This window comes from uncultured Shewanella sp., from assembly GCF_947497935.1.
Taxonomy (GTDB): domain Bacteria; phylum Pseudomonadota; class Gammaproteobacteria; order Enterobacterales; family Shewanellaceae; genus Shewanella.
Genome location: NZ_CANMIO010000011.1, coordinates 1 through 57,671 on the forward strand (window position 1 = coordinate 1; position 57,671 = coordinate 57,671).

The 57,671-nt window shown below is 44.1% G+C and carries 43 protein-coding genes; 17 read left to right on the forward strand and 26 right to left on the reverse strand.

Annotation, left to right across the window (positions count from 1 at the left end):
* Nucleotides 1-746 precede the first annotated feature (746 nt).
* Nucleotides 747-1,346 carry a D-glycero-beta-D-manno-heptose 1,7-bisphosphate 7-phosphatase gene (gene gmhB / locus Q1A86_RS13400; protein WP_299807363.1) on the reverse strand — a complete coding sequence of 200 codons (600 nt, stop codon included), beginning with the start codon at nucleotides 1,344-1,346 and terminating at the stop codon, nucleotides 747-749.
* Nucleotides 1,347-1,463: 117 nt separating this feature from the next.
* Here gmhB and Q1A86_RS13405 point away from each other — a divergent pair, with 117 nt between their 5' ends.
* Nucleotides 1,464-2,768, forward strand: a complete 1,305-nt coding sequence (locus Q1A86_RS13405) for an aminopeptidase P N-terminal domain-containing protein (RefSeq protein WP_299807365.1) — start codon at nucleotides 1,464-1,466, stop codon at nucleotides 2,766-2,768.
* Between the two features lie 233 nt (nucleotides 2,769-3,001).
* Nucleotides 3,002-4,198: an APC family permease gene (locus tag Q1A86_RS13410; protein ID WP_299807367.1), complete on the forward strand. Its 1,197-nt coding sequence runs from the start codon at nucleotides 3,002-3,004 to the stop codon at nucleotides 4,196-4,198.
* 152 nt (nucleotides 4,199-4,350) lie between these two features.
* On the opposite strand, the gene Q1A86_RS13415 is transcribed toward Q1A86_RS13410, so the two are convergent.
* Nucleotides 4,351-4,575 carry a hypothetical protein gene (locus Q1A86_RS13415; protein ID WP_299807369.1) on the reverse strand — a complete coding sequence of 75 codons (225 nt, stop codon included), beginning with the start codon at nucleotides 4,573-4,575 and terminating at the stop codon, nucleotides 4,351-4,353.
* A 226-nt stretch (nucleotides 4,576-4,801) separates the two neighbouring features.
* On the opposite strand from Q1A86_RS13415, the gene Q1A86_RS13420 reads away from it, so the two are divergent.
* Both Q1A86_RS13420 and Q1A86_RS13425 read left to right on the forward strand, forming a co-directional pair.
* A complete protein-coding gene (locus tag Q1A86_RS13420; RefSeq protein ID WP_299807371.1) occupies nucleotides 4,802-6,331 on the forward strand; it encodes an NAD(P)/FAD-dependent oxidoreductase in 1,530 nt (509 codons plus the stop codon).
* Between the two features lie 44 nt (nucleotides 6,332-6,375).
* On the forward strand, nucleotides 6,376-7,611 hold the full coding sequence (locus tag Q1A86_RS13425; RefSeq protein WP_299807373.1) for an FAD-dependent oxidoreductase: 1,236 nt from the start codon (nucleotides 6,376-6,378) through the stop codon (nucleotides 7,609-7,611).
* Between the two features lie 299 nt (nucleotides 7,612-7,910).
* Here Q1A86_RS13425 and Q1A86_RS13430 read toward each other — a convergent pair whose 3' ends face one another.
* Nucleotides 7,911-9,176: an FAD-binding oxidoreductase gene (locus Q1A86_RS13430; protein WP_299807375.1), complete on the reverse strand. Its 1,266-nt coding sequence runs from the start codon at nucleotides 9,174-9,176 to the stop codon at nucleotides 7,911-7,913.
* 34 nt (nucleotides 9,177-9,210) lie between these two features.
* Nucleotides 9,211-10,251 carry a proline racemase family protein gene (locus tag Q1A86_RS13435; protein WP_299807377.1) on the reverse strand — a complete coding sequence of 347 codons (1,041 nt, stop codon included), beginning with the start codon at nucleotides 10,249-10,251 and terminating at the stop codon, nucleotides 9,211-9,213.
* Between the two features lie 196 nt (nucleotides 10,252-10,447).
* Here Q1A86_RS13435 and Q1A86_RS13440 point away from each other — a divergent pair, with 196 nt between their 5' ends.
* The 5 genes from Q1A86_RS13440 to Q1A86_RS13460 all read left to right on the forward strand — a co-directional run bounded on the left by Q1A86_RS13440 (nucleotide 10,448) and on the right by Q1A86_RS13460 (nucleotide 15,302).
* The gene (locus Q1A86_RS13440) at nucleotides 10,448-10,633 is read left to right on the forward strand and encodes a hypothetical protein (protein ID WP_299807379.1); all 186 of its coding nucleotides are present in this window, start codon (nucleotides 10,448-10,450) and stop codon (nucleotides 10,631-10,633) included.
* A gap of 113 nt (nucleotides 10,634-10,746) precedes the next feature.
* A complete protein-coding gene (locus Q1A86_RS13445; protein WP_299807381.1) occupies nucleotides 10,747-11,748 on the forward strand; it encodes a 4-hydroxyproline epimerase in 1,002 nt (333 codons plus the stop codon).
* 42 nt (nucleotides 11,749-11,790) lie between these two features.
* Nucleotides 11,791-13,356, forward strand: a complete 1,566-nt coding sequence (locus Q1A86_RS13450) for an aldehyde dehydrogenase (NADP(+)) (protein ID WP_299807383.1) — start codon at nucleotides 11,791-11,793, stop codon at nucleotides 13,354-13,356.
* A 109-nt stretch (nucleotides 13,357-13,465) separates the two neighbouring features.
* Nucleotides 13,466-14,137: a GntR family transcriptional regulator gene (locus Q1A86_RS13455; RefSeq protein WP_299807385.1), complete on the forward strand. Its 672-nt coding sequence runs from the start codon at nucleotides 13,466-13,468 to the stop codon at nucleotides 14,135-14,137.
* Nucleotides 14,138-14,237: 100 nt separating this feature from the next.
* Nucleotides 14,238-15,302, forward strand: a complete 1,065-nt coding sequence (locus Q1A86_RS13460; protein ID WP_299807387.1) for a ketoacyl-ACP synthase III — start codon at nucleotides 14,238-14,240, stop codon at nucleotides 15,300-15,302.
* Nucleotides 15,303-15,388: 86 nt separating this feature from the next.
* On the opposite strand, the gene Q1A86_RS13465 is transcribed toward Q1A86_RS13460, so the two are convergent.
* Nucleotides 15,389-15,967 carry a lecithin retinol acyltransferase family protein gene (locus Q1A86_RS13465; protein ID WP_299807389.1) on the reverse strand — a complete coding sequence of 193 codons (579 nt, stop codon included), beginning with the start codon at nucleotides 15,965-15,967 and terminating at the stop codon, nucleotides 15,389-15,391.
* Nucleotides 15,968-16,319: 352 nt separating this feature from the next.
* On the opposite strand from Q1A86_RS13465, the gene Q1A86_RS13470 reads away from it, so the two are divergent.
* Both Q1A86_RS13470 and Q1A86_RS13475 read left to right on the forward strand, forming a co-directional pair.
* Complete coding sequence (locus Q1A86_RS13470) at nucleotides 16,320-16,856, forward strand: heme NO-binding domain-containing protein (RefSeq protein ID WP_299807391.1); 537 nt, start codon at nucleotides 16,320-16,322, stop codon at nucleotides 16,854-16,856.
* 20 nt (nucleotides 16,857-16,876) lie between these two features.
* Nucleotides 16,877-18,616, forward strand: coding sequence for an ATP-binding protein (locus tag Q1A86_RS13475; RefSeq protein ID WP_299807393.1), 1,740 nt, complete (start codon nucleotides 16,877-16,879; stop codon nucleotides 18,614-18,616).
* Between the two features lie 41 nt (nucleotides 18,617-18,657).
* Here the strand turns inward: Q1A86_RS13475 and Q1A86_RS13480 are convergent, their stop codons facing one another.
* From Q1A86_RS13480 to Q1A86_RS13550, 15 genes are all read right to left on the reverse strand, one after another.
* Nucleotides 18,658-19,335 carry an exonuclease domain-containing protein gene (locus Q1A86_RS13480; RefSeq protein ID WP_299807395.1) on the reverse strand — a complete coding sequence of 226 codons (678 nt, stop codon included), beginning with the start codon at nucleotides 19,333-19,335 and terminating at the stop codon, nucleotides 18,658-18,660.
* Between the two features lie 88 nt (nucleotides 19,336-19,423).
* Nucleotides 19,424-21,271 carry a DUF294 nucleotidyltransferase-like domain-containing protein gene (locus Q1A86_RS13485; RefSeq protein WP_299807397.1) on the reverse strand — a complete coding sequence of 616 codons (1,848 nt, stop codon included), beginning with the start codon at nucleotides 21,269-21,271 and terminating at the stop codon, nucleotides 19,424-19,426.
* Nucleotides 21,272-21,446: 175 nt separating this feature from the next.
* Entirely contained in the window at nucleotides 21,447-23,240 is a 1,794-nt protein-coding gene (locus tag Q1A86_RS13490) for an amidohydrolase (protein ID WP_299807399.1), read from the reverse strand.
* Nucleotides 23,241-23,317: 77 nt separating this feature from the next.
* Complete coding sequence (locus tag Q1A86_RS13495) at nucleotides 23,318-23,677, reverse strand: hypothetical protein (protein ID WP_299807401.1); 360 nt, start codon at nucleotides 23,675-23,677, stop codon at nucleotides 23,318-23,320.
* A gap of 170 nt (nucleotides 23,678-23,847) precedes the next feature.
* Nucleotides 23,848-25,566 (reverse strand): sodium:solute symporter family protein, encoded by a 1,719-nt coding sequence (locus tag Q1A86_RS13500; protein WP_299807403.1) that lies wholly within the window; start codon nucleotides 25,564-25,566, stop codon nucleotides 23,848-23,850.
* A gap of 29 nt (nucleotides 25,567-25,595) precedes the next feature.
* Entirely contained in the window at nucleotides 25,596-25,862 is a 267-nt protein-coding gene (locus Q1A86_RS13505) for a DUF4212 domain-containing protein (RefSeq protein ID WP_012277650.1), read from the reverse strand.
* A gap of 391 nt (nucleotides 25,863-26,253) precedes the next feature.
* Entirely contained in the window at nucleotides 26,254-26,667 is a 414-nt protein-coding gene (locus tag Q1A86_RS13510; protein ID WP_299807408.1) for a hypothetical protein, read from the reverse strand.
* Between the two features lie 111 nt (nucleotides 26,668-26,778).
* A complete protein-coding gene (locus tag Q1A86_RS13515) occupies nucleotides 26,779-27,672 on the reverse strand; it encodes a protein phosphatase 2C domain-containing protein (protein WP_299807410.1) in 894 nt (297 codons plus the stop codon).
* A 315-nt stretch (nucleotides 27,673-27,987) separates the two neighbouring features.
* On the reverse strand, nucleotides 27,988-28,620 hold the full coding sequence (locus Q1A86_RS13520; protein ID WP_299807412.1) for a thiol:disulfide interchange protein DsbA/DsbL: 633 nt from the start codon (nucleotides 28,618-28,620) through the stop codon (nucleotides 27,988-27,990).
* 54 nt (nucleotides 28,621-28,674) lie between these two features.
* Nucleotides 28,675-29,571, reverse strand: coding sequence for an SDR family NAD(P)-dependent oxidoreductase (locus tag Q1A86_RS13525; protein WP_299807414.1), 897 nt, complete (start codon nucleotides 29,569-29,571; stop codon nucleotides 28,675-28,677).
* 102 nt (nucleotides 29,572-29,673) lie between these two features.
* Nucleotides 29,674-30,870 (reverse strand): HD-GYP domain-containing protein, encoded by a 1,197-nt coding sequence (locus Q1A86_RS13530; protein ID WP_299807416.1) that lies wholly within the window; start codon nucleotides 30,868-30,870, stop codon nucleotides 29,674-29,676.
* Between the two features lie 574 nt (nucleotides 30,871-31,444).
* Complete coding sequence (locus tag Q1A86_RS13535; protein ID WP_299807418.1) at nucleotides 31,445-31,939, reverse strand: DUF2919 domain-containing protein; 495 nt, start codon at nucleotides 31,937-31,939, stop codon at nucleotides 31,445-31,447.
* A gap of 123 nt (nucleotides 31,940-32,062) precedes the next feature.
* On the reverse strand, nucleotides 32,063-34,069 hold the full coding sequence (ligA, locus tag Q1A86_RS13540; RefSeq protein WP_299807420.1) for an NAD-dependent DNA ligase LigA: 2,007 nt from the start codon (nucleotides 34,067-34,069) through the stop codon (nucleotides 32,063-32,065).
* A 79-nt stretch (nucleotides 34,070-34,148) separates the two neighbouring features.
* Entirely contained in the window at nucleotides 34,149-35,150 is a 1,002-nt protein-coding gene (gene zipA, locus Q1A86_RS13545; RefSeq protein ID WP_299807422.1) for a cell division protein ZipA, read from the reverse strand.
* Nucleotides 35,151-35,173: 23 nt separating this feature from the next.
* Nucleotides 35,174-38,596 carry a chromosome segregation protein SMC gene (locus Q1A86_RS13550; RefSeq protein ID WP_299807424.1) on the reverse strand — a complete coding sequence of 1,141 codons (3,423 nt, stop codon included), beginning with the start codon at nucleotides 38,594-38,596 and terminating at the stop codon, nucleotides 35,174-35,176.
* 192 nt (nucleotides 38,597-38,788) lie between these two features.
* Here Q1A86_RS13550 and cysZ point away from each other — a divergent pair, with 192 nt between their 5' ends.
* Together cysZ and Q1A86_RS13560 are read left to right on the forward strand one after the other, a co-directional pair.
* Nucleotides 38,789-39,562 (forward strand): sulfate transporter CysZ, encoded by a 774-nt coding sequence (gene cysZ, locus Q1A86_RS13555; RefSeq protein WP_299807426.1) that lies wholly within the window; start codon nucleotides 38,789-38,791, stop codon nucleotides 39,560-39,562.
* A gap of 207 nt (nucleotides 39,563-39,769) precedes the next feature.
* Nucleotides 39,770-42,106: a DUF5916 domain-containing protein gene (locus Q1A86_RS13560; protein ID WP_299807428.1), complete on the forward strand. Its 2,337-nt coding sequence runs from the start codon at nucleotides 39,770-39,772 to the stop codon at nucleotides 42,104-42,106.
* 74 nt (nucleotides 42,107-42,180) lie between these two features.
* Here Q1A86_RS13560 and Q1A86_RS13565 read toward each other — a convergent pair whose 3' ends face one another.
* Nucleotides 42,181-43,428 (reverse strand): response regulator, encoded by a 1,248-nt coding sequence (locus Q1A86_RS13565; protein WP_299807430.1) that lies wholly within the window; start codon nucleotides 43,426-43,428, stop codon nucleotides 42,181-42,183.
* Between the two features lie 187 nt (nucleotides 43,429-43,615).
* On the reverse strand, nucleotides 43,616-44,887 hold the full coding sequence (locus tag Q1A86_RS13570; RefSeq protein WP_299807432.1) for an RDD family protein: 1,272 nt from the start codon (nucleotides 44,885-44,887) through the stop codon (nucleotides 43,616-43,618).
* A gap of 237 nt (nucleotides 44,888-45,124) precedes the next feature.
* Between Q1A86_RS13570 and cysK the strand changes: the two genes are divergently transcribed.
* On the forward strand, nucleotides 45,125-46,093 hold the full coding sequence (gene cysK, locus Q1A86_RS13575) for a cysteine synthase A (protein WP_220759602.1): 969 nt from the start codon (nucleotides 45,125-45,127) through the stop codon (nucleotides 46,091-46,093).
* A 30-nt stretch (nucleotides 46,094-46,123) separates the two neighbouring features.
* Here the strand turns inward: cysK and Q1A86_RS13580 are convergent, their stop codons facing one another.
* Nucleotides 46,124-46,801, reverse strand: coding sequence for a TetR/AcrR family transcriptional regulator (locus Q1A86_RS13580; protein ID WP_299807435.1), 678 nt, complete (start codon nucleotides 46,799-46,801; stop codon nucleotides 46,124-46,126).
* Nucleotides 46,802-46,972: 171 nt separating this feature from the next.
* Between Q1A86_RS13580 and Q1A86_RS13585 the strand changes: the two genes are divergently transcribed.
* The 3 genes from Q1A86_RS13585 to Q1A86_RS13595 all read left to right on the forward strand — a co-directional run bounded on the left by Q1A86_RS13585 (nucleotide 46,973) and on the right by Q1A86_RS13595 (nucleotide 52,444).
* Entirely contained in the window at nucleotides 46,973-48,046 is a 1,074-nt protein-coding gene (locus Q1A86_RS13585; protein ID WP_299807437.1) for a class I SAM-dependent methyltransferase, read from the forward strand.
* A 191-nt stretch (nucleotides 48,047-48,237) separates the two neighbouring features.
* Nucleotides 48,238-49,221 carry a TDT family transporter gene (locus tag Q1A86_RS13590; protein WP_299807439.1) on the forward strand — a complete coding sequence of 328 codons (984 nt, stop codon included), beginning with the start codon at nucleotides 48,238-48,240 and terminating at the stop codon, nucleotides 49,219-49,221.
* A 511-nt stretch (nucleotides 49,222-49,732) separates the two neighbouring features.
* Entirely contained in the window at nucleotides 49,733-52,444 is a 2,712-nt protein-coding gene (locus Q1A86_RS13595; protein ID WP_299807441.1) for a TonB-dependent receptor, read from the forward strand.
* A gap of 119 nt (nucleotides 52,445-52,563) precedes the next feature.
* Here the strand turns inward: Q1A86_RS13595 and yfcC are convergent, their stop codons facing one another.
* The 3 genes from yfcC to focA form a co-directional block, all read right to left on the reverse strand.
* The gene (gene yfcC, locus Q1A86_RS13600) at nucleotides 52,564-54,108 is read right to left on the reverse strand and encodes a putative basic amino acid antiporter YfcC (protein WP_299807443.1); all 1,545 of its coding nucleotides are present in this window, start codon (nucleotides 54,106-54,108) and stop codon (nucleotides 52,564-52,566) included.
* A gap of 70 nt (nucleotides 54,109-54,178) precedes the next feature.
* A complete protein-coding gene (panF, locus tag Q1A86_RS13605) occupies nucleotides 54,179-55,621 on the reverse strand; it encodes a sodium/pantothenate symporter (protein WP_299807445.1) in 1,443 nt (480 codons plus the stop codon).
* A 502-nt stretch (nucleotides 55,622-56,123) separates the two neighbouring features.
* Entirely contained in the window at nucleotides 56,124-57,077 is a 954-nt protein-coding gene (gene focA / locus Q1A86_RS13610) for a formate transporter FocA (RefSeq protein WP_299807447.1), read from the reverse strand.
* Nucleotides 57,078-57,671 lie beyond the last annotated feature (594 nt).

Below are 57,671 nucleotides of genomic sequence, written 5' to 3' on the forward strand. Positions count from 1 at the left end.
GTCACTCAGTGGTTCATCGAGAAAATTTTTGATTGCTTCTTGCGAAGCAATTTCGAATAACTCAACACCTGTGAGTGTCCACACAGATTTGCTTGTCATATTGTTAAAGAGCGTTGCCAACCTTGGCGTTCTTGCGAACCGTCCCAAGTGACTAGGGGTGTGTATTTTACACTTCCCGTTTTTGGCGTCAAGCGTTTATTTTAAGAAGATTTCCCAGCACTGATTTTTAGTCACCAATGTGAATATTAATCGTTGCCAAAAGCCCTTGCATAGCGCTTCCACCTGAGCTAAATCCCAGAAGAATTTTAACTCCCACCTCTTTATTAAAAGAGAGACTGATTTAGCTTCAAGTCCCGTACTACCTATGCTTTCGATTATTTCTAATCTCTAAACATTAGTCTAGTAGGCCTGCTGTGCCGTGTCAGTGGATGCGCATTATAGGGATGTAAGATTAAAGCGCAAGAGGCTTTCTTAATATAATTAGAATATTCGAATCAAGTGAACAACATTTACTCGACACGCTGTTTTAAACAGCACGCCAGCCTATTTAACGAACTTATAGATGAAGGCTAGCGATCATATTCTTAGTTTTATATAAGTTCACTATGTTCAAAATCAGGTTTGCTGAAGCGGAAGTTAGTGGTTTAGGGCTTAAAACAAAAATACCCCGACAATTCGGGGTATTTAGTTTCAAGTACATTGCTAACTACTAAGAACTTGCTTAATTACAGGCAAGCGTTAGCTTGTTAGTTTTGACTCGCAAGATAAGCTGGTACATCCGCAATCGAATCTAATACGACTGTCGCTGCTGCAATCGCGTCATCGGTAACTGACTTACCCGTTCTAACAAGAATTCGTGTCGGTACGCCCGCCGCTTCGGCAGCCAACATATCGTCACGCTTATCACCGACCATAACCGACTGTGAGAGATCGATTTTTAAAAATTGTGCGGCAGACTTAAGCATGCCAGGCTTTGGTTTACGGCAATCACAATCAATTTTGTATTCGCCAACGCCTTTTTCTGCATGATGAGGGCAATAGTAGATCCCATCTAGCTCAACGCCTTTGTCGACAAAGTTCCAGTCCATCCACTCAGTTAATGAGTGAAACTGATCTTCACTGTACATTCCTCGAGCAATACCGGACTGGTTGGTTACAACAGCAAGCAAATATCCCATCTTTTTAAGAGATGCACACGCGTCAAACACACCGTCTATATATTCAAAATCGTCAACTTGGTGTACATAACCATGGTCTAGGTTGATAACGCCATCTCTGTCTAAAAATACCGCTCGATTCACAATACATTCTCTCTTATATGCAATGACTATTATTATTCCACTCATTCCAACAAAATGCACCGTGAACTTGCTATAAAGCATCTAATATCGTGTAATGAATAAAATATACAGTCCTTATTTTAAGGATTGATACAGGTTCAATTAACGCAATGGAATAATAAGATGTCTAATATCTACCATCAAAGACGCTCTGAACTGCTCGAGCAGTTACCAAATAACAGTTTAGTGTTGGTTGCTGGCTATCAGCAAAAAGTGCGCAGCAAAAATATCAAATACCATTTTAGACAAGATAATGACTTTCTCTACTTAACCGGTTTCGACGAACCCGATGCCATTGCATTACTTATTAAGGGTGATGTGAACCAGTACATTTTATTTTGTCGCCCAAAAGACCCAGCTCAAGAGGTTAGCTTTGGTGTGCGAGCAGGAGTTGAAGGTGCAGTAGAAGTTCACGGTGCAGATAAGGCGTATACCGTCGCTGAATTCGAACATACTCTTTTACCGCTTCTGAAAGGTATCAACACTATTTATTTAGGGGATGAACTAGGGCGATTCTCGTCGCAACTCATAAGCTGGTCAAATCATCATCGACATCATTGTTCTTTCGATACACCTAAGCACTTTACCTCGATAAAGCCTTTAGCTGAGGTGTTACACAGCAAGCGTGTGATAAAATCTAAGGACGAACTTACGAAAATACGCTCTGCAGTTGCCGCCTCGACAGCTGGCCATAAGGCTGTCATGCAGGCTTGTAAACCTGGCGTCAATGAGCGAGAGCTCTCATCACTATTTGACTTTACTATCGCAAAGTATGGCTGTAATGATGTCGCCTACCCTAGTATCGTCGCTGGCGGTAATAACGCCTGTTGTCTGCATTATGAAGAGAACTGCTGTGAATTGTCTGAAGGACAGATGCTGCTTATCGATGCTGGCGGTGAATTCAAACATTACGCCGCTGATATTACCCGAAGTTACCCTGTTAATGGCAGGTTCACACCTGAGCAAAAAGCTATCTATCAATTAGTGCTCAAGGCACTGGATCAGGCCATCGAAAAAGTTCGACCTGGGGCGGCTTGGAATTCCCTTTATGAAACATGCATGCAAGTGATGGCAGAGGGACTTAAGGAGCTTGGTCTCTTAACCGGCACTATTGACGAGATCATGACAAGTGAAAGTTATAAACGCTTTACGGTACATAAAACTGGCCATTGGCTAGGCATGGATGTACATGATGTTGGCCCGTATCACGACAATAAAGGTCAGTGGTGCACACTTGAAACTGATATGGTATTTACCATAGAGCCGGGTATTTATTTTCCTGAAGATGCCATGGATATTCCCGAAGCTTATCGCGGGATGGGGATCCGTATCGAAGATGATATTTTAGTCACCGAAACAGGCTTTGAAAACCTATCTGTCCATGTGCCTAGGACAATAGAAGAGATTGAAGCTTACATGGGAAGCTAGAGCTGTTAACTTCCTGCCCCTGTATTGATATTAGAGCTAGGTGCCAATGAAAATGGCAGCTTTTTTATTGCGCTTAGCTCTACTCCCTGCTCAGCTCTCAATAACACCTAAAACAATGGATTCGATGTACTACACTAAAAGTAGTATCTGATAATCAGCGCATATCCATTCTCATGCAAGCTCACAAACCTCAACTTAGAACACACAACCTCCCTTCTGCCACTGATAGCCCTTTGGCCCGAAAGATAGGCTTACCTCTACTGACACTTTATGGTTTAGGTACCATGCTCGGTGCTGGGATCTATGTGTTAGTTGGAAAAGTAGCAGCTAATGCAGGAATGCTCGCCCCGCTCTCTTTTATTGTAGCCGCCATCATCGCCTACGTTACTGCACTCAGTTACTGTGAGCTAGTGTCTCGTTTTCCTCAAAGCGCAGGTGAAGCCTGCTATGTTGAACAGGGCTTTCACCGTCGCTATTACGCCATCATTGTCGGTTACCTTGTGGTGTTTACAGGCATTGTGTCCTCGGCGACATTAATCAATGGCTTTGTCGGCTATTTAGACCATTTCGTCGAGATCCCTCACCACATCAGCATACCCGTAATGCTGCTTTTACTCGGTCTTATCGCAATATGGGGCATTGCAGAGTCACTCTGGCTTGCGGGGCTGTTAACCGTTATTGAAGTATTCGGGCTGTTACTCGTGATTATTATCGCTGGCAGTGCACTTCCCTCATCCATCGAACTGCAACAGGCTTTTATCCCTGAAAGTACACTCGTTCTTGGAGGCGTTCTCAGCGGCGCATTCTTGGCTTTTTATGCTTTTATCGGTTTTGAAGATATGGTCAATATTGTTGAAGAGGTTAAGTGCCCAAACAAAACTATGCCCAGAGGGATAATACTGGCATTTATTAGCGCAAGCCTACTGTATGTCATTGTTGCGCTAGTGGCTGTTTTCTCTCTTCCTTTAGAGCAACTTGCGGCCTCAGAGGCTCCACTTAAAGATATCCTAATTATCCACCATCCCATGGCAGGTACTCTAATCAGCATCATCAGCCTATTTGCCATTCTAAACGGCATATTAGTTCAGATAATCATGGCTGCCCGTGTGCTATATGGTATGGCTCATCAAGATCGAGCCCCGGCTTTTTTCGCCAAAGTAAACAGCAAGACACAAACGCCGATTATAGCCACCATTATCGTTACCGCAATAGTGTGCTTTTTCGCACTTTGGCTTCCCCTCGTCACACTGGCCAAAACCACCAGCTTTATTATTCTGATTATTTTCGCTTTAGTGAATCTGTCACTTTGGCGTGTTCAGCGTCAAAGCACTACAGACAAAATGGCTAACCGCCGAGGCTGGCCTCTTACTGGCACTTTGTTGTGTATTTTTCTATTAGGAGTTCAGATTATTAGCTATGTTTTCACTTAATTCAGGTTTTTGAAGCGATTATAGTGCAAGCAATAGTTATTACCCATTTAGACATGATTCATTTATTCATAGCAGCGGCTTAGTGACAGCAGTTTTAGATACTGCTATCTAGGCATATACGCATCGACATTAACCTAGAGTGAGCAACTAAACTAAAAGTTCGACTTTGCCCACTCGCTGAGTTTATCTATTGGTTTGGGGAAACCTAGGGCATACACAAAACGGTTCTCACTGTCTTCAAACACATTAGTATTAACCGCGAGTAACACAAAGCCTTCACCTAACAAGGTACTAGCATCCTGACTACACTCTGTTTCGATTATTTTAGTAATGTTAAGGAGAACTTCTTGAGCGCCATCCATTGTTAGTTTATCCATGAAGATCCTCATACTAACCCGTTATTATAACCATTGTAGAATACACAAGCCGAGGTAACGAAAATCGGACTCCTACCTTACCTCTAATCAATCCTATTATTCCCTCTTTAAAATCATGCTCTCATTTGCTGGCTATCCCCTCGCAAACTACAATCAAGGGTACTTGGTTTTTAGTCCCCAAAACTTAAACCAGCGAGCCTTGCCCACTAGCCAGATGGAGTCAAAAATGGATACAGACTACTTAATTGTCGGTAGTGGTATATCCGCATTAGTGTTCGCCGCTCTGAGTGCAAAGTCTGGTAAGAAGGTCGTGATACTAGAGGCACATGAATACCCCGGTGGATTTGGCCACACTTTCCCTATAGGGAAGCATTACAAATTCAATGCCCAGCTTCACTACGTCTGGAATTGTGGTGAAGGTGAAACGGTCAACAAAGTTCTTAAGAAACTAGAGTTAGATAAACAGATCACTTTCGAATCATTCGACCCCCAAGGTTTCGATCATATGCGCATGCCTGGATATCAACTCGATATCCCCTATGACTCAGAGCTACTGCTTACAAGGCTTAAGCAACTGTTCCCTAAGCATGCTAAGCAATGTACTGCATTCATCGATGAGGTCAGGCGAACTGCAGATGGACTCAGCGTGCTATCCGCTGACGAACGATTTACAAATATCCTTAAAAACCTAGAACTCGCCGCAACCGCCTACCGGAATATCAGGTTTACTCTGCAGCAGAAGTTTGACAAGCATCAGTTGCCATTGGAGGCACAAACATTACTAGCACTCCAGTGGCCCGATTTTCTGCTTCCCCCAAATCAACTTTCATTTTGTGCCTGGGTACTATTGTTTACTGGCTATCAGAGGGGAGCCTATTATCCCACTCATCATTTCGAACATGTGATTACGACCTTGGTCGACAGCATTAAAGCTAACGGTGGACAGATCATTTACCAGACTCAGGTCGACAATTTTGTTTTAGAGAATAATCGAATCGTAGCGGTGGAAGCCACAGATCTAACCACCAATAACACGCTACGCTATGATGCTAAGTGCACTATTTGTAATATGGATCCCAAAAAAGCCGCCCATCTAATCGGCATAGAAAAGTTCTCTTTGAAACTCAGAAGACAATTGAACTATGACTATTCGGCGTCCAACTTTATGGCCTACTGCGCTGTTAAAGATATTAATCTTGAAGAATATGGCTTTGGTAAGTGGAATGTTTTTCACTCCAGCCACAAGGATCTCAATCTAGCCTTCGACGCCATGTATAACCAACATGATTACTCAGCCCCGAGTTTCGCCATATCCACCCCCGGCTTTTTAACCCAAGACAACTCGGATAGACCCGAAGGTCATCAGATCATCGAGTTCGTTACTGTCGCAGATTACCAATATTTTAAGGCGTTAAAGTCGCGAGACCCGAGGGCCTATAGACAGAAGAAAAGAGCAATATTAGATGCCATAGTGAATACGGTAGAAAAGCATTACGTTCCAGGCTTTAGAGAGCACTTAGCTTATAAGAGCACGGGGAGCCCGACGACAAATGAAGACTTCTGCTGGTGCCCTGAAGGTAACTCATACGGTTCGGCGATGACTCCTAGTAATTTCAACCTGTGGCGATTAAATCATAACAGTTCGTTAAAAGGACTCTACTTTTGTAACGCCTCCTCAGGATATGCTGGATTTGCAGGCACATTTTGGACCGGAACTAAGCTATATCAGCACCTTAGCGGAGAGCGCATTCTATAATTTAGTGACTACAACGCTAGAGTTAAGATTATGGGAGAAAAATAATGAAGTTTGCGATTATAGGTGGCGGAGCCAGCGGCATGATAACCGCTTACTATCTGAGCAAGCAGGGTCACCATGTTACGGTATACGAGAAGCAAGCCATACTAGGTGGCCATATACGCACAGTAAACAAAAACATAAAAATCCCCAACGTCCCACAAAATATCACTCTGGAAGGCGGTGTGGTCGAGTTTTCCAATAACTTTAAACATTTCATCTCGCTAATGGATGAACTCGGCATTGAACTTAAGCCCTTAACTGTAGGTTCGGCTCTATTTAAGCGTAATAACAAGCGCTTTCTCTCACCCACTATGATCACCGGAAATACCAAAGGCTTGTCCCTTATACTTGAGTTCTTCAAACTGATTTGGGTTTATCTCTCTGCCAACTGGCTACTATTACAGACATACTTCAAGCCCGCCTCATCACTTAGGAATAAGCCTTTAGCCGATTTTGTCAGTCAACATCAGGTCAAAAATACTTGGTTAAAGCTATTTACTATGTACTGTTTCTCTATCCCCTACAAAATCATAATGAAAGTACCCGCGGAGTTAGCTTTTAATATATTTAGGCGTTATTTTCGGGCTGACTGGAGACGTATAGATGGCGGTGTCTACAGCTATATAGAGAGAATTGAACGCCGCTTAAGGGGCACTGTGATTGTTAACGCGCATATAAAATCTGTGCTCCGCTCAGATAATGGTGTCACGCTACAATTTAACGATGACACGAGTGAGCATTTCGATAAGCTGGTATTAGCCGTGCCACCCGATCAGGTGCTAATACTATTATCCGATCCGAGTGCAGCTGAGCTTATGTACTTTTCTCCTTGGGAGAAAAACACTGCCAAAACAGTGCTACACAATGACCCTCAGGTATACCAACGCTTTGGGATAACCCATCCGTCTGAATTCGATTTCTTCCAAACCCAGGCAGGCTGGGGCTATAACGCTAGTCTCAATCGGATCTGTAACTTAGCGCCACAGCAGCAATACAGTTTGGCTTACAATATTGATGCTTTGATCGCGCAAGAAAAAATCATTCAAACATTTGAACACCACACACCACTTTATACTGTCGAGGCATTTCGTTATCGGCGCAAGATTATCGATAACAATGGTGACAATCACACCTACCATGTCGGCGCCTATCTCTATGACGGTTTGCATGAAGGTGCCGTGTTATCAGCCAAAAAAGTGGCTGAGTTGGTGCAGCAATCAAGTAAGGATAAACGCTAAATCTCCCACAAAAGTTGACTCTTTGCCAAACTTCAGCCAATAAAAAGGAGCTAATGTTCGCTCCTTTTTGCATTGTTCTTCAGCTTATACAACTACCGGTGTCTTTACTGCCTTGTACAAAATAACAGTCACTAGTAAATGAATCCCTGCATGCCAGTATTCCGCTATATATAGTAAGAAAGAGATTAAAATAGTACTCTCGATAAAAATTAACTTTTGAATTGTATTCACTTTAAAAAACTCCATTTTTAAAGTTCAGACTCAGCTTCCGTATAAAGATCATCGAAGTATCAAGCATACTAATTAAACCTATCTATCCGGTAAGGGCTTAAGTCGATATCCGCCTGTTTACCTAACACTTCTTGCGTTAATAACTTAGCGGTTATCGCCGACCAAGTCAGGCCTAGATGTTGATGACCGAATGAGAAGAACACGTTAGATTGCTTTTGGCTGCGTCCCAGCACTGGCAGACTATCAGGCATAGAAGGTCTAAAACCCATCCAGCGTACACCATCCTCTACTGTTGCATCGGAAAATAGCTCTGGTAGCAATGCTTTAGCATGAGGAAACAAACAATTTGCTCTCGCTTCGACTAAGGGGGCTTTTAACCCCCCGAACTCAACTGTACCCGCTAATCGAGTACCATCACGCATAGGAGTGATGATGAACTTACGATTATAAGAAGCAACCGGGCGTGACAAACGGCTTCGCTGAGGCATCATCAAATGATAGCCTCGCTCGGTTTCCAAAGGCACCGAATAACCCAGCTGTTTAGCAAGAGGCTTCGACCAAGCACCCGAAGCAATAATCAGGCGTTCAGTTTTGTGGCTACCCGCATTCGTCTCTAAGGTAATACTTGGATCCGTATTAGAGGTATTAATCTTAACTAACTCTTCGGTAACAACCTGCCCGCCCATCTCTTTAAACTTGGCCTCTAACGCCAAACATAAACGATAGGGATCTTCTGTATGACCAACATGAGTAAAATACAAGGCATTGGTGATATTAGTCGTTAATGACGGCTCTAGCGCTCTGACTTCATCTCCAGAAAGTAACTGCAAATCCACCCCAGCATCGGCATATGCGCGATACTCTTTCTGTACTTCTTGGATCGGAGTGCCTTCAAATACCAGCAAGCTGCCATTCAAGGTCAGCAGCTTTTCACAGCCACAAAATGCGGTAAGAGACTTCATCGCAGCAATTGAATCTTGATTTAGTGCTTTAATCGCTCGACTGTTTTGAGCTCGTCGTGAAGGCAACATATTGTGTAGAAAGCGAAAAAACCAAGGTAGCGCCTTTAAAAAATATTTGGGTTGAATGCGAAACGGCCCAAGTGGGTCCAGCAACATGCCCGGTAACTTAGGTAACATGGCTGGATCTGCTAAAGGAAACACTTGTTCGGTAGCAAAGTGACCGGCATTGCCCTTAGAGGCTCCCGTGCCTGCGCCCTCTTTATCCACCACTGTAACGTTAAAGCCTGCGCGTTGTAACTCGATGGCGGCGGCTAATCCGACAATTCCTGCGCCGACAACGGTCAGTGTGTCAGGATGAGCATTATTATTCATAAGCTTTTTCTCCACTCAATTTTCTTTGACACGATTAACGCAACATAAAGCCATTTTGGAACACATCATCAGGATCGATAAAGAACTGGTGCTTACCTGTGATGTAAGAGCGACCCGAAACCTCTGGTATCACCCCCTGCTTGCCATAAAACTCAGACTCTGAAGATGCACTGACAATCATTCTGCCATCCACTATGCTTTCTATCATTATAGGTGTGTTTAAAGCGACCTCCCCTTTGGCGTGTAATAACGCCACCCGGCCTGCAACTCCAGTCCCAGTTGGTGAGCGGTCCACCTCTCCATCAGCAAACACACACACATGTCTGGAGTGCGCCTCAGGGTTAGTCACCTTCTTAGAAGTAAAGATGGTGCCATATAAAAAGCTCAAGTCCTCTTCAAGGGGATGCACTAACGTATGTGTTGCCATTACAGCATGCTTAATGCGTCGCCCAACATCAATTAACTGCGCAACATTATCTTGACCGCAACTAACACCATGAGCGTCGGCATCAACATACGCATAATAGGCCCCACCAAATCCAATATCGTAGCGCACCTCGCCAAAGCCCGGCACATTAACCTTGCAATCCAACGCGTCAGCCCATGAATCTACATTTTTAAAACTTGCATGAATGTTACCTTGCGGATCTCGATACGCTTTTGCGGTAATCAAACCTGCTGGCGCATCGATTTTTATCGTGCGTGGCTCTTGACCTAAATCGATAGAACTGGTTTGGCACATCACCTTAACTAAGGCCAAAATCCCGTGGCCACACATGCTGCTATAACCTTCGTTGTGCAGGAAAAGCACACCAAAATCGGCCTCTTCCGTTACAGCCTCAGTAATAAGTGCACCATACATATCAGCATGCCCTCTTGGCTCATGCATTAGTAATTTACGATAAATATCAAGGTTTTGCTGCACATATTGGCGTTTCTCTAAGATAGTTGAACCTTTGATCTCTGGATATCCCGAAATAATAATCCTCAACGGCTCCCCTTCAGTGTGAGCATCAATGGTGACAAAATCTTTGAAATTGCTCGATAAATTCGGGGTTATTGTGATCGACTGCATATTTTTATTGCTCCAGAGTTAACATTTGGATATTGTATACAATAATTACTGTGGTTTTAGTAGTATTAATTTAGATACATTCCCCAAACAAAAGGGTTTCAATTTAAATACATGCGTATACAATATACCAATACACACCTAACTCCAAACGCTACATAGCAGTAATAGAAGCTTAATATGAAAGTGGATTGGCAAGGTGTTTTCCAGCAATCTCAACACAATTTATGTATCAAGTTTACAGAGCAAATCTGTTGACCGTGGTAGTGAAAACGTACGTCTACCTCGTCTAACACTTATCGGTGAAGAGCGTGCATACGTTGAGCAAGTGATCGCTCATGCACTAGAAACTCGCATAGATTTGGACAAGTACAATATCGACTAATTAAAGTTTGATGTTTATAAAGCCAGCCATTTAATGCAAATTAAACGACTGGTTTTGATCACGATATCGCTAACAATAACGAAAATAATAATGATAACAATGGAGTGTTTTACATGCTAAAAGGCACGTTTTTTTGCGTTGATGCTCATACCTGTGGCAATCCTGTCAGACTAGTAACAAGCGGACACCCTCACCTTCTCGGTGATAACATGAGCGATAAACGCCAACATTTTCTTCGAGAGTATGATTGGATCCGTAAAGCCTTGATGTTTGAACCTCGCGGTCACGACATGATGTCAGGTGCTTTTCTTTACCCTCCTTGCTCAGACAACGCCGACGCTTCAATCCTATTTATCGAAACCAGTGGCTGCTTACCTATGTGCGGCCATGGCACCATAGGCACCATCACCGCCGCCATCGAGTCAGGCTTATTAACGGCTAAAACACCTGGACAACTCATTATCGATGTTCCAGCCGGACAGATAAAAATTGATTATCAGCAAACAGGTGAAAAGGTCGACTGGGTAAAAATTTATAATGTCGCCGCCTACTTAGCTCATCAGGATCAAATCTTAGACATTCCAGGCCTTGGCACACTTAAAGTAGACGTGTCATATGGTGGTAACTATTACGTTATTGTCGATCCACAAGAGAATTTCCCAGGGCTTCGTCACTGGAGTGCCGGTGACATTTTAAAGTGGAGCCCGATTGTAAGAGAAGTCGCCCAGCAACAACTTACTTGTGTTCATCCTGATGATCCTACTGTCAATGGCGTGAGTCATGTACTTTGGACTGGTGACACCATTAGTGATGGCTCCGACGGTGCCAATGCAGTTTTCTATGGCGACAAAGCCATTGACCGCTCTCCTTGTGGTACGGGAACCAGCGCACGTCTAGCACAGTTATTTACCAAAGGCTTACTCAGCGTGGGTGATGAATACACCCATGAAAGCATTATCGGTAGCCAGTTTATCGGCCGCATAGAAGCAGAAACTACAGTCGGCGAACATAGAGCAATTATGCCAAGTATCAAAGGCTGGGCACGGATCATCGGCAAGAACGCAATTACCGTAGATGATAACGACCCTTATGCATTCGGTTTCCAGGTAGTGTAACCCTACAGAATTACTAATTGAGCTTTAAACTCAGGAGCAAACATGACAGATTTAACCCAAGTTGCTATTTCAGGCCAACACTTTATTAATGGTGCATGGACTAACGAGTCAACCGACTTTAGCAGTACTAATCCTGTAACCAACGAAGCACTCACATGGCGCTTTGCAAATGCAAGCCAAAGTGTCGTTGAAAGTGCTACGGCTGCCGCTAAACAAGCTTTTGTTCAATACCGTAGCCTTGCGCCTACTCGCCGTGCAGAGTTTTTAGAGGCGATTGCCGATGAAATTCAAGCTGACATAGCAGCAATTACTGAGACGGCTCATTTAGAAACAGGTTTACCTATGGCGCGCCTTCAAGGTGAAACTGGACGTACTTGTGGTCAACTAAGATTATTCGCTGGCAACTTAAGAAACCCTATCGATAACCGCTATGTAGATCTTGCTAACCCAGAAAGAAAGCCTCTGCCAAAGCCTGACACCAGATTGACTACCCTGCCACTTGGCCCTGTTGCTGTTTTTGGTGCATCTAACTTCCCACTTGCATTTTCAACTGCAGGTGGCGACACAGCATCGGCACTTGCTGCCGGCTGTACGATTGTTGTTAAAGGCCATCCAGCGCATGCCGCAACCAGCGAACTTGTCAGCCGAGCAATCGAACGTGCAGCAATTAAGTGCGATATGCCAAACGGCGTTTTTAATCTGGTACAAGGTTTTGCACCTGAGGTGTCAACAACACTCGTCACTGACCCAGCCATCAAAGCCGTAGGCTTTACTGGTTCGCTTAAAGTTGGCCGTATCTTATCTGACCTATGTGCCGCACGTGCTGAACCTATTCCATTTTATGGCGAATTAGGTTCAATCAATCCACAATTTATCTTAGCTGAGATCTTAGAAGAGCAAGCTGAAAGCTTAGCATCGACTCAAGTTCAATCTATGCTGATGGGACACGGACAATTCTGTACTAGCCCTGGTGTCATCGTCGCTGTAAAAGGTGATGCACTTAACCGCTACAAGGCAACTTTGGCACAAGATGTTGCATCTCAAAGTGCAGCAAGTATGCTGACTGCCGGTATCGCCAGCACTTACCAAGCGCAAATTGAAGCGCTAGTGGCTAACCCTAAAATCGAGCTTATCGCTCAAGGCGAGTCTTCGCCTGCTAACCACTTTACTCGCCCAACAGCATTAAAAGTGTCAGCAAGTGACTTCATCAATTCTGTCGAAATTCAGCAAGAAGTGTTCGGTCCATGTGCTGTCTTGGTCGAGTGTGATGACCGTGCTCAGATGCAGACTATTGCCGAACAACTTGAAGGGCAACTTACCGCATCGGTACACGGTTTAGAGTCTGAAATCACAGAAAATAGAACCCTTATTGAAGCCATAGCATTCAATGTTGGCCGTTTGATTTTCAACCAGATGCCAACAGGTGTTGAAGTGTGCCATACCATGAACCACGGTGGTCCATACCCAGCCAGTACCGATAGCCGTACAACCTCAGTAGGCTCTGCTGCAATGGCACGATTTGAGCGACCTATTTGTTATCAAAATATGCCAAATGCACTGCTACCAACTCGCGTTACTGAAGGCCAAACTGGCGTCATTACGTTTTAAGTATGTCAAAAATGTGAAAGGGAAACCTATGGTTTCCCTTTCATTATAATGGCATTAGCGGTAACCTAGGACGGATCAACTTGTATAAATAACAAAAAAATCGGGAACTATGAGCAGAACAACACCTATCGTCCATAAAACTCGCACACAAATTGTGGTCGAGGTGCTTAGGGAAAAAATCCTTTCCGGTGAAATTGCGGCAGGAAAGCCTTTACGTCAAAGCGCCTTAGCTGATGAACTAAATGTTAGCCGAATTCCGGTCAGAGAAGCCTTATTGCAACTGGAAGCCGAAGGCTTAGTAAAATTTGAAGCCCATAAAGGCGCGACAGCAACACTCTTGTCTGCTGAACATGTCACCGAACTTTTTGAATTACGAGCACTGATCGAAGGCGACTTACTCGCGAAGTCGATACCTAACTTAAGTGAAGAAGATCTCAATCAAGCCGAAAGTATTCTGCAAGAGATGGATGCGGCTTTCCAAGATAAAGATCAAGTTGAAAACTGGAGTGGATTAAACTCAAAATTTCATACTTGCCTTTACAGTGCGGCGAACCGTCCACACACACTTGAAGTTGTTCAAGGATTAAATACTAGTTGTGACCGTTACGTTCGATTGCAACTATTTCTGGCTAGCGGTGTACCTAAGGCTCAACAAGATCACCGTGAGATACTTGAATATTGTAAGAAGAAAGATGTTGAAAAAGCCGTCGAGATTTTACGCGCGCATATCTTACACGCTGCCGCAGCGATCCGCGTATTAGTTAGCCAACAAGACGACTAGCTCACTGTTTGATTAGCATGATCTTTGCTAAGCTTCACTTATACAGATCCCATAAGGCAGAGCTCAGGTTCTGCCTTTTTAATTGATAGAGAATACCTAGATGCAGTACGCCACAATTACTGGTTGGGGAAAGTGTGTTCCGCCCGCCACCCTAACAAATCATGATCTTGCAACATTTATCGAAACTTCTGACGAATGGATTAAACCACGTACAGGGATCAGTCAAAGACACATTAGCCACGTAGATACGTCTGCGCTAGCCTCTGTTGCCGCAAAGCGAGCACTCGCAGCTGCGGGGATCGATGGTAGTGAGCTAGACATGATTATTCTTGCCACTGCGACTCCAGATACCCTGATCCCAAATATCGCTTCAACAGTACAAGCCGAAGTCGGCGCAACCTGTGCAGCTTTTGATATCAACGCCGCATGTAGTGGCTTTTTATATGGCCTAGGCCTAGGTAGTTCACAGATCAAGAGTGGACAATGTAAGAAGGTACTCGTGATCGGCGCTGAGCGTCTTTCATTCTTCCTAGATTGGTCTCGTCGTGACACAGCTGTACTTTTCGGTGACGGCGCCGGTGCAGTAGTGTTAGAAGCAACTGACGAAGCGATTGGTGTATTGGGCTATGAGCTAAATAACGATCCTGATGGCCGTGATATCCTAAAAGCTGGGTTTGGTACGGCTATGGATAGATTCGAAGCCTCATCTTTAGATTTTTATATCGAATTTAACGGCCAAGAGATCTTTAAGCGTGCTATCGCAGGCATGGGTAAATTAAGCACTAAAGTTATTGAAAAGTGCGGTATCGATAAAGAAGAGATCGATTGGGTTATTCCTCATCAGGCGAACGAACGTATTATCGATACGTTAATTAGCCGCATGAAGATCCCGAAAGAAAAAGCGGTTGTGAACATTGCCAACTATGGTAACACTTCTGCAGCGACCATTCCGATTGCGATCTGTGACGCCCTAGAGCAAGGTAAAATTCAGCCGAATCAAACCATTTTATCTTGTGCATTTGGTGCAGGCCTAACGTCTGCTGCAGCCTTGATAAAATGGGGTGATAGAGTCACACCAATTCACACTAGCGATGCAGAGTTACCACCTTGTGATAAGACTGGTATTGAGCTTGTTGCTAAAGCAGTAAAACACTTCTGCGGCTAACGCTAAAGTTTGTACTCGCATGAACTAAAAAACACCGATTCATATCGGTGTTTTTTTATAGCCATTAAATATGGTTATGATTAGTATTATAAGTCCAACTCATCCCAATATACCGCCTGAGAAAAATAACTACCTATCTGATTATTAAGCTTACTGAAGCTTGATAAAGCCCGGTCTTCGCCACTTAAACACTGCCAAACGAAGCGATGGCAATTATTATCAAACAAGTCATAATCTCGATAATTGAAAATGGACTGCTTAGCTCTTTCGAGCACTTTCTCACCAATTAATGCTTGATGCTGATGATCACAGGCTTGGTAGATACGGCTTCCCGTACGCCCAGCCAAGAAACGCTGTACCGATACTGCGCGAACCAAACCACTACCGTGTAACTCCACCAGCGTATTATCACCAATCCAGATCCCAGTATGCTCAATCACGCCAAATACAAAACAACAAACAATACCACCAGGTTCGGGTGCTACCATCTTGCCGCCAGTTTTCCAGAGGCTAGGAGCAAGTTCAGCCGATTGCCCCAAGCGATGTTCACTATTGGCCTGTCCCAGCATACGCTTCATAGCTATGGTTTTTTGCTTCTCTCGCTCTTCGGCAACAATCGCCGCGCCAACCGCAGCAGCCCCTAACCAAATTAACGGAAATGCCATCTACCCACCCTATTATCTATCCGAAATCATTCACTAACATCCGAGTTTAGCTAACTACGCTTAGCGAATAACTGCACAGCTAACTGTATTCACACTCACTATAGTTAATATATCCAATGGTTTTCAGTCTATGAAGACTAAAAATGTAACTAATCCTATTGCAAGTACGTTAATTATTGCCCCTTTTACTCTAAGCAAAACCGACAAGCGGTCATTATTAAAGCTTAATCTTTATGAGATTTCCCCCCATAGAGTCAAGCTCAACAACTAGAGTTAATTTATCGCTAACACGTTGAATTAAGGATTTTAATACACTACCTTAATATAGAAGGATTAAGCATAGGAGTCATTGATGAAAGGAATTATCTTCGCTGAGTTTCTCGATCTCGTAGAGGACACTTTTGGGCTAGATATTTGCCAGAAGATGTTAGATGAGAACGAAAATGACGGGGTATATACCAGTGTTGGCACCTATGATCACAAAGATCTAGTCAAGCTCATTATTAGCCTGAGTAAATTGACCGGAGTCTCGGCTGATGAGTTACAGAGGATCTATGGAAAATCGGTTTTTAACACTTTATATAACAGCTTACCGGGTCTCGAAGGCAAAGCCGATTCCACCTTCAGCTTTATCAAGAGTGTAGAAGAGTACATTCATATTGAAGTGAAAAAACTCTATCCTAATGCCAACCCTCCTAGTTTCAATTTTATTTCAGCAAGTAAAACTCGATTAGTTATGGATTACCTGTCTGCCCGTTGTATGTCTCACGTATGCTTGGGGCTTATTCAAGGATGTGCTGATCACTTTGCAGAAAATATCAATATTCAAATGGACTCTATCAACGACGAGCAGTCGCAAGTACGCTTTACCATCACTAGACTCGACTAGTTTCAGTGTGAGCACCAATTATGCCTGATAATGAGATCAATAAATTAACTGAAAGAGTTAACTTACTTTCGCAAAAGATCGAACGAGAAAAAGCAGCGAAAAAAGCCGCCGAGAAATTGCTCGAAGAAAAAAGTCGCGAGCTTTATATTGCGAAACAGCTCGTCGAAGACTCGTTAATGAATATTAAAGAGAAATCAGAGCAAGATATCGCACTGCTACACTTTAAGTCCTATCTAGAATCTATCCTTCTCGATTTTAATCAATTATTTCTACAGAAGCCGATTTCAGAACTGTTATTACAAAGGCTACTCGATGATCTTATTAGCATAGATGAAATAAAAGCCAGTAAAATCCGCTTCAAATCATTAAGTCACAAAAACAAATTCAAGACCTTTTCAGCAGGAAACAGACACCTATTCCAATCCGGTCCCAGTGAGAAGTCAGCACTATTCTGGAGTGATGATCACCGACAGATCGACATTATTATCAATGCAGATACGCTCATTTTAGGCTGTTTAACCTTGGTCATCGACTCGCCACGTTCATGGCAACATACGATTGAGAAGCAGCTGCTTCTCTTTTGTGAAATGATAAGTGCTGCACATCAACGCCAGCAACTTTTAGCGAAAACTATTGAAGAAAAGCAACGCGCCGAAAGCTCAGAGCAATCAACAAGAGACTTCGTAGCCATGATTAACCATGAGCTAAGAACGCCTTTAAACGGCCTTCTAGGCTCAGCAGAACTTATGAGTGACACAGAGCTGACACCTCACCAACAGCAGCTATTAAGTACTATGCAACAATCTGGTGAATTGTTACGAGTCATCATCAACGACCTGCTCGATTTCAGTAAAATGAGTGCGGGTATGCTACAAATTGTAGAAATAGACTTTTCGCCTAAACAACTTTGTAAGATGATTTTCGACATTTTCAAACAGAGAACTGAGGAATTTGGCCTAGGATTTTCGTTTAACTACCAAGATGATATTCCAGCTAGCTTAATTGGCGATCCAGATAGAATTAAGCAGCTATTTGTTAATCTAATTGGTAATTCCATCAAGTTTACCCAAGTCGGTCAAATAACGGTGGAAATACACTGGCAAGATGGGGAGTTTTGCTTTTCGGTCGCAGATACTGGCTGCGGGATCCCAACAGATAAAATTGATACTTTATTTGACCCCTTTACCCAAGTTAACAACACAAGTAACCGTGCATACGAAGGAACAGGACTTGGATTAGCGATATGTAAACACCTAATAGATGAGATGCACGGCGACCTGACATTAACATCACAACTAGACCAAGGTACAAAGTTTAGCATCAGGCTACCTTTAAAAGTTGCCGTGCCAAGCCAAAAAACAGATCATGTCAGCGAAGTCGACTTCCCTATCAATACCCTGTCAGTCTTGGTGGTTGAAGACAGTTCGGTTAACCAGGTGCTCATTGAAATGATCTTAGCTAAGTTCGACATCAACCCAGCCATTGTCAATAATGGACTAGAGGCCATAGAGTTCCTCAACAATCATCAAGTTGATGTGATTTTTATGGATTGTCGTATGCCAGTAGTCGATGGCTTTGAAGCCACTAAACGACTTCGAAATTCTGGTTATAGCAAGCCAATTATTGCTTTAACGGCAAGCACAACCTCCACCGAAACAGAGTTGTGTTATCAATGCGGCATGGATGGAATTATTAATAAACCCTATCAGAAGCAGGAGATAAAGAATGTACTCATAAAGTGGGGGACAAAGCTTAAATAATACCCCTTATAAAATGCAGAATCATACTCGTCAATAACAGCTTAGCCAAGCAAATCAAATAACCTCAGTTCATCGTTGCCCGCAATACCCGCTATCTGGGCCAGCAATAGCTCGCCACAAGCCAGAGCATCGACCGCCGCATTATGCGCTGCATAGACGGGTAAGCCATAGCGTTGGCGACAGGCATCCAGCCTTAGACTCCCCTCTTTGATGACATCGACCTGCCTCAGCAGGCGCCTCTTCTCAACGGCCATAGTATCGATAGCCACAAACTGAATCGTTTGACTGTAACAGCGTTGAATTTCGGCTTTTAAGAAGCAAAGGTCTAACGGTGCATGATGAGCGACAAGCACATGGCCCTTAGTCTGCTCTAAAAACCACGCCATGGCCTGCTTGGCGCTCACGGCCTCGGTCAATTGATTATCTACAATGCCATGGATCACCGCGCTATCACCGACACTGCCATCGATACTTACTAACAGGTGTTTTGATTGCGACACTTGCAGAAAACCCTTGTGAATGGGTATAAGGCCGATACTCAAGATCTGATCAAACTGACAGTCCAGCCCAGTCATTTCCAGATCGACAGCCATTAAGGGCAGCTGCGACAAAGGCTTGGAGATCTGCGATATCAATGCACGATTATAATCACTAATTACAGCATCTTTAGACAACAAGGCATTAAGCTGTAATCGTGTTTTTAAGTAAAAATCTCTCAAATAAATAGCCTCAATTTCCCATTCTCAAATAAAAGCCTCAAATTAACAGCCATAAACATTTATCATGGATTTATCCTTTTATATACCGTTAGTAACTACGCATCATTTTAAGCTTTAACCCGACCTGACCGTCGTGTACCACTTTGAATGCATCCCTTAACTGGTGCCTAACTAAAGAGGAAAGATTCTGGGGCATCAGATAGTTAGTCACAGGTAAGGACTGAGTATATTGGTAGCCTTGATTCGACAATCGCATATGCGCAATAAACTCATGGGCATCGGCTAGATTGAGCGCATCTTTACGATTAATGATACTTTGATCCATTAAGGCACGGATGCGTTTAGCTGTATTGACCTCTTTAATTCCCGCAGAAAGCGCATACACCCGTGCAATATCGGTTATCAAGGCATTGCCTTTATGTTTTAAATCGATGCCTTTCACTTCACTGCCGTCTCTTTCCAGTACAAATTTTCTAAAAAAACCTAGCGGTGGCGAGCTAGTAAGTGAATTCCCCGTTAAGCCAGCAAGAAAGATATCGTTATCTTTAGTGTTACTCAGTACGGCATCTTGCAAGCCATCGAATAATGTTTGTGGGCCATAGACGCTGCGCATATCAAAGAAGATACTTGCATGCATTAACGCCTTAGGTTCTGGGGTATTGACCCAGCTATCGAAGACCTGTTTCCATTTATCCAGAGACATGCGCCATTTCGGATTTTGCGCCATGATATCACCTGGACAATATACGTAGCCGCACTCATCAAGCCCTTTACACACCGCATGTGACAAGGCGTCAAAATAACCTTCAGCCGCTTCATCAGGCTCATGAGCAAGCAGTAAACCGTTATCTTGATCTGAGCAAGCGGCTTGATCTTGTCGGCCTTGAGAACCAAAAGCTAACCAACAAAAAGCCATCGGCGCTTCACCTAGAATTTGTTGGTTGAGGACAATCAAACGCCTTGTCAATGCATCGGTGACGGAAGTTAACACCCGTCCGATCTCCTCGGCTCTGGCATCGGCACTGATTAAGTTTTGTAGCAGCAAGGGAATTTGCTTACTGACTTGAATGAGGCTTTGTAGATCTTTTTGCCGCTCTATCTCTCCTATTAGTAATAAGGGTTGAGAGCTTTGGCCACGCAGAATATCGGTGCTCGTAACCACCCCCATAGTCACACCATTGTCGACAACGGGCAGGTGATGAATATTGTGCTCGCTCATCAGTAGCATGGCCTCAAACACCAAAGAGTTAGATTCTATCGACACAGGAGTGGTCGTCATCGCCTGATGTACGGGCAAACTAGCATCTAGATTTTCGGCCAAGACGCGGTTACGTAGATCCTTATCGGTTAAGATCCCTACCAGCTTGTTATTATCAATAACCAATACAGATGAGACTCGAGAGGCGCGCATCAATCGACTCGCCTCGGCCACACTGGCTTTCATGTCTATGGTCAGGGGCGACTTTGACATCAGCGTCGTGACTCTGCTCGTTGTGGTTAGATCTTTAGCCTTAAATCGTCCCTGATGGCGCAAACGCTTGGCAAAGGCACGGTTAAAGAAGCGATCAAACTCGCGACTCTCTTGGCGAAGGAAATCAAACATATTAGGCGGTAGATGATAAACTAAACCATCTTCAAGAATAGCGACTCGATTACTGGCGTCCTCGCCAGATAGAAGCGAAGGGAAGCCGAAATAATCGCCCTCACCTAACCTATCGAGTAATTCGCCATTTTTATCCCGCACCTCAAATGCCCCGCTGCGCACGATATAAAGCTGAAGGTTAACGGGATCGAGCGGTACAAAACTAGAAGCTTTGCTGTAATAGCCGACACTTAAACTTTTACAGCATCGCTCCAGTGTCGCATTAGATAAGGTATCGAAGGGGACAAGCCCCTGTATAAAATCTGTGATGGGTTGAAGCTCACTTGCATCCATAGATCGACTGCCACAGTTTGAGATAATAAAACCATACCAAATTCAACCTAGTACAGATATTCGACTAATGGCGTAAAAGAAGTTCACTTTACAATTTTAGGAGTGTAAAAGAAAAATATCGGGGCTTAATAGTCCCATTTTCGTCTATTAAGCCCCTCAATTAAAACAAGCGTTATCAACGCTGCAGATTGTTCACTTTATTGACTAGGGTTTCACCATGAAAAACCGTGCCTAAAATAGCAATATCTTTGATATCCATAGGTTCAACCTTTAGTGGATTCTCCTTTAATATCGTGAAATTAGCGGTTTTCCCTTCTTCAATTGTACCAATAATTTTCTCAAGGCTTAATGTTCTCGCAGCCGTCGAGGTTATTGCTTTCATCGCGGTATAGGCATCAATACGTTGCTCTTGAGAAAGCAGGCTATTGTTAGCCGTCACTCGATTAATTGCAGTCCAAGCTAAGGTCAGAGGTTCAACCGGAGCCATGGCAAAGTCTGAGTGAAATGAAACTGGCACGCCTCTGTCTGTTAACGATTTAACCCGAACTAGCGAGCCTGCGCGCTCAGCCCCTAAGCCGTCGGTAGCATATTTATCTGCTAACGCCCAAAGATAGAAAGGGTTCACTGACGCCTCAATCCCTAAACCTGCAATCTCATCGGCTTGCTTATCAGTAAAGTACCCCATGTGATGCAAAGTAAGGCGGTGATCCTTTTTAGGGGTGCGCTGCTGATCTTCTGCGTTGTAATCTAGCACCTGCTGAATACCGAGATCGCCATTGGAGTGAACATGGATCTTATAATCACTTTGCCAATATAAACTTAACTGCTCTTTAAACAGGGGCAGTGGTGTCATCCACTCCCCTTTATGGCCATCGGGATAACCCTCTTGCATCTGCATTAAAAGAGAGTAAATAGCGCCATCGGCAAATAACTTAACCTGTTTAGGCAGGAACTTAATATTATCTGTATTATATAGCTCCGGCAGGGTTTCCATCACTTCCATCGCTTTATGATTATCATTTCCGGCCATAGCGTACAACTGAGTACCGTTAGGGATCAGATAAACATCATAAGGTGGATTCTTATCCATCTCCTGCTTAAGCAGGTCATACTCCATCTTAAAATCTGAGCTGGGAAAGCCTGGCTCAGCGATAGTCGTAATGCCGTTTTTACGAATAAGTTGGGTCATCTTAGCTAAGCCAGCTTTATATGACTCAGGATCAACCAGAATATGGCTAATCTTAGGCACTAATGCTAACCAACCTCCCTCATAAAAATGTCCATTTTTCCAATCGACCTGAGGGTTGCCGCTAAAATCACTCTCTTTAATACCAAACATCTCAATGGCTTTATCATTAAGAAAGATCTCATGAAATGAGCGGTGAATAACCGCAACAGGCTTATCAGGTGAAAGTTTATTGAGAGTCTCACGGTTTAGTTTGCCGTGCCAAAGCTGATGATAACCCCATACAAAGAACATCTTGTCAGATTTAGCATTGTCTTTAATCGACTGCGATAAGCGCTTAATGTAAGCATCTGGGGTTTGCACACCTTCTTTCACACCATCAGGAAGCACCCAGTCATGAGGCGCTATCACTTCGTTCGGTAACATCAACGCTGCAATTGAGGGGTGAAGATGGGGCTCAATAAAACCTGGCATCAGAGTATTGCCCTTTAGATCGTATTGCTCAGCCTTCCCCTCAAAGCGTTTAAATGCCTCGGCTTGCCTGCCGGTAAATACAATTTTGCCTTCTCGTTCAACAACAGCTTCAACATACTGGGGCTTATCACCAACCATGGTCAGGATATCGCCACCAAAGAAGAGAGTCTGCTGTAACTGATAAGGCTTGGGCTCTATCTCTTGCTTAACAACGTCAGCTTGGGGATTATTTCGCAAGGTTTTCGGTTCATCTTGGCTGCAGGCACTCAGTGCGGCAACGAGGGCGATGGTTCCAATAATTCTAAACATACGTGTCGTCCTTTACGTGATTAAAGCTCAGAGTGGAGCTAGATAGGTAACAGAGTTAATCAATAAAATAAACCAGATCACTCTGCTAACCAGTTGGTTATCGCTTTACGCTTCTCTCGCTTGATATCACGGCGAACCTTGTCACTAATCTCATCTCTTGGATCTAAACCATCTTTTATTTTCTCTACTTTCTTTGCAGCTTTACGTTCTGCCTTACTCAACTGATGTTTAGTGTAACTAGCATCGGTCAACTCCTCTGCGTTCTTTCTCGCCTTTTTCAACTTATGCTCAGTACGGCGAAGCTCACCTTTATACTCTGCTTTAGTCTCCTTAATATCCCGATTCAAGCGCACCGCATCTTTAAGTACATTTTGCGCAAACAGATTAGGAGAGATAAGGGCGATAGAGAGCGCAGCCAAGAGTAAACATTTTTTCATATCATTAAGCCTTAAAAAATTAAAGGCGGAATTATCTAAGGTTACTTTTGATGAATAAATCCCCTTGTGCTCATTATGATCATAAGCTGGACAAATGAATCTTGAATGACTGACAACAAAAAAGAGCGCCTAAGCGCTCTTTTTACTCTGTAACTAAGGTCATCACATAGTTAGTGGTCGTGTGCTTCGCCAGACCCTTTAGGGAAACGAATTGACTCAACCATCTCCACAACATCAGCAGGAACAGCAGCAGTCACTTTACTCACACCGAAGGCGACAGCAAAGTTAACCACCATCCCCAATAGACCGATACCTTCAGGTGAAATACCGAATAACCAGTTATCGGCAGTGTTAGCACTTGGGTTCACAAACTTGAAGTAAACAATATAAGCCGCAGTGAACAGTAGACCAGTAACCATGCCTGAGATGGCACCTTCTTTGTTCACTGTCTTAGAGAAAATACCCATAATGATTGCAGGGAACAGAGACGACGCCGCTAAACCGAATGCAATCGCAACTACCGCCGCCACAAATCCTGGTGGATTGATACCGAAGTAACCCGCCATCACAATACCGAGTGCAGCCGCAATACGAGCATACATCAACTCCTTCTTATCGGAGATATCCGGCATAAAGTTTTTCTTCAATAGGTCATGAGATACCGAAGTTGAAATCACCAGCAATAGACCCGCTGATGTTGATAGCGCAGCGGCCAGACCACCCGCAGCAACCAATGCGATAACCCATGCTGGAAGGTTGGCGATTTCTGGTGTAGCAAGCACCATGATATCACGGTCAATCTTCATCTCATTTTCAGCGCCATTGGCATAGTAAATTTTGCCGTCGTCGTTCTTATCATCCCAGGAAATTAGACCGGTCTTTTCCCAGTTTTTAATCCAGTCTGGCGCAGTTTCATAAGCGACACCTGTAGACTCCGGACCATTAATAGTTTCAATCATGTTTACACGAGAGAAAGCAGACAACGCAGGAATAGTTGTGTACATGATAGCAATAAAGACAAGTGCCCAACCCGCTGATACACGTGCATCTTTCACCTTAGGTACAGTAAAGAAACGCACGATAACGTGTGGCAGACCCGCAGTACCAAACATCAATGCCCCCGTGATAAAGAACACATCAATCATGCTCTTAGAACCTTCGGTGTATTGCGCGAATCCAAGCTCATTTGAAAGGCCATCGAGTTTATCTAGCAGATATTCCCCAGTTCCATTACCCGCAGCATCGACTAACTCAGCACCAAAACCAATTTGTGGAATGATATGACCCGTCATCATCACAGAGATAAAGATAGCTGGCACCATGAAGGCGAAAATAAGCACACAATATTGCGCTACCTGAGTGTATGTAATGCCTTTCATCCCGCCTAAAACAGCGTAGAAGAATACAACCGCCATACCGATATACACACCGGTTTCAACTTCAACCTCGAGGAAGCGTGAGAATACCACTCCCACTCCACGCATCTGACCAGCGATATAGGTAAAGCAGATAAAGATGGCACACACGACTGCGACGGTACGTGCAGCCTGAGAGTAATAACGATCACCAATAAAATCAGGTACAGTAAACTTACCGAACTTCCGTAAATATGGCGCCATACAGAGTGCTAATAGTACATAGCCCCCCGTCCAACCCATTAGATATACCGAGCCGTCGTAACCGACGAAAGACACAATACCCGCTAGCGAGATAAATGATGCCGCTGACATCCAATCGGCTGCCGTAGCCATGCCGTTCATTACAGGGTGAACACCACCACCTGCAACATAAAATTCTTTAGTTGATCCGGCTCTAGACCAGATCGCGATCCCGATATATAGGGCAAACGTAAACCCGACAATCAGATATGTTAGTGTTTGTACGTCCATCTCATGATTCCTTATAATATGGATTGGGTTTAGTCTTCGTGAACATCGTATTTCTTATCTAATGCATTCGCTTTAGCGACGTAGACAAAAATCAATGCCACAAAAACATACATAGCACCCTGTTGTGCAAACCAGAATCCCAACTTGAACCCCATGAAATGGATTTCATTGAGCACATCTACTAATAAAATACCGCAGCCAAATGACACTGCCGCCCAGATGGCTAATAAGCCAAGTACTAGACGCAAATTCTCGCGCCAATATCCCTCTGCCTTCTCATTACTTTCAAAACTCATAGTGACTCCCATGTGCTGATTTTTATATTAAGTCATGAGTTAATCTAACAAGCGCAGAGGGAACAACAATCGCGACCTTAGTCTAACGCCAACGTAAGCCTAAATAGTGTCAACGCAAAAACGCCTTATTAACAGGCAGTTACACATTAACGTTAACGTAAGCTCTACCTGTTTTTCAAACAAAGCCTTAGACCAAGGTAGTAAGCAAAAATAGCAAAGAACCACTTTTAACCGTGAACCTTTGAAATAAATTTAGCTAGACAGATGTAAATTGCAGGTTATAGATGCCTATGATTAGCTAATAAACAAGGCTGTTACGATGCGGTAAAGATAGTCAAAAATTGACTCGTAAAAAATTTAATAAAGAGATGTATGACGCCCCTTGATAAACTTAAGCCGCAACAGCCTTTAACCTATCATCCTGATGATTTTTTAGTAAAAAGAATGATGCCATTAAATAGCAGAGCTCGATTGGAATAAGTAACAGATAACTGCTCATTGTTAATAATTCATCATTCACCGTTTCAATGAAAATGATTTGAGCAAAAATTAATACTGAAAAATATAAAACGATTAATTTCCGATTCAATAAAAAAGCGATTGAGCCAAATAACCAATACAGCACCATATATAGTTCAACATCATTAGACCAAAATCCGTGGCTGATATAATCACCAGCCATAAACGATGGTCCAAAAGGCATTAAAGAGCCGTAGACAGCAGTATTACCGGCATCAGCCCTAAGAGTAAAACTTAATAGAATCCAAAGTCCTAGGAACAACAGTTTCTTCAACAATAACTTCATATTGAACATTCACACCGAAGGCACATACACCAAAGACACAAATCAGATTAGCCCCACCGCAAGTTAACAAGCTACTCGTACTGCATCTAATCAATAGGGGATTAACCGTTTCTAGTGATTTTCAGTTGGCACTATTGCACCAATGAATTGTATTTCACCAAACGGATCCCAAAGCTTAATCGTTCCTGCTGGTAACGACGTTTTATCCGGCTGAGTAAAAATGTTAAGCACATCATTAGCAATTAACACTGAGGTATTGTCATAGCCACCACACCACTTTGACACTTGAATTAGCCTGCTACAAAGCTCAGATGCTGATAACTTCTGATTGAGTATTTGCTTAAAGGTATTTGCTTCAATGTAATGGGCACCATCAGACGTCAGAATTACCCGCTTGATATTGCGGTACTTTGGGATCCTGACAATTTGTACTTTTAGATCGGGTCCAACTCCAACATATTGCAACAAGCCTTTACTTAAATGCACGCCCGCGGCATCGGCAGATTGCCCCGCAAAAGTATCATCTTTAGAATACTGCTTAATACCGTGAGCAAAATTTGCGTATATACGACTGTCGCCAACATTGATAGCTTCAAAGTGACCTTCGCTATCGTAGAGAAAAGCCGATAAGGTTGCGCCTCCATTGCTACCATATAAAGAGTAAACATCGATGTTTGCCTCTTCTACAGCGTTTAACAGTCGCTCCGCCACTGGCAGTTGCTGATTGTTGATGCAGCTAGCGACAAATGAAGCGATACCTAGACTGGCACAATTAGCACCAGACGCCATGCCTCCCATACCGTCACATAACACTCCTATGACGAAAGAGTCTGAAGCCGTTACTTGTACCTGTATGCATGCCACTCGATCTTGGTTTTCAGGCCTAATATTGCCGATATCACAACTCATGGCGATTGAAGATTCAAGTAATTCATTGACTGCGCCATTGCCAACTGTGCGGGATAACCATAGCTGGATATGCTCTTTTAAAGTATCTTGTTGCATAGCATTCTCTTTCGATAAGACCCGTGGTGAGTCCAATGCAGTCAATATAACGCAACGGCCTGCTTTATGGTATATCAATGCCTTATATCTGCTGTATTCCCTGTGACTGTTAATGAGACCGGATGTGAAGGTAAGAACGAGTGAAGGTGTGAGCAAATTGCATTGGCTGGATAAAATAGCTAAATCCAAGCCTAACAAAAAGCCCACGTTTAAGTGGGCTAATTAATAGGCAGAATTGACCTTAATCTGTAAAATTCAGGCCGCTCTTATCAGGGCTTTAAAATGAGTTTCATTGATATAAAGCTCATATAGTCACTACTTCGGCTCCTCGAGCGCACTTAAATAACGCACAAGCTCGGCTAACTCCTCCGGTGTCTTTCCCTGCTCCTTAATAAGATATTGGCCATTAACCACAAGCGCAGGAACACCTCGAATTTCGGCAAGTTGAGCCTGAGTGTCGTAGTTCATCAAAGCCAGTTTGGCATCGGTCGAGTTCATCGCCGCTTCAATATCAGTCTCATTAAGCCCCTGGCTAACAAAAAAGTCCTTCAACTGTTCTGAACGGGTAAAGGCCCCCTCTTTTTCGTGAATACGGGTAAAGATATTACCGTGAACCTGCTTAGTCACATTAAACTTTTGCGCAAGATAGTAGGCTTCCTGACTTAAAATCCAACTGGAACGCCCAGCACCAACTGGAGTACGCTCAAACTGAACATCGCCCTCTAAAAGATGCGCCGTTTGCTCGAAAAAAGGATCTTGGCGATAGCAAAAGCCGCAATTATATGAGAAGAATTCTCGAACCACAGGTTTATGACTCTCAGGGATCCCTGCAATTTTGACGTAATCAACACCTTCTTTATATTGAACCGCCCATGCACTGTGCAGAGGAGCTAATAACAGGGCAAAAACAATAAATGTGCGACTCAGTGATTGTGTGAAAAACTTCATATCGATCCTTTAATTCATTCGATTAATTCAGCAATAATAAACGAGCTTAATCCGTTAGCATGCTAACAGCATATCCATAGGGTCATTAAATTGAAACTCAAAATTTAGTTCAGTGCAGATTCTGCCACTGCTGATCTGCTTTCCGCTTACCTGTGCGACGTTATTAACAGAGCCTTCAGCGCTGCTTTCAGTTATCAAGCCTTCAGCGCTGTTGTCAGTTATCAGGCCATCGTCTACAAATTGTGGCGCAGATAAGCCTAAATCTATCGCGGCTTGGGTATAAAAAGCTTGGCGTGTAGGGTGTACAGGTGCGCAGAGGTTATAAATGCCGTTCGAGGTCTCATTAAACAATAGCGCGGAAATCGCTAGGATGCAGTCATTTAAGTGAACTAAATTTACGGCACCACTTGCATTGGGAAGATCTGTTTTCCCTGCAAGGAAGCGACCAGGGTGACGTTTCGGACCGACAAGACCTGCGAAACGAACAATTACGCTATTATCCAAACTTTGAAACATAGCTTCTGCCTGTAACAGCTTATCGCTTATCTCTGAGTGAGCGCTCGCATCGTGCTCAGTAAGCATTTGATCCGATTGAGGATAAACACCTGTGGTACTCACAAAGATGAGTTTCTTATAGCGATGACCTGTAATTAACTGCTTAAATTTTGCCAGTCGCTGTAGGTAGGCTTGAGGATCTTTTCTCAGTCCAGGCGGAATATTAATCACGAGACAATCTGCTGCTAAGGCTTCGTTTATCTCGGCCTTGTCCTGTATTAGCTGAGCATCATTATCTAAATCTAGCCTAAACCCATCAATACCTAGCTCTTTTAATAATAACGACTCAGACTGAACACGTTTACTGCCACACACTTTTACACCACGTTCAACAAGCGCTTTAGCCAAGGGGAAACCGAACCAGCCACAGCCAACAATACAGACAGATTTAATCATGCTCTTACTCTTTAGCTCGTTAATTATTGATATAGATAGGCAGCATAGTGAAGTGCATGTACGCAGAAGTAAACTCAGTTTTCTAGCTAAATAGGCCTTTGGCTACAAACTACTAAAATAAAAACTGACTCTTGCGTTGCCCTCGAGGGTTTTAACTGCAGAAGATGATAATTCCTCAACCTTAAGCACACCTATGATCTCGTGAGGCTCTTCAACTAAAAAACGTAACCTTGGCTTCAGCCCATCAAGGGAACAACTCCATACCACCGGTTTTTGGACTTGGGAAGTGGTTAGCATTACTTTTGCAATTTCTCCATCACTAAGCTGCACTAGAGTGCCTGGAGGGTAGATCCCCAGAACTTTAACTAAGGTAGAAATTAGCTGGGCATCGTGTTTTCCAGTACGATTTTTAAATAAGTAACCCAATGCCACTTGGGGTGAACGCCCCTCTTCCGCTCTCAATATGCGGTCGAAATCATTGACTAAGCTGACCACCTGAGTCGTTAATGGGATCTGCTTGCCTTTAAGGCCATCAGGGTAACCACTTCCATCTACCCACTCATGGTGGTGTAAAACAATATCTAGCACCTCACTTGGAAACAGCCCCGACTTATCTAGCATGTCGTAACCATATTTTGGGTGCATATTTAAAAAGTTGATTTCATGCTCCGTGAGCACGCCCTTCTTACGCCGGATCACATCAGGCACTTTCAGCTTACCTATATCATGAAACAATGCGCCCATGGCGATATCACGTAACTGTGAATGGTTCATCGATAGTGCCTGACCTATCATCATGGATAACACAGCTATCGACACACAGTGCTGATTAACAGAAATATCTTCACCCGGGTTAACCAGTGCTAAATGAGGAGAGTCAGTTTCCTTTAAGTGATCCATCAACTCTTCAACTAAGGTAGCTGCGCTGCGATATGCGCCTTGAGGATCGGGTCCTAGCTTTGAAAATGTCGAGCGGCAGTCGCTAGCCCCCTTGGTGAATCTTTGTTGACCTAGGCGAATAGATTTTCTAACGAAGGCTTGAGAATCGGCAGCAAGTTGCTCTGGAGATGGTTGAGCCACTTCGATTTTTGGCGCAGCCTGTACAGTTAACAGCTCGCAGCCAGAAATAAGATAAACATAAGATACATCTAATGTTTTAATTAACTCGATATGAGCCGTTTTCTCTATTTCAATTTGATTAAATAGAAAAGGATGATCCGTCCATGAAAGTGGTAACTTCACTGTCATACCCACTTTCAACTCTGACAAAGGAATTTGCAATTGTGCAGCCTTTGACATCTATGTCACTCCAACATTAAGTTTTAAGCTTATCGTTTATCGCTAGTCAAATTGGGGATTGAGCGTTCTACGCTCTTGTCTAACAAGATCACTCTTCGGGTCAGAGGCTCTAGCGACGCTTGCTGCCCAATAAAAGAATGTACGGCTCAGTAGTCCAGCAAATATCCTTATTACGTGACTAAACTAATCTGATGCGTCAACTTTATGACAAAAGAGAGAAAAATGACACGCTTAAATGCAAAATCAAACCATTAAACGCGTTAGTGTGATTTTAATATAGACAATTTTGAATAACATATTCTTTATTTGTCTCTTTTAAAGGCAAAAAATCCAAACTTTAAATTGCATACAATATTCAATGTACATATACTGAAACTGTTTCTTAAGATCGGTCGCCCCGAAGATGATGTTTAGGAAGCAATACTGTCAATTGTCCTTTAACAAGTTCAAGTCTTAATCGCAGTATGATTATTACTTAGCTTTAGAAGGTTTTTATCGTAAATCTACGGATCACCAATACAGAGTGACTCTCTGAATTAAAGATTCTTTTGACGCTGCTTGCAGCGTCTTTTTTTTACTCTTTTTCCTTAGTTTCTTTCTTACAGTCGTTTTCTTTCCAATCACTAAAATACAGCTTCAGGCGCTTCGACTTATACAAATATAAACTACTCCAAAATAGTACCAGTGCATCTAAACCTATGCTCCAGCTATACATATAATAAGAGTGTAAAATGCGCTGAGTCAGCAAGCCACCATCTATGATCAATAGGATGACTAGTAGCCATTTCATATAGGGAAAGACAGGTCTAACCCAATTAGGGGAGCGTTTTCTTTCGGCAATCACTGCAGCATAAACAATCACAGCGCCAAAGCCTGCCGCCAGAGCCATCAAGAAATCGCCCTTATGTGGATAAAACAGCTCAACTAAGGCGGCTCTATCACTGGCTTGAGTTAAAGAGGCGACAAACACACACCAACCTCGTGCGATAAACACCAGCAACAGATAGAGCATTAATGGTGGCTTAACGTGGCCTTTATCGTCAAGCCAGGTGATATGACTAAAATTCAAACCATTTCCTTTGATTAACTGATTTTATTATCGAATGGGGTAAACTAGATATGGCGACAAACCGAAGATTTTCAAGCATTCACTAAAAAAGCTCCCTAAGGAGCTTTTTTATCTAATCGAGCATTATGAGAGGATTGCAATCAAGGCTTCTTCATCGATAACCTTGACGCCAAGCTCTTGTGCCTTAGTCAATTTAGACCCAGCAGCCGCGCCAGCGACTAGGCAGTCAGTGTTTTTCGACACACTTCCAGCCACTTTAGCCCCTAACGCCTGCAATTTTGCCTTAGCATCGTTGCGGTTAAGTTGGGTCAAAGTACCTGTTAATACCCAAGTCTGCCCTTTTAGTGACAGATCTTCTTCGGCAACTTCTTCAATAGCAGGCCAATGGATCCCCGCTTCGATTAGCTTGTCGATCACCTCAAGGTTATGCGGCTGAGCGAAGAAATGTGCCAGATGCGCCGCCACAATAGTACCGACATCATCGACTTTAATGAACTCTTCTGCGCTGGCTGCCTTAAGCGCATCTAATGTCTTAAAGTAAGCCGCGAGATTAGCTGCCGTTGCCTCACCCACTTCACGAATACCCAATGCATAAAGAAAGCGCGCGAACGTTGTCTGCTTCGCCACATCAATCGCCGCGACTAACTTAGTTGCCGATTTCATTCCCATACGCTCAAGCATGGTCATGGCCGATGCGGTGAGTTTAAATAGATCCGCCGGACTCTCGACTAACTCTTTATCGATAAGCTGCTCAACAACTTTGTCACCCATACCATCGATATCCAGCGCCTTACGTGAGGCAAAATGCTTAATGGCTTCTTTACGCTGGGCTTCACAGAATAATCCGCCAGTGCAACGAGCAACGGCTTCACCTTCTACGCGCTCAACTTCACTGTCACAAACAGGGCAATGTGCAGGGAAAACAATGTCTTTAGCATCCTCAGGGCGCTTTTCAGCCACCACAGCAACAATCTGTGGGATCACATCGCCGGCGCGGCGGATAATGATGGTGTCACCCACCTTTACGCCTAGACGTGCAATTTCATCGGCGTTATGTAGCGTTGCATTCGATACCGTTACCCCGCCAACAAACACTGGCTTAAGCCTAGCCACTGGTGTGACGGCACCTGTGCGCCCCACTTGAAAGTCGACCCCCTCTAACAGGGTCATCTCTTCTTGGGCCGGAAACTTAAACGCAGTCGCCCAACGCGGCGCCTTGGCCACGAAACCTAAACTAAGCTGGTGAGCGATTTGATTGACCTTTACCACCACGCCATCGATTTCAAACTCTAGGCTGCTACGGCGCTGTTGAATGTCATTGTAATAGGCCATCACCTCAGTAACCGACTCACAGACTTTAACCTCTTGGCTCACTGGGACGCCCCATGAACGCAGCTGCTCAAGCTGACCATAATGACTATCGGCAAGCTCCCATGTTTCAGGCTCGACGACACCTAAGGCGTAGGCATAGAAACCAAGAGCGCGACTGGCGGTGATCTTACTGTCGAGCTGACGCAAACTTCCAGCGGCCGCATTACGTGGATTAACAAACAGCTTATCCCCTTTTGCGCGGGCACGTTCGTTAAGGGCATCGAATGCTTTATGAGGCATGATCACCTCACCACGTACCTCAACCAATGGCGGGAAGTTATCACCACGCAGCTTTAACGGGATCGATTTAATGGTGCGAACGTTCTCGGTAATGTCTTCGCCGGTTTGGCCGTCGCCACGGGTCGCAGCGCGCTCAAATACACCATCACGATAGACGATACTTACAGCAAGCCCATCAAGCTTAGGCTCACAGCAGTAGCTTAAGTCTTTGCCGGTTTTTTCGACGATACGCTGATTGAATGCAGTAAACTCTTGCTCATCAAACACGTTATCTAGGCTCAGCATTGGCTTTAAGTGCTTAATTTGCTGAAACTTAGCTAACGCCTCCCCTCCAACTCTTTGAGTCGGAGAGTCTGGTCTACAAAACTCTGGGTGCTCTGTCTCTAAGGCTTTAAGCCTATTCAATAAACGGTCGTACTCGGCATCGGGGATAGAAGGACTATCATCGACATAATAGCGATAGTTATGTTGATTGAGTTCAGCAGTTAGCTGAGCAATTTCGTTTTGAATAGCTGGCATTGATATTATCCGAATAATAACAAAGGCCGCTGCTGCGGCCTTTTAAATCTGTTTACGTTTCAAAAACCTATATAACGTCTCAGGCCTGAGCTCTGATCCGTTGAATATAGTTTTGCTTGGTGCTCTCTAGCCATTCATCTCGGCCACCATCGAGTACCACACCGCCTAAATCGTCTGCGATCTGATGAGCAGAATTTAACATGATAGAGAAGTTCATTAACGCTTCGCCATAACAAGGTAGTGTCATAAATAACACCACACCTTGGGTGCTAAACTGCTCCATATGGTCTGGGTCAAATATCCCAGGCTTTACCATATTGGCCATAGAGAATAATACCTTACCTGTGCCGGCATTATCTTCATGACGATGGAAAATATTCATTTCGCCAAACTTGAAGTTTAAGGTCAACAAGCAAGGTAGAAGCTCTGCTCCACTAAGCTCTTCACCCTCTTTCGCCACTACATGCAGTACTAATACATCGCGAGGGTCATCTAACTCTTCAGTCTGTTCCTGCTTAGACGCAGGTTCAATAACAGGCTCAGGCTTAAGTTCTACTTGCTCTGGTTGTGGCTCTGGCTGTAACTCTGGTTGTGAGATTGGTTGTGAGACTGCTTGGAACTGAGGCTGTGGCTCTGTTTTCACAACTTGCTCGGTAATAACAGGGGCGGCAAGATTAGCATCATCAGAGGCAAACAAAGATTCTTGAACAGGCATTTCAGCGGCCAATACTGGCTCTTGAGACGTGAGAGAAGGCTCTACGCGGGCCTTATTCACTTTCGTAGCCGGAGTACCTGTTAATTCAAATGCATCAGCAACCGCTTCAGTCCCCAGTGGTTCACGCTGTTCATTATCGGCCGTTTCCGACTCGTCATCCACCTGGGTATTTTTAACAACTCGCACCGCACCAATGCCATCGTTATCGAAGCCTTCGGCATCACGACGTTCACGGCTTATATCTGCCATGGGGCTTTGCTTAAATCCCTTAGGTTGCTGTTTTCTAATGGACCAAAAACCGTGTACAAGCACGGCGATAATGGCTATTACACCTATAAGAAGCAATACCAGTTGAAAGTTTTCCATCAGTTACCCTGTATTTCTTATGTTCATCCTGCGTCGGCTAATGCCACCGCTTCATCGATATCAACAGCCACAATGCGCGAAACACCGGGCTCATGCATTGTCACCCCAATAAGTTGATCGGCCAATTCCATGGTGATCTTGTTGTGACTAATATATATAAATTGTACGCTTTGGGACATCTCTTTTACCAAACGACAAAAACGTTCGACATTGGCATCATCCAAAGGCGCATCAACTTCATCCAACATACAGAAAGGTGCTGGATTTAATCTAAAAATTGCAAATACTAATGATAAAGCGGTTAGCGCCTTTTCTCCACCAGAAAGAAGGTGAATCGTGCTATTCTTCTTGCCCGGAGGTCTCGCCATGATGCTGACTCCCGTTTCTAAGAGGTCATCATCGGTCAAAGCGAGGTATGCACTACCTCCGCCAAATACCTTTGGAAACAGCACACCGAGATCCGCATTCACTTTATCAAATGTATCTTTAAAACGAACCTTGGTATCTTTATCAATCTTACGAATCGCTTCTTCTAAGCTCGCTAGTGCAGCATTAAGATCTTCATCTTGGCTGTCTAAATATAACTTGCGTTGATTTTGTAAATCAAACTCTTCAATCGCCGCTAAGTTGATTGCGCCTAAATGTTCTATCTGTGCCCGTAACCGCTCTAACTCCTTTTGACGCCAAACCAAGGTTTTACTTCCATCTAATGAAGATAATACCTGTTTAACATCAACACCTTGTTCAATTAACACTCGCTGTTGACTGTCAATTTGCCCTTTCAAGCCTTCACGGCGTAACTTTAACGTGCCAGAAGATTGAGTCAAGTCTTCTAGCTTTGCAAGCTGTTGTTTTTTATTCGTTCCTGCACTATCGCACAGTTCCTGAAGCTCGGCTTGTTGCAGCCTTAAGGCCGTCAGTGCATCTTGCTTAATCTGTTGTGCTTGCAGGGCTTGTTCGAGTTGATCTTTAAGAGGTTGTGATCCCCCCTCTTGCAAGGCGTTATCTTTTGCCTCTAGTTGCAGCTTTAGCAGTGATTGGCTTTGTTCTAGCTCTAACAATCGTTGCTGGTGCTGACTAACCTGCTGCTCAATCAGCATCATCTGTGTGTGCAAACTCTGCTCACTCGCAGCCGACTGAGCCGCCTTGGCATCTAACGCTTGTCGCAACGGTTTCAGCCGAGTGACTTTTTCCAAGGCTTGGGCTTTTAGTGCCTGCCCATCCGTTTTAGCTACTTGTGCTTTTTCGAGTGCAGCACTCAAGTGCTGTTGCTGCTGCACTCGAAGCTCAACACCAAGCAGCAACGCCTGCAACTCTTGTTGTGCTTCACTCAGCTCCTGCTCAACCTTAGCCAGTCTAGAAGCGGTTTGTGTCACCGACTGCTGCTGTGAGCGCAGCTGAGAACTCAGTGCAGCAAGTTGGATCTGTTGGGTTTGAATAAACTGCTGTTTTTGCTGAATATGGCTAACAAGAGGGGCCATGGCCTGCTTTACATCGGCCAAGGACTCACTCAATGTCACCAGAGTCGACTGATTGAGGTCGACACTTTCTTGCAAGGCTATCTGTTCATTTTTAAGCTCAACAATAGAACCTGCCGCCTGAGTCTTCTCGATGACAAAATCAACACCGACAAGGTAACCATCGGCGGTGGCAATCAGTTCATCCTGTTTTAGTGACGTTCTTTGGCTGATAGCCTGCTCTTTGCTCACAAGCCAAGTCACATGTTCAAGCCAAGGCGCTAAGTTCACCGGCGCCTTAATGACACTTAATTCGGTAACACCAATCTCAAAGCCTAATTGGTCTGGGTCGCTATCATCACTCTCACCAGCCAATAACTGAGTATTAAGCAGCCCTGATAGCAGCATATCAACAGCAGCTTCCCAGCCCGGTGTCACCTCGATGACTTGCCAAAGCTCCTCACTATCGCCCGCTTTTTCGGCTGGCAATAACTGAGTCACAACCGACAGCCGGCCCTGCTCATCGGCGAGTTTGACCTTAAGGCGGTCTTGTTCGGCAGATAAATCTTGCTCAGTTAGCTGTTTGCTTTGTAACTGAAAGCCCAATTCATCGAGCACTTCTTGTTCTTGCTCGATAACGCTAGTTAATTCGCTTACCTGTGTAGCAAAGTCTTGAGCGTTGATCTTTTCAAGCTCAGCCGAAGTGGTAAGCACTTGCTCCTCTAACCGAGCCACCAGCCTTTGCTTGTTGCCGATATCGGCCTCATTATGGCTAAGCTGATTACGATTCATCTCAAACGCATGGTGCGCTTGACTATAGTCTTCGCTCAAGTCATGTAATTGCTCACTAACCCTGTCAAGCTGCTCATTAGCCAATACCAGCTCAGCATCATGATCTGCAAGCTGCTGACGTATAAGCGTGGCATCGGGTAGCGCTAGCGCTTGCTGCTGAGTCAGCAACGTCTGCTTGCCTTGATCTTCGGCTAATCTGGCACGGTAGGCGCTGACTTGCTCAGAAAGCTCCTGCAGTCGTTGTGTCAGGCTTTCATCTTGTTGCTGGCGATGCTTAAGTGATTGCTCAAGTTTGGCAATATGCGTCTTGGTAAGATAGAAATCTTCTACTTGATGCGCTTCTTGAGTATCTAATTCGCTTAACTTCAAATTAAGTTCTGTTAGGCTCAGTTCAAGCGTCTGCTTCTTGGCTAAAAGCTCTGTTTGCTGCAGTTCAAGTTTACTGAGCTGCTCGTCTAGTTTAGCCGTTTGCTGCTGCAGTTCATCGAAGCGCGATACCGATAACTCGGCATCGTATTTACGCTCAGCTTGCTTTAGCTCGCGATATTTTTTGGCCGTTTCGGCCTGCTCGGCTAACTTTTCTAGTTGCTTGGTTAATTCTGAACGAATGTCACCGAGTCTGGCTAAGTTTTCCCGAGTGTGTCGAATACGGTTTTCAGTCTCGCGGCGACGCTCTTTGTAGCGAGAGATCCCTGCCGCCTCTTCAATAAAGACGCGTAGCTCTTGGGGTTTAGACTCGATTAATCTTGAAATCGTACCCTGCTCAATAATCGCGTAACTGCGAGGCCCAAGCCCCGTGCCCATAAAGAGATCGGTAATATCTTTACGGCGACACTTTTGATTATTGAGAAAATAGCTTGAGTCACCATCGCGGCTGACTTGACGTTTGACGGCAATCTCTTGATAACTGGAATACTGCCCTGCTAAGCGACCATCTTGGTTATCAAATAACAACTCGACACTAGCCACCGATACCGGGCGTCTGGCCGTTGAGCCATTAAAAATGACATCTGCCATGGAATCACCACGTAGATGTTTAGCCGAGCTTTCACCTAACACCCAGCGTACCGCATCGATAACATTCGATTTGCCGCAGCCGTTAGGGCCAATAATGGCACTCAAAGGATTAAGTAAAGGTATTTTAGTTGGATCGACGAATGACTTGAATCCGGCAAGTTTAATCTGTTTAAGTCTCATTGTGCCGTTTAGTCATTTCCTCGCTAAGTAAATAGCGACTGAGTTTGAAGGGATTTTATATAGGGTAACTTTACCAAAGCTCACTGTATTTTGTAACGCTTTTTATCGCTCATTAAGCGCTTTTCACTTGTGATTAAATACCGACTGACTCACAATCGTACTAATGCGTAAATTTAACAACCTAATATCTCTATGAATAAAACCAAACACGTACAAAAAAAAAGCGGTGTTAATTATTTCTTCGATGGTTTCAGCCTCATTAAACAACCAGGACTGAGAAGATTCGTCTTTATTCCGCTTGCAATCAATTTATTGTTATTTTCTGGCCTGATCTATTTTGCCATTAGCCAATTAGAGAACGTGTTTAACTGGTTATCGACTCAACTACCTGATTATTTAAGTTGGCTCAACTTTATCCTCTGGCCACTTGCTGTCATCACATTGCTGGTCGTACTGTCATTTGTCTTTAGCTCGGTAATGAACTGGCTCGCCGCACCTTTTAATGGCCTGCTAGCCGAAAAGGTCGAGCAACAACTGACTGGTAAAGCGCTTAACACAGGTGGCGGTATCGATTTGATTAAGGATCTGCCGCGGATTATGGGACGAGAGTGGATAAAACTTAAATACTATCTGCCACGCGCCATCGTGTTTTTGCTGCTGTTTTGGATCCCTTTTGTCGGTCAAACTGTCGCGCCCGTTTTATGGTTCCTATTCAGTGCTTGGATGATGGCCATTCAATATTGTGATTACCCATTTGATAACCATAAGGTGCCCTTCCCCGATATGAGGTTTGCCCTCAATCAGACTAAGGGCACTAGTTTTAGCTTTGGCGCTGCGGTAACCTTGTTCTCTATGATCCCTATCGTGAACTTTGTGGTGATGCCTGTGGCTATTTGTGGCGCAACTGCCATGTGGGTCGATAAATACCGCACGGCCTATAAGAACGATTCGATAGCACCAGAATAATGCTTAGAGCGATTTAGACGAAATAACCAAGCCATGTCTCGACATGGCTTTTTTGTATCTGTACGAGCCTTTCTACAAACCAAGCAATGCCGCAAAACGGTCACCACGACAAGCTTTGTAACAATATCCTCCGACAATGACGGTCCAAACTCAGGGCTAAATCTGGCACAATCCCAATAAATAACAACGCAATAACAATAATAACAAATGAAAACAAAATGCCTTTTCCCCTTAGCGCTCCTCTTTAGTGCTTTTAGCTCGAGTGCAACCCAAGCTGGGCAAGCATCTCAATTCAATGTTCAGATCCCAACAGTTGCAGGTGCAGTTCAAATCGATGGCGAGTTTGACGAGCCTCAATGGCAGCAGGCTGCGACGACAAACTTAAAGTTTGAGACTCGCCCCGGCGAAAACATCGCAGCCCCTGTGCAAACCGAGGTGAAAATCTATGCCACTGAATCGAGCCTATTTATGGCCTTTAGTGCACAAGATCCCACCCCTGAACACATTCGCGCTAACTTAAGCGACCGAGACAGCGTATGGGGGGATGATCTTGTTGGTATCAAGCTCGATACCTTTAATGATGCCAGATTAGCCTATCAGTTCTTTGTCAATGCCTATGGTGTACAGATGGACTCGATAGAAAACGAGCTAACAGGTAGTGAGAGCGATGCCTGGGATGGGATTTGGTATAGCGCTGCCAAACGTACCGACTCTGGCTACCAAGTTGAAATAGAGCTGCCCTTAAGGCTGCTTAACTTTGCTCCCAAGAGCGAGCAAAAATGGGGCATAGAGTTCATTCGCTTCTATCCTAGAAACGAAGAGCACCGCATTTCAAGCCATCAAATAGATAGAGATAATAACTGTCAACTCTGCCAGTTAGGTATCGCTACAGGCCTTGCCAATATCGAACAGGGAAACGACTTGCAAATTACCCCCTCATTTGTGGTTAATCGTAATAGCAAACGCCCTCATAAACAGGACAGTGATTGGGATAGTGAAAACAACATCGAACCGAGCTTAGACGTACGCTGGGGGATCACCCCCAGTACCTTACTTAGCGCCACGATTAATCCTGACTTTTCTCAAGTCGAGGCCGATGCTGGGCAGTTAGATATTAACTCGACCTTCGCGCTTTTCTATCCAGAGAAGCGCGCCTTCTTCCTCGATAATAAAGACTACTTCGATACTCAGCTGAATTTGTTGCATACCCGTAATATTGTCTCGCCTGATTACGGCCTTAAACTGACCAGTAAAGTTGGTGACCATACGTTTGCGACATTAATCACTGACGACACCAACACCAACTTTTTAGTTCCGGGCAACTTAAGTTCTGATATCGCCAGTATCGATAACAAGAGTCAAAACTTCGCAGGCCGTTATCGGGTAGATCTGGGCAAGCCTTTGTCGATTGGCGCGTTAGTGACGGCTAAGAAAAGTGATGATTACCATAACTACGTCACCAGTCTAGATGCTAAATACCAGCCGACGGAACATGATACTTTCGCAGTCCAGTACGTGTTATCGGATACCGAATACCCCATAGATCTTTATAAAGCGTTTTGCAGTAGTGATGATTGTCTGCCACAAAACAACTGTGATCTAGCTGACTGTGGTATTAATGAGCGCGTGCTCCGCACAAAGAAAAAAGGCGCTTTCAGTGACGATATGTACTTGCTCAAATATCAACACGAGACACGTAGCTGGGATATGTTCGCTCAATACCTATCTGTTGGCGAAGACTTTCGAGCCGATCTCGGTTTCGTAGAGAACGTAGATTTTACAAAGTTTGTCGCTGGAGGCGGATATACTTGGTATCCACAATCTGGATTCTTTAACCAAGTAGAGCTGCGTGGCGACTGGGATATTAGCCATAACCAAGCCGGTGAAAAATTAGAGCAAGAAGCCGAGGCGAAAATGGAATTTCAAGGCCAGTGGCAAAGCTATACCGCCTTTGGCTTGGTTAATCGTGACCGAGTTGGCAGACGTCATAACGGCGCTTCACTCGCCATTGACGGTAACACGCAGATGTTCACCGAAACGATGGGCTGGCTCTACTCCAATATTAAGCCCACTCGCACACTTTTTTTAGAGCTGGATATCAACTATGGCGATGACATCGACTTTGCTAATGATCAACTAGGCACTAAGGTGATGTTTAACCCTGGCGTCAACTGGAACGTCACCGACTCTATCGCACTCGATGTGTCTCATGTTTACCGCACTATGGACGTGGACGATGGCCGTTTATTTACCGCTAATTTAAGTGACCTGCGTCTTAGCTGGTATATCGACATTCATAACTTCATTCGTATTTCGAGTGTCTACACAGATATCGAACGCGATCCCAGCTTATATAAGTACAGTACGCCAAATGAGCACTATCAACAGTTAGGCAATGAGATCCTCTACGGCTATAAACTCAACCCACAGAGCGTATTTTATTTGGGTTACTCCGACGGCATAAAAGCCGATGACACCATAGATTCTCTGATGAAGACTGAAGAAACTTACTTTATGAAAGTCAGCTACGCCTGGTTGATCTAGCTAGCCATTGATTATCCCATAAAGAAAAAGCAGCCATTTGGCTGCTTTTTGTTCTTTATCTGCCACAGAAACCATTAACTCTCTGCAATGCAAACTAGATTTCGTCCTGCCGATTTTGCTTCATATAAACCGATATCGGCGCGATTAAGCAGCTCATCAACATTCTCTGTATGGGAAAACTCGGCCACACCACTACTCACGCTGATGTGCAACATACCTTTAGAGGTTTCAATGGGATTGGCTTGAAGCTGCATTCGAAAACTATCAAGCAGCGCATAGGCCTTTTCGACGTTAAGGCCTTTAAATCCGACTACAAACTCTTCACCGCCTATACGTGCAACGGTAAAGTGCTGTGAGAATGATTGCTGTAATCGATTAGAAAATTCAACCAAGACTTCATCGCCCACATCATGGCCATAGGTATCGTTCACTTTCTTGAAAAAGTCGATATCCAATAATGCCAGTGACAATGTCCCCTGTTTCTGAGCAATTGCCGTCAGCTTTTCTTCGTATAAATTAAAGAAATAACGACGATTATAGACATTGGTCAGGTAATCTAAGTTTGCTTGTTCCCACAGCCGAGTCACCATATCCAATGCATCAAGGGTGTTTAACACACGGCAGTGAAACTCTTCGTGGACAAAAGGTTTTTGTAGAAAATCATTGGCACCATTTTTGATAAAACGCGCAGAGAGGCTTTCATCACTGTCACTCGATAAACCGATAATCGCCAACTCTTCACGGCTGAACTGTTCACGGACTTTAATAATAAGCCCGAATCCATCAAGGCCAGGCATATTATAATCAGTGATCAGTAGCTTGATATCTGGATTATCGTTAAGCGTTTCTAGCGCCGAGATACCATCGTCAGCCTCGATCACTTGAAAAAGATGCTGCTCTAATAAACTGCGGATAAATTTGCGGCTAACAAGGGAGTCATCGGCAACGAGCACCTTGACGCTTTGGTTGCGGCTCAAACGCTTAACCAGCTTTGCGGTATATTCATAGCTGAAGCGATTTTCTTTAAAGACGTAATCGACGATCCCTAGCTGCAGAAGGCGCTCTCGTTGCTCTGCATCCCAGCTTCCTGTCAGCACAATACAAGGGATCTGCTTTGCCAGTACATACTTAACAATCTCGCCCTCTTGGGCATCTGGCAAGTTCAGATCCGTTATTGCGACAAAATACTCATTTTGGGCCAACAACGCTTTTGCGCTAGCCATATCTGGCGCAACATCTACCTCACAACTCAGCTCTTGAGTAATCAAATGGCGCATCACCCGCGAAACCATTTGGCTATCTTCAACCACTAAAATCCGCAAACTTTTCTCCTTTTTCCTACACAGCTTCGCAAACTCACTTCGCGGTTAATCAAGGTTGTGAATAACCTGCAATAATTAAGCTCATTTGGCATATTGAAGTAGGAAATTTATCCCGTCGCATATTGTTTTGGCGCTTCTAATTCGAGGCAAGCTTAATACTTACGGACTAAAAACGGTATAGCTAATGTCAACTATTTGCACTATTTTCGATAGATAAGTGTTCGGGAATGTTATCAACAGCACTATGTTCCATGGCAGCCTGGTGCTTTGTCTTACGAGTATCTATCACTACGGTTGCCGAGATCTTATCTTGAATAGCCTGTCTATTGGCATCCCAATAAATCTGCAAGAAACCTAACAAGCCCGTGGTAAATCCGGCGGCATAACCACCATAGCGACCAAATGCAGCCCAGAGTGAAATTTTAACGCCATCGAGTTGAATGACACGGATCCCAAACAACTTCTTGCCTAAGGTTTGACCGTCAAACCATGCGGTGAACACGGTAAAATAGAAAGCCGCCCAACCAAAACCTAACCCGAGGTCGTTAAGGAATCCGTTTATCCATGCCAACGGACTAGTCGTCTCTTCGCTGTTAGCAAAGAGTTCTCCCTCTTTAGCGGCATTCTTCTGTTCGATATCTTGCTCTAACTTAGCAGCCATTTGTTCAAGTTCTTGTATCCGTATTTCTAATGCTGAAACCACTGGGCTAGTCCCAGGATCTGCGTGCTCGCCACTGTTTATGTCAAGCAACTGACTGCTAGTCTCCCTGTTTGAGTCCCTGAGAGGTTCAGAGTTTGGAACCGCACTCGCTTCTATCCCAGCTTTAGCGAAATCTTCAGTCGTCGCCTCTGTAGTAGTGACATATAGCCGCTGCTTTTCTGCTGCCGTTAAGGGTAATTCAGCGACTAGATCATTAATAATACTGTCCTGCTTTTCTGCATTCAGACTCGAGTTAGATAATGCACTCTTTACCTTCGCGATATTAATTTTCGCACAGGCAAAATCTTCACATTGACTCGCGACAATGACAGCGGGAACATAACTGGCTATTTCAGCCAGAGTTGCCAATCCCCCTTTGCCATCTTCTGGCAGCGCTATACTGCTGTCATTACTTGGGTAACTGCTTTGCTTAGGTAAGTCTGGCGCGACCTCATAAAAGTGGCTTACTAGCGCAGAAATCAATCCGATTAGCATCAACAAGTACAACCCCCACTTAAACAACTTACCCACTGTTTTGCTCTGCTTTTGGATCAGAAGAGTACCGAGCACCAATAAGATAAAGATCCATCCCGCACTGTCGGCAAGTACGGCGACTAAGAGACCGTCAATCAACATGGCTAACCCGCGCTTGAGGGGACTCGCTAACGGCATATAAAGAATATGAGGCGCAAGATCGAAGGCAAAAGGCGTTACCCATGTCTTAGGATCATCATGTTTACTGATCTGCTGTTGAGTCATCGATTTCCCTCTTTAATCTACATTTCCCGCTTAAAACTCACTCGAATAAGAATTAAAATGGCGGCAGCCACCTCAAGTAACATTATGTTAACACGGCATATCCCCAGCTATTCCGCTCTTTATGAATAACAGCAAACGCTTTAATAACTAAATAGAATAACGAAGAACAAACTATCACTTCTATTGCTGCCAAAGCCTATTATGATTTAGCTGTGCATATAAAGGAGCAAGCAACCCATGAGCAAAATTTTCGAAGATAATTCACAAACAATTGGTAACACCCCTCTTGTCCGCTTAAACCGCGTAAGTAATGGTAGAGTGCTTGCAAAAGTTGAAGCCCGTAACCCTAGCTTCAGCGTTAAGTGCCGTATCGGTGCCAATATGATTTGGGACGCAGAGAAAAAAGGCCTTCTCACTCTAGAGCAAGAGCTCATTGAGCCTACATCGGGTAACACGGGTATCGCACTCGCTTATGTTGCCGCTGCTCGCGGTTATAAGTTAACTCTAACTATGCCGAACACCATGAGTTTAGAGCGTAGAAAGTTACTGAAAGCCCTTGGTGCAAATCTTGTACTGACCGATGGCGCTAAAGGTATGAAGGGCGCAATTGATAAGGCTGAAGAGATCAGACAGTCTAACCCTGAAAAGTACGTGTTACTGCAGCAGTTCAACAATCCTGCTAACCCTGAAATCCACGAGAAAACCACGGGCCCAGAGATCTGGAATGATACCGACGGAACCGTCGATGTTGTTGTTGCCGGTGTAGGTACTGGTGGCACCATTACTGGTGTTAGCCGTTACATTAAGAACACTCAAGGTAAAGCAATTACTTCTGTAGCGGTTGAGCCTACTGATTCACCTGTTATCGCGCAAACGCTAGCGGGTCAGACGGTTCAGCCTGGACCTCACAAAATTCAAGGTATTGGCGCAGGTTTTATTCCTGGCAACTTAGATCTTAATCTTGTCGATCGTGTTGAAGCTGTCACCAACGAAGAGTCTATCGAGATGGCTCAGCGCTTAATGAAAGAAGAAGGAATACTTGTGGGTATTTCATCGGGCGCCGCTGTTGTAGCTGCTAACCGTATCGCTGCTTTGCCTGAATTTGAAGGCAAAAACATAGTCGTAATTTTACCTTCTGCTGCAGAGCGCTACCTATCTTCTGTACTGTTCCAAGGTGAATTTAGCGACGCAGAAAACGTTCAATAAATTAATCTCGCGTTAAATAAAACCCAAGCCTTAGCTTGGGTTTTTTATTGCCATCACAATATGAGTGACTGTTGATCTGACAATATCTAACAAGGCGTTATCATCAATATCTGTTCGAATAAGATACTGGTACTCGAGAAGTTTAATGATAGCTAACACTTGATGTGCATCTGCATTAGCCGAACCGGATCCCATGCCAACAAAAAACAGTTTAATGCTATCTAGAAAGATCTCATCTAATGCGGTGATTGCCGCTGCCAGTTGCGGATTACGTAACGCCTCTTCATGAAACGCTACCTCAAGGAGCCTATCGTCCCGATGCGCTAACTGCTCTTTAATATGTTCACAGATAAATTGACTGAGATTATCGATAATAAATGCCTTCATCTGCGACTCATCGGCCGTTTGTTGTTTCAGCCTCACACTCTCGACCAAGGCGTAACTCTTCTGCTCTAACGTTTTATTCATCCACAGCGTCTTTTCTGCAAAGTAAGTTAATGAGTCACTGATAAGATCTTTAATATCATTAAAGTAGTAAGTTGTTGACGACAAAGGGACATTAGCTTCGGTGGCGACAGCGCGATGACGAACCCCACGGATCCCCTCTTTCACGATTAAACGTAACGTCGCCTCTAATATTTCAATACGCCGCGCTTGACCATCGCTACGGTTTGACTGGCGTCCGACATAGGTCATAGGTACAAACATAACGCTTCCCTTTCGACTAATAAATATGCTGCAAAATGCTCTAAACCCACTTATGGGCAGTTAAAGCCACATTTAACCGCGTGAAGTCGGATCAAGTTCAAACAATTAACAAACTGTAACATGTAAAATTTACCTCCACTAATACTCTCTAAGCTTACCTTGGTTTAACTTATGTCTTTTTATCGCTCCCCCCTTTCAATTAGTGCATTTGACGCAAAATTTGAAGCACAAAAAATCGCTTTTGCTCCCATAAGTTTTCAGGTGGCTCGCTGCTTATTAAAATTTAACGTACTACAATTTATCTCTGACAGTGGTAACGCAGGCAGCAGCCTAAGCCAATTAGCACAACAATCTAAGCTATCTGAATATGCAGTAGGTGTACTTGTAGATATGGGTCTCAGCATGGGATTGCTTTATCTCAATGATGAGAAATACGTGCTCGATAAGATTGGCCACTTCTTGCTACATGATGATATGGCAAAGACCAACCTTAATTTCACCCACGATGTCTGTTACCAGGGCCTATTTGAGTTAGAATCATCGCTTATCGAAGGTAAACCAAAAGGATTAGCCAGTCTTGGTGATTGGCAGACTATTTACCCAGGATTGAGTCAGCTACCCGATGAGATAAAAAAGAGCTGGTTTGAATTCGATCATTACTACTCAGATCATGCATTTGAGTCTTTACTGCCACTTATCTTTCAATCTAAACCTAAACAGATTGTCGATGTGGGTGGCAATACAGGTAAATGGGCCCTCGCCTGCACAGGCTTCGACAGCCAAGTTCAAGTGACCATCATGGATCTGCCTGGACAACTAAAAGTTGCCATGGAAAATGCTCAGCAAGCAGGAGTCTCTGAAAGGGTAAAACCATTCGTCACCGATCTGCTCGATGAAACTAAGGCATTTTGTGAAAATGGCGATCTTTACTGGATGAGCCAGTTCTTAGATTGTTTCTCAGAGTCTGAAATCCTTAGCATTTTAAAACGCGCGGCAGCAGTTATGAGCGCTGGTAGTGAGCTTTGTATCTTAGAAACTTTTTGGGACCGTCAACCGTTTGAGGCTGGCGCCTATTGCGTTAACGCGACCTCGCTCTATTTTACCGCCATCGCCAATGGCAACAGCCGTATGTATCACAGTAAGACCTTGCTAAAATTAATCAGCCAAGCAGGTCTATTCGTCGATGAAGATATCGACAATATCGGCCTTGGACATACCTTGCTGCGCTGTAAGCTCAAGCCTTAATTTCAAACTTGTATCTAAAGCTTGAGTCTCAATCTTAAATCTAAAGCTCAGACTTTAGATTTAAGGCTTGGGATTTGAAGCTTAAGAACCAAGATTCAATTAAATTGAACGAAAGGTTAACCTAACTTCAATTTTTATTATCTAGCAACCCGATTATCATAGCTGCATAAAGATTGAATTGAGGAAGCACAATGACAACTAACAATAAACTAAGACACAGAGTGTCACGCCTACCAAGCCCTATGGCCGGATTGGCTTTAGCTATCGGTAGCTTAGGCTGGGCTTGGGAAAGTATGGTGCCTAACTTAGGTGGTAATGGGCAACTAATCGGTGCTTCAATTGCCGCAGTGCTGTTACTTATGTTAGTGGCCAAATTTGTGCTTCACCCAAGAGTACTTATTGAAGAACTCACTCATCCGGTCGTCGGTAGCGTTATTCCCACCTTCGCAATGGGACTAATGGTGGTATCAGCAGCGCTAGGGCAATTTAATCATGCTGTAGGCGTGGCGCTATGGCTAGTAGCTATCGCCATTCATATTGTGTTTTTAAGTATGTTTGTCTACTACCGAGCCATCGATTTTAAACTTGACCACATGGTGCCAAGTTGGTTCGTCCCCCCTATTGGGATCATCGTTGCGGCCGTATCTTTCCCTCACGGTTCTGAAATGCAATATCAATGGCTAGCCGATGGCATTCTTACTTTTGGTATGGTGAGTTACCTAGTGATGCTGCCCGTTATGCTTTATCGATTGATTTTCTGTGAGCCAATTGCCGATGCCGCTAAACCGACTATCGCAATTCTAGCTGCGCCAGCGAGCTTATCATTAGCTGGATACCTAACCATATCCAACGAGCCATCAATTATTGTCGTTGGGGTGTTACTGACCCTAGCCCTCTTGATGACGAGCGTGATATATCTCGCTTTCTTTCACTTACTCAGACTACCATTTTCACCTGGCTATGCGGCTTTCACCTTCCCAATGGTTATCGGTGCTACCGCTTTGTTTAAGACTGTACACTGGCTTGTCGCTACATACGGTACGAGTACCTTATCTTTTGACCTACTGATCACGGCAAAAGTTGAGTTAATCATAGCGACACTTGTTGTTATCTATGTTTCGCTCAAATACTTAATCCACTACAAGACAAGTATTCTTGGGCGGACTGCAGTATAAAAAGCATTGTAAATTTACCCGCTTAGTTGTGAGCAATTGATACAAGAAACCTAATCGTAACATTTCCCTTCATCAGTACTTTCCAAACCTCAAGTGTGATCAAGTTAACATTTGAGGTTTTTTATACAACTGCCTACTAAAGAGCGTACCCAGTAATATCTACACCTAGAACACCCCCACAAAACAAACACTCAAACACCATCCGCGAAACCGAACGGCAACACAGCCAAAACAAAACAAGCACCTAAACTAACATTTACGCACAAGCGTTCACACCAAAAGCCTCGAGGTTGCACGTAAGTACTCAAAGCGTTAACAAGATGTACCAGTCAATGAAGACAGGCAAATAAGACACCTGTAAATGGCATGTTGCCCCAGTTATTGAGTTGTGCTTACATCCCGTCTTGGAGACTGTTTTTTAAATATATTTGCAACATCTTAAGAAGCAGACACTAATTAAAATATATAAAAAAAACATATAACTATCATAAGTTCCAAGGGAGTAAACAATATGAAGGGTAACTCAAGATTGGCCAAAGCAGTCCGCTTTGCGTTAGCAACAGGTGCCGCATCAGCAGCACTGAGCTCGCCAGTAGTTCTTGCGGCAGTTGATGATGAAAATGTAGAACGTATCCAGGTGACAGGTTCTCGTATTCAGCGTAGTGATATGGAAACAGCAACACCTGTTACTGTATTAAGTGCTGATGAGATGGCTAATCAAGGCTTCACAAGTATTCAAGACGCTTTAGAGAGCTTAACTTCATCTACAGGTGCGATGACCACTCAATCGGTTCATGGGTTCACGCCAGCAGCTTCTTCTATTAGCCTTCGTGGCGCCGGTGCAAACCGTACATTGACACTGATCAATGGTAAAAGATTAAACCAATACCCAAAACCAGCTGGCGGTACTGATAACTTTGTTGATACGGCAAACCTACCGATGGAAGCCGTTCAACGAATTGAGATCCTACAATCAGGCGGCTCAGCAATTTATGGTGCCGACGCAGTTGGTGGCGTAATCAATATCATCTTGAAAAAAGACTTTGAAGGCGTTGCGGTTAAGTACCGTCACGGTGATACCACCAATGGCGGCGGAGGTAGCGATCGTGTCGCGCTATCGATAGGTGCATCTTCTGATAAAGGTAATGTTTCTAGCTTTATCGAATTTACTGACAATGAGTCATTAAAAGCGACTGACAGAGAGAACTTTGGCCTACATACAGACAAAGTGCCTCACAGCCCTTACTCTCAATACAGCTCATACGGTGCAAGAATCGCGGGTACAGGTGATGGAGCACGCCAACTAACAGCTGAAGAATGTACTGCCGGCGGCTTCTTATGGGATTCAGCTCGTAGCATTTGTGGTTTTGACCGCTCTGCATGGCGTGATCTACAACCAGAAAGCACACGCTTTATCAGCTCAACTAATTTCAACTATGAACTTGCTGATGACGTCAGTTTTGTGGGTCGTTTGGACTTCGCAGAAGCAAAATCTGTCACTAACATTGAGCCATCAGCAATCGATGATTACGACATTGCTGTTGATGGCAATCAATTAACAGTTAGTTATGGCCAAGTTGGCGCAGATAACTACCTAAGCAAGGTGTTTGATGATAAGTCAACCGCACTAAATGGTGACTTTGCCAATGCCGAAGATGGTTCATATTATTACGCACGTCGTCTACATGAATTAGGTAACCGTACAACTGAAACCAAGACACGCAACTACTTCTTCACCGCTGGCCTTGAAGGCATGATCGCTGATGAATATAGCTGGGATGCATCGGTTAACTACGGTCGCACTAGTGTTGATGTATTTGGTAACGGCAACGCGACTGTAGCTGGCATGTTCAACTACATTACGGCGGGTGAGAATGGAAACTCTTTATTAGAGAACATGTCAGCAGAAGACGCCGAAAAAGCCTCTTATAGCTCTTTTGAGCGTGCCCAATCTACACAAAAGAACATTCAAGCTAACATCACTGGCGCCCTATTTGATATGGACGCAGGCGAAGTGATGTTTGCATATGGTGCAGAATACACCATCCAAGACTACTCTACAGACTCAGACTCAGAATCTAAAAACGGCAACATCTTAGGTAAAGGTGGTTCGTCTGGTGCAGGCGAGCGTAAAAACTGGGCAACTTATGCCGAATTAAGTGTCCCTGTACTTGATGATTTAACCATTGATGCGGCGCTTCGTTACGACCACTACGACAACTTTGGTGGTAACCTTTCACCACAGATCGCAGTTGAGTATCGTCCATTAAGAGAGCTACTTGTTCGTGGTTCTTGGAGCTCAGTATTCCGTGCTCCTGATATGCACCGTGTATATGGTGATCCAACCAATGGCTTTAACACCGTAATTGACTTTAAACAGTGTCAAGCAATGGGCGGAACACCGGGTACCAGTTACCCAGATGAAAACCTAAATGCTATCTGTAATGAACTTCATATCGATACCACTACTGGTGCGAACCAAGACTTAGAAGCTGAGACGGGCTACACGGCGAACATTGGTGCAGTATGGGGCGGCGATGCATTCAACGCATCATTCGACCTTTGGGAGTGGAAACTTGACGACATGGTAAGTGATATCAGTGCTTCACAAGCGGCTCGCGAATATGAGTTGTATGAAGACATGATCACCCGTGACGATAAAGGTACTATTACTCATATCAATGCAACAGCACAAAACCTAGCGTACCAAGAAGTACGTGGTTTTGACTTAACAGCTGGTTACGACTGGGATCTAAATAGCTTTGGTGAGCTAAAGCTTAACTTTAGCGGTACCTATATCTTAAACTCTGAGTATCAGCTAACACAGAGCGATCCGATTGAAGATGATATTGAAAACGGTGGCTTGCCACAATATCGAGCAAACCTAGTACTGGGTTACTTCATTGAAGATTTCGAGGCGACACTTGGCGCTTACCACACAGCGCGTATGCACGGCTCACAATATAAGTCGTTCAAAGAAGCTGCTGAAGCTGCAGGTGAAGTATTTATCGAAGAAGATCATGAAGTTGCCTCTCAAACTAAGTGGAATTTGACAACGGGTTACACTTTCTCTGATTCAATCAAAGTTAAAGCAGGTATCGTTAACTTATTTGATGCCGGCCCTAACTTCGATCCGACAGCAACATCATGGCCACACTACCCACGTAGTATTTACAATGCACGCGGTCGTGAGTGGTTTGTTGAAGGTGAAGTGAAGTTCTAAGCGAGAGTTGTTTATTGCTTTACTGATACTAAAAACGGCATCCTAGGATGCCGTTTTTTTTATCAATCTCATTTAATATTCAATAATTAAATCACTTACGCCTAGCTATAGGCTGTTATCTAACTAAACCCCATATAGTGCGCGCCAATCACGATTGCACTTGAAACCGTAAATAATGCCAACATAAAGCGCCAAATAAACTTAAGCCACTGACCCCAATCGACGCGGCACACGCCCAAGGTCGCCATCAAGGAAGCGGAAGTCGGTACTAATACGTTAGTAAAGCCATCACCCAGTTGGAATGCTAATACCGCCACCTGACGGGTCACCCCAACCAAATCGGCAAGTGGTGCCATTAACGGCATGGTAAGTGCCGCCTGTCCCGAGCCTGAAGTCACAAAGAAGTTAAATACAGACTGAAATACAAACATAAACCAGGCAGACATCACACTTGGAAGCTGACCGATAAACTCCCCCGCCTTACTCAATATGGTATTAAGAACACTTGGTGTCGACGCATCACCGCCTCCAAGTAACAATAAAATCCCCGATGCACACCCGACTAACACGGCAGGTTCTAGCATTGTCGCGGCGCCCTGCTTAAAGCTCACCGCCACGGTATTAATGTCCATTTTATTCAGCTTAAAAACAACGCCAATAATGCCGACAATGATCCCCATGGTGAAAAATTGACTGGCTATCTCGGGGATAAACCAGGCCTTAGCTATCACGCCCCAGATGATCCACGCAACCGTTGCGAAAATGGTGAGTAATACTAAGATATCACCGAAGTTAAAACGACTTTCAAGCTTGGAGTCTTTTAAATTGTCCCTAAAGTAGTTGTCACTTTGATAACTAAAAGAGTGCGTAGGAGTTGCCTTAACTTTAGCGGCATAACGCATGGTAAAGATAAGCCCCATCAAAGTAAAACCTGCCCACATCACAAAACGCATGCCTGAACCCGAAAGCACTGGCACTCCGGCAATCCCCTGTGCAATGGCCACACTAAAGGGGTTCATCCAAGATGAAGCAAAACCAATCTGAGTCGCCACATAGGTCACCATCACTGTCGTAATTCCATCGTAACCTAAGCGGATCATCAGCGGGCAGATGATAATGGCAAAAGCAATGGCCTCCTCTCCCATGCCAAATACGGCCCCGCCTAGAGAGAATAGAGTGAAAATAACCGGAATAAACAGTGCTTCATTACCACGGGTGCGATCGATAAGCTTTAAAATTCCGTTATCTATAGTGCCGGTAGCCATCACGATACCAAAGGCGCCACCAATGACTAGCATGAACATGATCACGCCAATCGCACTACCCCATTTAGAACCCGATACCAGTCCTTCAAAGGCAAAGTTAAAGAAGCCAACGCCCCCATGACCTTCGAACAGAGCAACGGGCTGCAAGACTGGCTTGCCCCCATCGTCGACTTCATAGGCAAAGGAATCTGGGTCGATAACACTTCGGCTCTTTTCTACGCCATCGACAACGTAGCTCACATCTTGGGTTTGAAACGAGCCAATAGGCACAAAGTAAGTGAGAATGGCCGCCGCAATTGCGACAAAGAAGATAATGACTAAAGTATCAGGCATTTTCCAAGTTACTCTAGCAGTAACTGGCTGATCCTCAAGTGTATTAGAAGAGTTAACTGGGTTCATTTCGCCACCATTTTATTATTATATGGCGGCAAATATAAACCAATGGCAGGCCCTTGGCTAGCCATCAATTTTAACCCGTTGCGACAGAGCCCTTAACAAAGCATTTGCTAATAAAGTGACTTACCAGCAACATCAGTAACGAAAATAGCAATGCGGGTACAATTGGATGTACGTTGAATATCAGTGGTGTCTGTAACTGAAGAGCAAGGTAGCTAAGCATTCCGCTGCACATGGCGACTAAGGCCGTATTCCCATTAACACTTGGCCAAAATAGCCCTGCTATGATCGGCCATAGAAATACCGCTTGCAGTGCACCAAAGGCTGCTAGGTTAATCCAAACTATCATATCCGGTGGCTTTACAGCCCAGAAGCAAGCTAATGCCGTAATAATCACCATCACCACTTGGGTCAAACGCACCTGCATTGTCGCTCCCATCTGTGGTTTAGCTTTCACCACTCCGTCACGAACAATACTCACAGCCGACTGCAACAACATAGAGTCTACCGATGACATAACAGCGGCGATGGGGGCGGCAAGCAAGATCCCTGCCCAAAATGGACTCATAAGCTGAGCGATTAAGGTCGGCATAATCTGATCCGGTACCGCTAGTTCTGGAAAAAGTGCCCGACCTAAGAAACCACACAAATGCGGAAGCAGTGTCATCAAAAAGCAGATTATTGTGCCCCAAAGCATGCCTTTTTTTAACGACTGGCGATCTTTAACCGCCAGCAGTCTAACAATCGTATGCGGCAATCCCATGGTGCCAAAACAAATTAATACCCAAAACGACAACATCATAGGCCAACCTAAAAAGTCATCTACACCATGAGGGCTCAATAACTGTGGCGTTTTAGCAGTCTCCTGAGCGAGCTGAGCGCTTAGCTCTGGTTGAGTCAGTATGACAAGTAATAGGATGATTAATCCCAAAAGCATCACCATGCCCTGCAGAGCATCAGTCAGTACTACCGCCCTGAAACCACCAGTTAAGGTATAGGCTAAGACCGTGAGTACGAATATCCCTAAACCTAATTCATAACTGATCCCTGTGACGCCAGAGAGTAGGCGTGCGCCGCCAATAAACTGCACAGAGATCATCGCCACAAAACCAACGACCAAGCTCAGCATGGCAATAACACTTAGCCAGTTGTTTTGAAAACGGTGGTCTAGCCATTCAATAATAGTGCTGTACTGCTTTTTATGCGCGAGAAACTTAGGTCCTAAAACACCTAATGTAAGAATAACCACAGGAACCTGGATCACGGCTAGCCACACCCAACCCAAACCGAATTTATAGGCCGCTCCAGGGCCACCAATAAACGAGCCCGCACTGGTGTAGGTGGCTACCAAAGTTAATGCCAATAATGGCCCACTAAGAAATGCACCACCAATGAAGAAGCGCTTGGCTTTATCGTCACACAGCTGCAGAGATTGCTTAGATTGACGCGCACTCCACACTCTAGTGATGACCAAGCTTAAAACAAGATAAATTAACACAGGCAGTAGGCTAGTCATCGTCTTTCTCTACAACTTTGGTGAGCAAAAAGCTAAGACTCACTATCAATAAAATAGGCGCGCCGATACAGGAAAACCAAAACCACAGGGGTAAGCCAAACCAATTACCCAGATCATCGAGCCAAAGGGGGCCAAAGCTCCAGAGGGAAAAGTAGCTAAAAGTAAGTATTAATGAGATTTTGGTCAGCAAACTCATATATGAAAGGCCGTCGCAGTAAAGCAGGTTTGAGCAGCTAATTTTAATCAATATTATCTGGTGACACCAGTAGACGTTATGCGGTTAAATCACAAAAAATGAGTAAACCTATAGTCGAAAAGGTGTCAGATATGCCCTGTTTCTTAGTCAATACCAGCTGTTATAACTCACTAGAATTACTCATCAAAATACAAAACATGGCATTTAAAAAAGTTGTGAGTCGCAGCAAATAAAAAAGCAGTTCATTTAAATGAACTGCTTTTTATCATCGAACCGTTTAGGCTATGGCTACTGCAAGTGTTAAGCTTAACCTTCAGCACTCGTCTTGCTGCCAGTCTTAAGTTGCTTAGCCTCGACTTGCGCTGGAGCAGACTCGACAGAAGAGCTATTAGCACTGTTCTCAATCATCCAATAACCTAAGCCGACAAACACGCCGCCACCGACTATGTTACCTAAAGTAACTGGGATCAGATTGTTGAAAACAAAGTTCATCACCGTCAGATCCGCAAACTTATCACGACTGATGTTTAAGGCTTCAAACCAGGCCGGATCCGCAAATTGATGGATAGTGATCCCAAGTGGCACCATAAACATATTGGCGATGCTGTGTTCAAAGCCGCTACTCACAAACATAGCCACAGGCAACATCAGTAGCACAACCTTAGTCAGGACATCTTTGGTTGCAAATGTCATCCATACACCAAGGCACACCATCATGTTACATAAAATACCGAGCACAAAGGCTTGGGTCCAGCTGTGGTGCAATTTGTGCTGAGCGATGTTAAGTGCACTTAGGCCCCAACGTCCACCATCAAGTTGATACATACCAGCAAGAGTGATAAGCAGTACCATCAACATAGCACCAACAAAGTTACCAGCATACACACGTGCCCAGCACTTCATTACCGCAAGCGTACTCACTTTTTTCTGAGCCCATGCCACACTACTAAGCACAGTACTGGTAAACAACTCACCACCACAAACTACCACGAGAATAAGGCCTAAGCTGAAGGCGAGCCCGCCGATAAATCGAGTCAGTCCCCAAGAACCTTGGCTACCGGTTGTGACGGTAATGTAAAAAACAAAAGCCAATGCGATAAAAGCACCCGCAAAAATAGCAAGCCCGAAAGATTGTTTCTTTGCTTTAACAACTTTATCTGTACCATAGGTCGCGGCTTGTTGAACTAGGCTCAACTTAGCTGGCGCTGGAAGTGAGCTTTCAGCTTGAGTGCTTTTACTAGGTTGATTACTCACTGTCATTTCGTCCACCTAGCGCCACTACTTCTGTCAAAACCGAATACAAATAACATAAACTTTCTCCACAACAACAGTAATCATCAATCACTTACAGTAAAAATAAGCTTAGAAAACAGCTCAATAAAATCAAAGAGTATTAATAAACCTAAAACCCACAGGTAAATTGGTCATACCAATTTCACTTTAAGTGAAACAAGATAACATAGCTGTAAACTAAAGGCATTAAAAACGCCTTACTAATATAGTGAAATATGATCATAGTTTAATCTAGATCTAATTCTAGAAGATTTTATTGCACTAGACCCCAAGTGAACCGTGCGAAATATGGATATAGCAACAAGCAAACTGAAACGATGATTGGCACTCTTTACTCAACTGTTTCAGATATGCAATATTGCGATAACTTTATCGGCAGTTTTAGATCGCTTATGCTAGATAAATTGTATTGACGATGAGCCCATTTTCAGCTTGTCTATGTCTATTCAGGCGCGACTTTACGTCAAGACTTATACGTTAAGGCATACGTATTAAAGGCTAACGCACTAATCACTATCAGCAGAACAGTATCAATTATATCTTGTTGCCAATGTCCCAAAT

What these genes read in the sequence shown, in the direction of transcription:
- Q1A86_RS13470 (WP_299807391.1), top strand. Translation starts at nt 16,320, where the DNA reads ATGAAAGGAATTATCTTCGCTGAGTTTCTCGATCTCGTAGAGGACACT.
- yfcC (WP_299807443.1), bottom strand. Translation starts at nt 54,108, where the DNA reads ATGAACCCAGTTAACTCTTCTAATACACTTGAGGATCAGCCAGTTACT.
- cysK (WP_220759602.1), top strand. Translation starts at nt 45,125, where the DNA reads ATGAGCAAAATTTTCGAAGATAATTCACAAACAATTGGTAACACCCCT.
- ligA (WP_299807420.1), bottom strand. Translation starts at nt 34,069, where the DNA reads ATGCCAGCTATTCAAAACGAAATTGCTCAGCTAACTGCTGAACTCAAT.
- Q1A86_RS13550 (WP_299807424.1), bottom strand. Translation starts at nt 38,596, where the DNA reads ATGAGACTTAAACAGATTAAACTTGCCGGATTCAAGTCATTCGTCGAT.
- Q1A86_RS13570 (WP_299807432.1), bottom strand. Translation starts at nt 44,887, where the DNA reads ATGACTCAACAGCAGATCAGTAAACATGATGATCCTAAGACATGGGTA.
- focA (WP_299807447.1), bottom strand. Translation starts at nt 57,077, where the DNA reads ATGACAGTGAGTAATCAACCTAGTAAAAGCACTCAAGCTGAAAGCTCA.
- Q1A86_RS13590 (WP_299807439.1), top strand. Translation starts at nt 48,238, where the DNA reads ATGACAACTAACAATAAACTAAGACACAGAGTGTCACGCCTACCAAGC.
- Q1A86_RS13475 (WP_299807393.1), top strand. Translation starts at nt 16,877, where the DNA reads ATGCCTGATAATGAGATCAATAAATTAACTGAAAGAGTTAACTTACTT.
- Q1A86_RS13495 (WP_299807401.1), bottom strand. Translation starts at nt 23,677, where the DNA reads ATGAAAAAATGTTTACTCTTGGCTGCGCTCTCTATCGCCCTTATCTCT.
- Q1A86_RS13560 (WP_299807428.1), top strand. Translation starts at nt 39,770, where the DNA reads ATGAAAACAAAATGCCTTTTCCCCTTAGCGCTCCTCTTTAGTGCTTTT.
- Q1A86_RS13585 (WP_299807437.1), top strand. Translation starts at nt 46,973, where the DNA reads ATGTCTTTTTATCGCTCCCCCCTTTCAATTAGTGCATTTGACGCAAAA.
- gmhB (WP_299807363.1), bottom strand. Translation starts at nt 1,346, where the DNA reads ATGAGTGGAATAATAATAGTCATTGCATATAAGAGAGAATGTATTGTG.
- Q1A86_RS13515 (WP_299807410.1), bottom strand. Translation starts at nt 27,672, where the DNA reads ATGCAACAAGATACTTTAAAAGAGCATATCCAGCTATGGTTATCCCGC.
- Q1A86_RS13510 (WP_299807408.1), bottom strand. Translation starts at nt 26,667, where the DNA reads ATGAAGTTATTGTTGAAGAAACTGTTGTTCCTAGGACTTTGGATTCTA.
- Q1A86_RS13525 (WP_299807414.1), bottom strand. Translation starts at nt 29,571, where the DNA reads ATGATTAAATCTGTCTGTATTGTTGGCTGTGGCTGGTTCGGTTTCCCC.
- Q1A86_RS13430 (WP_299807375.1), bottom strand. Translation starts at nt 9,176, where the DNA reads ATGAATAATAATGCTCATCCTGACACACTGACCGTTGTCGGCGCAGGA.
- Q1A86_RS13420 (WP_299807371.1), top strand. Translation starts at nt 4,802, where the DNA reads ATGGATACAGACTACTTAATTGTCGGTAGTGGTATATCCGCATTAGTG.
- panF (WP_299807445.1), bottom strand. Translation starts at nt 55,621, where the DNA reads ATGACTAGCCTACTGCCTGTGTTAATTTATCTTGTTTTAAGCTTGGTC.
- Q1A86_RS13460 (WP_299807387.1), top strand. Translation starts at nt 14,238, where the DNA reads ATGCAGTACGCCACAATTACTGGTTGGGGAAAGTGTGTTCCGCCCGCC.
- Q1A86_RS13450 (WP_299807383.1), top strand. Translation starts at nt 11,791, where the DNA reads ATGACAGATTTAACCCAAGTTGCTATTTCAGGCCAACACTTTATTAAT.
- Q1A86_RS13445 (WP_299807381.1), top strand. Translation starts at nt 10,747, where the DNA reads ATGCTAAAAGGCACGTTTTTTTGCGTTGATGCTCATACCTGTGGCAAT.
- Q1A86_RS13505 (WP_012277650.1), bottom strand. Translation starts at nt 25,862, where the DNA reads ATGAGTTTTGAAAGTAATGAGAAGGCAGAGGGATATTGGCGCGAGAAT.
- Q1A86_RS13425 (WP_299807373.1), top strand. Translation starts at nt 6,376, where the DNA reads ATGAAGTTTGCGATTATAGGTGGCGGAGCCAGCGGCATGATAACCGCT.
- Q1A86_RS13530 (WP_299807416.1), bottom strand. Translation starts at nt 30,870, where the DNA reads ATGTCAAAGGCTGCACAATTGCAAATTCCTTTGTCAGAGTTGAAAGTG.
- zipA (WP_299807422.1), bottom strand. Translation starts at nt 35,150, where the DNA reads ATGGAAAACTTTCAACTGGTATTGCTTCTTATAGGTGTAATAGCCATT.
- Q1A86_RS13595 (WP_299807441.1), top strand. Translation starts at nt 49,733, where the DNA reads ATGAAGGGTAACTCAAGATTGGCCAAAGCAGTCCGCTTTGCGTTAGCA.
- Q1A86_RS13485 (WP_299807397.1), bottom strand. Translation starts at nt 21,271, where the DNA reads ATGGATGCAAGTGAGCTTCAACCCATCACAGATTTTATACAGGGGCTT.
- Q1A86_RS13520 (WP_299807412.1), bottom strand. Translation starts at nt 28,620, where the DNA reads ATGAAGTTTTTCACACAATCACTGAGTCGCACATTTATTGTTTTTGCC.
- Q1A86_RS13405 (WP_299807365.1), top strand. Translation starts at nt 1,464, where the DNA reads ATGTCTAATATCTACCATCAAAGACGCTCTGAACTGCTCGAGCAGTTA.
- Q1A86_RS13490 (WP_299807399.1), bottom strand. Translation starts at nt 23,240, where the DNA reads ATGTTTAGAATTATTGGAACCATCGCCCTCGTTGCCGCACTGAGTGCC.
- Q1A86_RS13500 (WP_299807403.1), bottom strand. Translation starts at nt 25,566, where the DNA reads ATGGACGTACAAACACTAACATATCTGATTGTCGGGTTTACGTTTGCC.
- Q1A86_RS13455 (WP_299807385.1), top strand. Translation starts at nt 13,466, where the DNA reads ATGAGCAGAACAACACCTATCGTCCATAAAACTCGCACACAAATTGTG.
- Q1A86_RS13415 (WP_299807369.1), bottom strand. Translation starts at nt 4,575, where the DNA reads ATGGATAAACTAACAATGGATGGCGCTCAAGAAGTTCTCCTTAACATT.
- Q1A86_RS13465 (WP_299807389.1), bottom strand. Translation starts at nt 15,967, where the DNA reads ATGGCATTTCCGTTAATTTGGTTAGGGGCTGCTGCGGTTGGCGCGGCG.
- Q1A86_RS13435 (WP_299807377.1), bottom strand. Translation starts at nt 10,251, where the DNA reads ATGCAGTCGATCACAATAACCCCGAATTTATCGAGCAATTTCAAAGAT.
- Q1A86_RS13580 (WP_299807435.1), bottom strand. Translation starts at nt 46,801, where the DNA reads ATGTTTGTACCTATGACCTATGTCGGACGCCAGTCAAACCGTAGCGAT.
- cysZ (WP_299807426.1), top strand. Translation starts at nt 38,789, where the DNA reads ATGAATAAAACCAAACACGTACAAAAAAAAAGCGGTGTTAATTATTTC.